The organism is Duganella fentianensis (assembly GCF_009857835.1).
GTDB lineage: Bacteria > Pseudomonadota > Gammaproteobacteria > Burkholderiales > Burkholderiaceae_D > Rugamonas > Rugamonas fentianensis.
The window spans coordinates 1,198,725-1,256,395 of sequence record NZ_WWCL01000001.1; the positions used below are offsets into that span (position 1 = coordinate 1,198,725).

The window sequence follows — 57,671 nt, forward strand, 5'->3', positions numbered from 1 at the left end:
GTAGCCGCACCATGACTGCAACGAATACCGCTGCGCACCAGTCTGACCCGGCCAACCGCGCGCGCCTGCGCTGGCGCGCCCGCCGTGGACTGCTGGAAAACGACATCATCCTGACCCGTTTTCTCGATGCGCATGAAACCGAATTGACCGACGAGGAAGTCGACGCCCTGACGCGTTTGCTGGATCTGTCGGACAATGCCCTGATGGATCTGATACTGGCCCGCAAGGAGCCTGATGGCGACATCGATCTGCCCCAGGTACACGCCTTGCTGGCGCGTCTGCGACTGGCCTGAGCCCGAAGCACAGCAATAACAGGTTTTTTTTACTTTTGTCTCACCTCTCCAAGAAGGAAGAGTTCATGAACACCTCTGATAACAAAGCCACACTGTCGTTCTCCGATGGCAGCCCATCGGTCGATTTCCCGATCTACAAAGGGACCGTTGGTCCGGACGTGATCGACATCCGTAAACTGTATGCCGGCACCGGCAAGTTCACCTACGATCCAGGCTTCATGTCGACCGCGGCATGTAATTCCTCGATCACCTACATCGACGGTGACAAGGGCGAGCTGCTGTATCGCGGCTACCCGATCGAACAACTGGCCGTGAACGCTGACTTCATGGAATCGTGCTACCTGCTGCTGAACGGCGAACTGCCGAACGCAGAACAGAAAGCCACCTTCGTCGACACCGTGACCAAGCACACCATGGTGCACGAGCAGATGCAGTTCTTCTTCCGCGGCTTCCGTCGTGACGCGCACCCGATGTCGGTACTGGTTGGTACCGTTGGCGCGCTGGCTTCGTTCTACCACGATTCGCTGGACATCAACGATGCCAAGCACCGTGAAGTATCGGCTATCCGCCTGATCGCCAAAATGCCTACGCTGGTAGCGATGGCTTACAAATACTCGATCGGCCAGCCGTTCGTGTACCCACGCAATGACCTGTCGTACAGCGCCAACTTCATGCGCATGATGTTCGGCAACCCATGCGAAGAATACAAAGTCAACGACGTGCTGGTGCGCGCGCTGGACCGTATCCTGATCCTGCACGCAGACCACGAGCAGAACGCTTCGACCTCGACCGTGCGTCTGGCCGGTTCGTCGGGCGCCAACCCGTTCGCCTGTATCGCTGCCGGTATCGCCTGCCTGTGGGGCCCTGCCCACGGTGGCGCTAACGAAGCGGCACTGAACATGCTGAAAGAAATCGGCACCGTCGAGAACATTCCTGCCTTCATCGCTCAGGTGAAAGACAAGAACTCGGGCGTGAAGCTGATGGGCTTCGGTCACCGCGTCTACAAAAACTTCGACCCACGCGCCAAACTGATGCGTGAAACCTGCTACGAAGTGCTGGAAGAGCTGGGCCTGCAAGACGACCCACTGTTCAAGCTGGCCATGGAACTGGAAAAGATTGCACTGAACGACGAATACTTCGTTTCGCGCAAACTGTACCCGAACGTGGACTTCTACTCGGGCATCGTACAGTCGGCACTGGGCATTCCAGTTTCGCTGTTCACCGGTATCTTCGCCATGGCCCGTACCATCGGCTGGATCGCCCAGTGGAACGAAATGATCGCCGATCCGGAACAGAAAATCGGCCGTCCACGCCAGCTGTTCGTGGGCGCGACCACGCGCGAAGTCAAGCCTCTGAACCAGCGTTAATCCGCTGTCTCAGGCACCAGAAAGCGGGCTGCGGCCCGCTTTTTTTTCGTCTGTGTGCTGCGCAATAGCCGTCTTTCATAGCGAGAAAATTGCCTGTCGGACACAAAATTCAAATTTGTGTTAAAGTGATCCACATCAAGAAATTTCCTGAATAGGCCGGAACTAAGTCAATTAGTTGCCGGCTTTTCATTTTTTTGCTTCATTGATCATTTGCACAATATGAGCCTAACAATAACAAACCTCAAAAACCTTAACGTCGGTAGCAAGATTACCGTTTTCACTTTTGGCCTGCTCAGCGCCATGCTGGCCATTATCCTGAGCCTGATTAACCTGAGTACGGCGCGCATGCTGGAACAGCGGGCGCAGGCCAATGTGGCCGATACCCTGAATGGGATCAGCAATACTGTCGAGGTGTTCCACAGCGCCATGACGGACGAAGCCTCGCGCTTTGCCCGCATCTTCGCCAGCCATTTCGCGCAAGGCCAGTTCACGCTGGATGCAGCCAGCACCGTCGAGATCGCGGGCAAGCCTACGCCCACGCTGCTGTTTGCCGGCAAGGCGCTGAATCTGGATTTCAGCCTGCCCGATAAATTCATGGCCGACACGGGCGTGGTGGCCACCATCTTCGCTGCACAGGGCGACGATTTCGTGCGCGTCAGCACCTCGCTGAAAAAGGAAAACGGCGAGCGCGCCGTCGGCACCCAGCTCGATCACAGCCACCCGAGCTACTCCTTGCTGCGGGCGGGGAATAGCTACAGCGGTCTGGCCACCCTGTTCGGCAAGCAGTACATCACCCAGTACGATCCCGTCAAAGATAGCAGCGGCAAGGTGATCGGCGTGCTGTTTATCGGTCTGGACATCGGCCACAATCTGAACATGCTCAAGACCAAGATCAAGCAGATCAGGATAGGCGAGAGCGGCTACGTCTATGTGATCAATGCGGCTGCGGGCAAGAAGCAGGGCGAAGAAGTGATCCACCCGTCGCTGGAAGGTCGGAACGTGCTGGAACTGCAGACCCATGACGGGCGCTATTTCATCAAAGATATGCTGGCTGCCAAAACCGGTTCCATGACTTATCCATGGGCCGAGAAAGAGGGCGCAGCGCCACGCGAGAAAATGATCAGCTTTAATACCTTCGAGCCGTGGAACTGGCTGATCGCGGGCGGCACCTACACGGAAGAAATCACCCGCGAGGCCCAGCAGTTGCGCAACCACTATGCGCTGATCGGCGTGGTGGCGCTGCTCGTGTTTGCCGTCATGCTGTACCTGCTGGTGCGCACGGTGGTGACGCGTCCGCTGGCACTGGCCGAACAGGCGGCCGGGCAGATCGCTGCCGGTGATCTGAATGTGCATCTGGTGGTGCAGAATCAGGATGAAATCGGCAAGCTGCTGGGCGCGCTGAACGGCATCAGCCAGAACCTGTCGGCCGTGGTGGGGCAGGTGCGGCAAGGCGCCGAGCAGGTGACGTCGGCTTCGGCCGAAATTGCGGCCGGCAACCTCGATCTGTCGCAGCGCACGGAAGCGCAGGCCTCGAGGCTGGAGAAAACGGCGCAGTCGATGGAACATCTGAGCAACGCCGTGAACCAGAATGCCGACAATGCGGGCGAAGCCAAGCAGATGGCCGTGGCCGCTTCGCAGATCGCCGTGCAGGGTGGCGAGGTGGTGGCACAGGTGGTGGACACCATGGGATCGATCACGGCTTCGTCGCGCAAGATTGCCGATATCATCAGCGTGATCGACGGCATCGCTTTCCAGACCAATATTCTGGCGCTCAACGCTGCTGTGGAAGCGGCGCGTGCGGGCGAGCAGGGGCGCGGCTTTGCCGTGGTGGCCAGCGAAGTGCGTAATCTGGCCCAGCGCTCGGCTGCCGCTGCCAAGGAAATCAAGGCCCTGATCGAGGATTCGGTAGGCAAGGTGGAAGTGGGCAGCACCCAGGTGGCGGCGGCCGGTGCCACCATGGCGGAAGTGGTGCAGAGCGTGCGCCGCGTGACCGATATCATGGCAGCCATCAGCAATGCCAGCGATGAGCAGCGCGGCGGCATCCGCGAAGTGCATGAGGCGATTGCCGAGATGGATCAGGTAACCCAGCAGAATGCCGCGCTGGTGGAAGAGGCTGCGGCAGCGGCCCATGCGCTGCAAGACCAGTCGCATGCACTGGAAGATGTGGTGCGCATCTTCCGTATCGATGCGCAGGGCCGGGCAGTGCGCCGTCCGGCACAACACTACCTCGCACTCAAATAAATCAGTGGGGCGGCGCTAGCCGCAGACGGCGTGCTGCAGGTCTGGTCTAGCTGTCCTGATCGAGCAGGGCCTGTATCTCGGCCCTTTCCTTCTTGCTTACATGGCCGCCGCGCAGGGCGGCCAGCACCAGCGCCTTGCCGGAGCCGGCAAAGGCTTTCTGTATCAGTTCTTTCAACAGATTGGTCTGCAGCGCATCCTGTGCCTGCGCCGGCGCGTAGACGTGGGCGCGCTGGCTTTCGTCGCGGCTCAGGATCCCTTTACTATGCATCACTTGCAGCAGACGCAGCACGGTGGCGTAGTTCATGTCGGGCCGGTTGGCCAGTGCTGCCTGATGGACCTGCTTGGCCGTGGCCGGGCCGCTGGCCCATAGCAGGCGCAGCATTTCCAGTTCGGCAGGGGTGGGTTTGGAGACGGGTGTGTTCATGGTGCGCATTTTTATCAGACTATGCATCTAGATTAAAATATCTAGATGCATTTGTCTAGTTGCGCGACGGGGCGTGAGTGCCCCTGCGGGTTCGCTCAGCGTGGCTGGCTTACCACTTCATTTCGCCTTTGGCGACCTTGGCGCTGGTGTCCAGTGCCGCTTTCAGGCCTGCTTGCGGATACAGTTGCTGCATGCGGGCGATCAGGTCGGCCGAGTTGGCGGCGGCTGCCGTTTCCGCTTCAAACTTCACCAGATAGTCGCGGGTAAAACCGATGCTGGCCGGCGTCAGTGCGCTGCCGATCTTGTAGTGGCCCGGCACCACGGTGTGTGGCTGCAGGGCGGCGATGCCATCCAGCGTGGCCAGCCATTGCTGGCGCGCGGCCAGCGTCTGGGTGTCGGCCGTCCAGACATGCAGGTCGTTGAAGACCACCACCCCGCCGGCCACGGTTCTGATGGATGGAATCCACACATAGCTACGCTCCGGTGCCGCGCCTTGCAGACCGGCGATCTGCAGGGTTTCGCCTTCCAGTTCGATGCGGTCGCCCTGCAGCACCTGCGGCACGATGATGCTGTGCGGTGCATTGTCTTTCAGGATAGGGCCCCAGAACGCCACTTTGGCATCCTTTTTCTTTTCGATCGCGGCCACCGTGTAGGAAGTGGCGACGATTTTCGCTTCAGGGAAGGCCGCGTGGATCACGTCGAGGCCGAAGTAGAAGTCCGGGTCGCCATGGCTGACGTACACAGTGGTCAGCCGCTTGCCGCTGGCGCGGATCTGCTCGGCCAGTTTCAGGGCTTCGGCACGCGAGAACTGCGCGTCGATCAGTACGGCATCCTTGGTGCCGGAGACCAGTACGGAGGCGACGGGGAAGATGGCGGCTTCGCCCGGATTGAATACTTCCACTTTGAGCGGGGCGGCGCTGGCGCTGCCCAGGGTGGCGGCGAAGGCAGTGGCTAACAGGGTTTGCAGTGGTTGCTTGAACATGATGGTCTTTCGTGTTGAATGGGAATGACGTCATCTTAAATTGCTTGAAGCGGTAGAAAAATCCCGTATCATTCATCAATTAATTGCATAAATCGGATGAATTAATGGACAGGATTACCGCTGCCAAGGTGTTTGTCAGTATTGCCGAGCGCGGCAGCATGATTGCTGCAGCCGATGCGCTGGCCATGTCGCGTGCCATGGTGACGCGCTATCTGGCGGAAATGGAACTCTGGGCCGGCGCACGTCTGCTGCACCGGAGCACGCGCCGCCTCAGTCTGACGGATGCCGGTACGCTAACGCTGGCGCGCTGCCGCAGCATGCTGGAACTGGCTGAAGAGATGGCACTCGACAGCACGGTAGAAGAGGGCGCGCCACGGGGCTTGCTGCGCATCAGCTGTTCGCAGTCACTGGCGCAGGCCGTGCTGGCGCCGGCCGTGACGGCTTTTCTGCAGCGCTTTCCCCACACCACGGTGGACCTGCAGATTAATAACCGTGCCGTGAATCTGGTCGAGCAGCGCATCGATCTGGCGCTGCGCATCACAAATGCGCTGGAGCCGAATCTGATTGCACGCCAGCTGGCCCAGTGCGATTCGGTGGTGTGCGCGGCACCGGCCTATCTGGCGCGGCACGGCAGGCCGGGGCAGGTGGCCGATCTGGCGCGGCATAACTGCCTCACTTACAGCTATTTCGGCAAAAGCCTGTGGCAGTTCACCGATGCCCATGGCGAGAGCGTGTCCGTGCCCGTTAGCGGCAATCTGTCGGCCAATGAAGACACCAGCCTGCTGCGCGCCGCGCTGCATGGCGCCGGCATCGTGCTGCAGCCCAGGTACAGCGTGATGGGCCTGATCGCCCGTGGCGAGCTGCTGCCCTTGCTCGAGTCATTCACCCCGCAACAGATGGGTATTCACGCTATTTATACTTCGCGCCAGCATATGCCGGCCGCCTTGCGCGCCATGCTGGATTTTCTGGCTGACTGGTTCCGCCATGATGCCGGTTGGCTGGCCCACACGCCGTTGCTGCCAGGCCCGGGCCCGCGCCGCCTGCCGCGCGCCGGACAGCCGGGGCAAGCTTAGAATAATGAAAACATTTCGCCCGTTTCAGTGCATGGCTATGCCATTTACACACTTAATGCCACATTAAACTGCAAGTTTTCATGGGTTTTTGCCGCACAAATGGTTGTTCGGATACAATACCGATGCTATCCTGAATGACCGATTTTGTAGTACCCGAAGAAATATAGCCCTTCCCCACAACTTGATGTGCAATCCGCTAACCGGTCAGGCCGTGTCGCGGAAGGTTAGATTAACCCGCTAATCTCGCGAAGCGCGAAGAAAGGTGAGCAATATGATGCAACAATATACGTCCAACTCCTACCTGTTTGGTGGGAACGCCCCGTACGTCGAAGAACTGTACGAAGCGTATCTCGACAATCCAGGTTCCGTGCCAGACAACTGGCGCGCCTATTTCGACGCCATGCAGCACGTACCGGCCGTCGATGGTTCCAATAAACCCGACGTCGCCCACGCCTCCGTGATCGCCTCTTTCGCCGAGCGCGCGAAAGCTGGTCCTATCCGCACCGTGGTAGCTTCGGCCGACGCCGAAATGGGCCGCAAACGTGTGGCCGCTACCCAGCTGATCGCGGCTTACCGCTATCTGGGTTCGCGCTGGGCCAATCTGGACCCGCTGCAGCGTCAGGAGCGTCCTGCCATCCCTGAACTCGATCCTAGCTTCTACGGGTTCACCGATGCGGACATGGACACCGTATTCAACATCAGCAACACCTACTTCGGCCCAGAGACCGCGACCCTGCGCGACCTGCTGAACTTCCTGCGCGATACCTACACCCGTTCGATCGGCGCCGAGTTCATGTACATCTCCGACCCGGCCGAAAAACGCTGGCTGCAAGAGCGTCTGGAAGCGATCCGCTCGACGCCTAACTTCACCGCAGAGAAGAAGCAGCACATTCTGGAGCGTCTGACCGCTGCAGAAGGTCTGGAGCGTTATTTGCACACCAAGTATGTCGGTCAAAAGCGTTTCTCGCTGGAAGGCGGCGAAACCTTCATCGCCTCGATCGATGAAATCATCCAGCGCGCTGGCGAAAAAGGCGTGCAGGAAATCGTGATCGGTATGGCCCACCGTGGTCGTCTGAACGTACTGGTGAACACCCTGGGCAAATCGCCTAAGGAACTGTTCGAAGAATTCGAAGGCAAGCATGGCGACGACCTGCCAGCCGGTGACGTGAAATACCACCAGGGCTTCTCGTCGGACATCTCGACCGCTGGCGGTCCTGTCCACCTGTCGCTGGCCTTCAACCCATCGCACCTGGAAATCGTCAATCCAGTGGTAGAAGGTTCCGTCAAAGCCCGTATGGATCGCCGCGGCGACCACGCCGGCAAACAAGTGCTGCCAATTCTGGTGCACGGCGATGCCGCTTTCGCTGGTCAGGGCGTTGTGATGGAAACCCTGAATCTGGCCCAGACCCGTGGTTACGGCACCGGCGGTACCGTGCACATCGTGATCAACAACCAGATCGGTTTCACCACCTCCGATCCGCGCGATGCCCGTTCCACCATCTACTGCTCCGACGTCGTCAAGATGATCGAAGCACCTGTGCTGCACGTGAACGCCGACGATCCTGAAGCCGTGGTTCTGGCTTCGCAGATCGCCATGGACTACCGTCTGCAGTTCCAGAAAGATATCGTTGTCGACATCATCTGCTACCGCAAACTGGGCCACAACGAGCAAGATACCCCTGCACTGACCCAGCCGCTGATGTACAAGAAAATCGGCCAGCACCCAGGCACCCGCAAACTGTATGCGGACAAACTGGTAGCGCAAGCTGTGATCCCTGCCGACGGCGGCGAAAAAATGCAATCGGCCTTCCGTGACGCCATGGACGCCGGCAAGCACACCGTTGATCCGGTCATCACCAACTTCAAGAACAAGTTCGCCGTAGACTGGCTGCCGTTCCTGAACCGCAAGTGGACCGACAGCGCCGATACCGCCGTGCCGATGACCGAACTGAAACGTCTGGCTGGCCGCATCACCACCGTACCGGAAAACTTCAAAGTCCACGCACTGGTCGAAAAAGTGCTGGCTGACCGCGCTGCCATGGGCCGCGGCGAGCTGAATCTGGACTGGGGCATGGGCGAACATCTGGGCTTCGCTTCGCTGGTCGCTTCGGGCTACGCTGTGCGTCTGACCGGTCAGGATGCTGGCCGTGGTACCTTCGTCCACCGTCACGCCGTGCTGCACGATCAGAACCGCGAGCGCTGGGATGCCGGCACCTATGTGCCACTGCAGAACATCGCCGAAGGTCAGGCACCATTCACCGTGATCGACTCCGTGCTGTCGGAAGAAGCGGTACTGGGCTTCGAATACGGCTACTCGACCGCAGAACCTAACACCCTGACCATCTGGGAAGCCCAGTTCGGCGACTTCGTCAACGGCGCCCAGGTTGTCATCGACCAGTTCATCAGCTCCGGCGAAGTGAAGTGGGGTCGTGCTTCGGGTCTGGTGATGATGCTGCCACACGGCTACGAAGGTCAGGGTCCAGAGCACTCGTCGGCTCGCCCGGAACGCTTCCTGCAGCTGTGCGCAGACAACAACATGCAAGTGGTCCAGCCGACCACCGCATCGCAGATCTTCCACGTGCTGCGTCGCCAGATGGTGCGTCAGTTCCGCAAACCGCTGGTCATCCTCACGCCGAAATCGCTGCTGCGTAACAAGGATGCCGGTACGCCGCTGACCGAACTGGCCAAAGGCGCGTTCCAGACCGTGATCGGTGAAGTCGACGAGAAAATCGACGCCAAGAAAGTCAAACGCGTTATCGCCTGCTCGGGCAAGGTCTACTACGATCTGGTCAACGCACGCAAAACCCGCGGCCAGACCGATACCGCCATCATCCGTGTGGAACAGCTGTATCCATTCCCGCACAAATCGTTCGCTGCCGAACTGAAAAAGTTCCCGAACCTGGCGGAAGTGGTATGGGCACAGGACGAACCGCAGAATCAGGGCCCTTGGTTCCAGATTCAGCACAACATCTTCGAGAGCATGGAAGCCGGTCAGCGCCTGGCCTACGCCGGTCGCCCAGCGTCGGCATCGCCAGCCGTCGGCTACTACGACAAGCACTATGCCCAGCAAAAAGATCTGCTGGAAACGGCTTTCTCGAAGCTCAAAGGTTTCATCCTGACCAAATAAGCCCCATGGCGCCGTGCCCGATCCGGCATGGCGCCTGACAGAACCAATGTTAATAAACGCGTGACCGCAAGCATGTAGCGGAGCGCCATTACACAATATACGGAGTTATCCATGGCACAAATTCAAGTTAAAGTACCTCAACTGTCGGAATCGGTCGCAGAAGCGACCATGCTGACCTGGCACAAGAAAATCGGCGAAGCCGTTGCCCGCGACGAAAACCTGATCGACATCGAAACCGACAAAGTTGTGCTGGAACTGCCGGCACCAGCTGCTGGCGTGCTGGTTGAAATCATCAAAGGCGACGGCAGCACCGTGGTGGCTGACGAAGTCATCGCTGTGATCGACACCGAAGCTGCTGCCGGCGCAAGCGCTCCAGCTGCTGCCGCTGCTGCTCCAGCCGCCGCTCCAGCCGCTGCTGCTGCCCCAGCTGCTGCTACCGGTGGTAACAAAGGCGACGTGGCCATGCCAGCCGCTGCCAAGATCCTGTCGGAAAAAGGTCTGAGCGCTAGCGACGTTGCCGGTTCGGGCAAAGATGGCCGCGTGACCAAGGGCGACGCACTGGCTGCTTCGGCACCTGCTACCCCGGCCGTTGCTCCGCTGGCTGCGCCAGCCGCTAAACCAGCACTGCAACAAGTTGCTGCGCCTGCCGCTGCCAACCTGGGCGACCGTCCGGAAGAGCGCGTGCCTATGAGCCGTCTGCGTGCCCGTATCGCCGAGCGTCTGGTGCAATCGCAATCGACCAACGCGATTCTGACCACCTTCAACGAAGTCAACATGGCGCCAGTCATGGACCTGCGTAACAAGTACAAGGACAAGTTCGAGAAAGAGCACGGCGTCAAGCTGGGCTTCATGTCCTTCTTCGTTAAAGCTGCTGTGGCCGCTCTGAAGAAATACCCTATCCTCAACGCTTCGGTCGATGGCAACGACATCGTTTACCACGGCTACTTCGACATCGGTATCGCTGTAGGTTCGCCACGCGGTCTGGTGGTGCCTATCCTGCGCAATGCCGACCAGATGTCGATCGCTGACATCGAGAAGAAAATCGGCGAATTCGGCGCCAAGGCTAAAGAAGGCAAGCTGACCCTGGACGACCTGACCGGCGGTACCTTCTCGATCTCGAACGGCGGTACCTTCGGTTCCATGCTGTCGACCCCTATCATCAACCCGCCACAATCGGCAATTCTGGGCGTGCACGCGACCAAAGATCGCGCTGTGGTAGAAAACGGCCAGATCGTGGTGCGTCCGATGAACTACCTGGCCATGTCCTACGACCACCGTATCATCGACGGCCGCGAAGCTGTGCTGGGTCTGGTAGCCATGAAAGAAGCGCTGGAAGATCCAGCCCGCCTGCTGCTGGAACTGTAATCACCGCCAGTGCGTTCCGGCCCCTGCGCCGGAACGCTATTCAGAGGAAGAACCATGAGCGTTTCCGAAGAAATCAAGCGTTTGCATGAACTGCACCAGTCCGGCGCCCTGTCGGATGCAGAGTTCGCTGCTGCCAAGGCCAAGCTGCTCAGCAGCGGCTCTTACAGCGGCGAGCAGCTTTCCAACGACATCAGCAAGTTGCGCCGCTCCCTGAGCGACCGCTGGCTCGGTGGCGTGTGTGGCGGCCTCGGTCGCATCAGCGGCGTCGAGACCTGGATCTGGCGTTTGCTGTTCGTGCTGTTCGTACTGACCTTCGGCTTCGGTCTCGCGATTTACATTCTGCTCTGGATCTTTGTGCCAGAAGAAGAAACGATAGGATAAACAATGAGCAAACAATTTGACGTAGTAGTCATCGGCGCCGGTCCCGGCGGTTATATCGCTGCCATCCGTGCAGCCCAGTTGGGTTTCTCGGTCGCCTGCGTCGACGCATGGGAAAATGAAAAGGGCGGCCCAGCACCGGGCGGTACTTGCACCAACGTCGGTTGCATCCCTTCCAAAGCCCTGCTGCAATCGTCGGAACACTACGAGCACGCTGGCCATGCGTTCAAGGAACACGGTATCGATGTTGCGGGCCTGTCCCTGAACCTGCCGCAAATGCTGAAGCGCAAGAACACCGTCGTCAAACAGAACAATGACGGCATCCTGTTCCTGTTCAAGAAAAACAAAGTGACCTTCTTCCACGGCCGCGCCGCTTTCGCCGGCCCAGCTACGGCTGAAGGCTACCCGCTGACCGTCTCGGCACCTGCCAACGAAACCATCAGCGGCAAACAGGTGATCATCGCTACCGGTTCGAATGCACGCGAACTGCCGGGCGCAGCGTTTGACGAGAAACTGATTCTGTCGAACACGGGCGCACTGGCCATCGACGCGGTTCCGGCCAAGCTGGGCGTGATCGGTGCCGGCGTAATCGGCCTGGAAATGGGCTCCGTATGGCGCCGTCTGGGCGCGGAAGTGACCGTGCTGGAAGGCCTGCCGGTATTCCTCGGCGCGGTTGACGAGCAGATCGCCAAAGAAGCGCAGAAGCTGTTCACCAAACAGGGCCTGTCCATCAATCTGGGCTGCAAGATCGGCGCTATCACCAAGGGCGACAACAACGTCACCGTGGCTTACGAAAACGCCAAGGGCGAAGCACAGACCGCCGTGTTCGACAAGCTGATCGTCTCGATCGGCCGCACCCCGAACACCAATGGTCTGGGCGCTGACAAAGTCGGTCTGGCACTGGACGAGCGCGGCTTCGTCGCCGTCGATGGCGATTGCAAAACCAATCTGCCGGGCGTATGGGCTGTGGGCGACGTGGTACGTGGCCCGATGCTGGCGCACAAAGCGGAAGAAGAAGGCGTTGCCGTGGCCGAGCGTATCGCCGGTCAGCACGGTCATACCAACTTCGACACCATCCCTTGGGTGATCTACACCTCGCCGGAAATCGCCTGGGTAGGCAAAACCGAGCAGGCCCTGAAAGCCGCTGGCGTAGCCTACAAAGCTGGTACTTTCCCGTTCCTGGCCAACGGCCGTGCACGCGCACTGGGCGATACCTCGGGTATGGTGAAATTCCTCGCAGATGCCACCACCGACGAAATCCTCGGCGTGCACATCATCGGCCCTATGGCTTCGGAACTGATCTCGGAAGCTGTCGTGGCGATGGAATTCAAGGCATCGGCCGAAGACATCGCCCGTATCTGCCACGCTCACCCATCGCTGTCGGAAGCCACCAAAGAGGCTGCGCTGGCGATCGATAAGCGTACCCTGAACTTCTAAGCAATCCTCTAGCGGACTGCGGGCGGGCTGCGGTCCGCCCTTTTTCTTTTGCGCAGTACAGAACTGATCCTCATGAACGTCGAAGAGTTTTACCAGCATGCGCTTGAGCAGCGCAATTTCAAGGCCGATGCTGCCCAGCGCCGCGCCGTAGACCGTCTGCAAGTGTGCTATGACCAGTGGGTGGCCTACAAAGGCCAGCGCTCGAGCACGTTCAAGCGCCTGATTAACCGGCCCGATGTGCCGCGTGGCGTCTATATGTGGGGCGGGGTAGGGCGCGGCAAGTCCTTCCTGATGGACAGTTTCTATTCGGTGGTGCCGGTGGTGCGCAAGACCCGCTTGCACTTCCACGAATTCATGCGCGGCGTGCACCGCCAGCTCGACGATCTGAAAGGCGTGGCCAATCCGCTCGACGAAGTGGCCAAGCGCGTGGCCAAAAAATACCGCCTGATCTGCTTCGATGAATTCCACATCTCCGATGTGGCCGATGCCATGATCATGTACAACCTGCTGAAGGCGCTGTTCGATAACGGCGTATCCTTCATCATGACTTCCAACTACGATCCGCAGCTGCTGTATCCGGACGGGCTGCACCGCGACCGCATCCTGCCTACCATCGCGCTGCTGTACGAAAAGCTCGATGTGATGAATATCGATGCCGGCATCGATTACCGTGGCCGCGCGCTGGAGCAGGTGGAGTCGTATTACACCCCGCTGAATGCCGCCACCGATGAAGCCTTGCGCAACGCCTTTGCGCGCGTGGCCGAGAGTGCCGACGAAGACCCGACCATCCGCATCGAAGCGCGTGAAATCCGCGCGCTGCGCCGGGCCGGCACCACCATCTGGTTCGATTTCAATACCCTGTGCGGCGGTCCCCGTTCGCAGAATGATTATCTGGAAATCGCCAGCCGTTTCCATACCGTGATATTGTCCGGCATACCGATGATGTCGGCGGCCATGTCGTCCGAGGCGCGCCGCTTTACCTGGCTGATCGATGTATTCTACGATCAGGGCGTGAAGCTGCTGATGTCGGCCGAAGTGGAGCCGGAACAGCTATACACTACCGGTACACTGGCGAACGAATTCCACCGCACTGTCTCGCGTATCGTCGAGATGCAGTCGCAGGAATATATGGATAAGGAACAGCGCGCGGCTGCCGCAGCGCTGGCCTAGTTTTTTAGGAAGTCTATGGTGATGGCAAGTAAATGGAAGGCGCAGCTTGTTGCGCTGCTGGGGCTGGGTCTGCTGCTGGCATTGCCGGCACAGGCGGACTATGGCGCTGCACGCTGGCCGAAAGTGCAGTCGGTTGAGCAGGCCAATGTCACGCTGCGTCAGGTCGAGCAGGAACGTGCGCTGGTGCAGGACCAGTTTGCGGAAGCGGAACGGGTCTGCTATGGCCGCTTCTTCGTCAACGCCTGCCTGAGCGACGCCAAGGAAGTGCGGCGCAAGGCGCTGGCCGTGCTGCGTGCCGCCGAAGTCGATGCCGAACATTTCAAGCGGGCTGACTCGGTAGAAAAGCGCGATGCCGAGCTGGCCGAACGGGCGCGCAAGGATGCGGAAGAAGAAGCCCAGCATGCGGCGCAGCCGCCCAGGGCGCCGAAAGTCGTGGACGATACGCCACGCCCGCCGCCAGTGGCCGGGCCTGTGGTGGACCGCGAAGCCCGCCATGCGGAAAAGCTGAAAAAGCTGGAAGCGCAGGATGCGGCCAACGCTGGCAAGCGGGCAGAAAACGTGGTGAATTTCGAGCGCAAGCAGCAGGAATCGCAGCGCCGTCAGGCGGAAGTGGCGCGCAAGAAAGCTGAAAACGAGGCCAAACAGGCTGCCAAGGCCGAAGCGGAACAGCGCAAGGCGGAAGCGGCCAAGCGGCAGTAAGGCGGGGCGCCGACTGCGGCAAGAAAGTGACGCAAAGCAGCATATATTTGGCTGGGCGGCGCCGGTAGATTAAACTACGTGTAGCGTCACAGTTGTTAAGCAGTACTCCTTGTTTCAGTGAAACTTTTGTGTGGGTAGAGACCGAGAATTATGGCTGATGTAATTGATATCCAGCGTCGTCTGATAGAACTCGACGTTGAACACCGCGATCTGGATGCTGTCATCAACATGCTGACGCTTGATGGTCACCATGACCAGCTGCAGTTGCGCCGCCTCAAAAAGCGCAAGCTGCAACTGAAAGACCATATCACTCTGCTCAAGATGCAACTGGTGCCGGATGTTCCTGCCTGAGTTGCGCGCCGTATCGCTGCCTATCTAGTATATTTTGACTCAACACCCGTCCCCGTCCGCCGAGACCCCACCTGCTGCCGTGGTCGGCGAGATTGCCGAAGCCCCTCCCGGAAAACATGATGCCGAGGTCGAACGCCTGTTCGGCGCCGGTGGCCCGCTGGGCCCGGCTGTGGGCGATTTCCGTCCGCGCCGTTCGCAGACTGAAATGGCCAAGGCCGTCGCTGCCGCCATCGATAGCCAGACCACGCTGATCGCCGAAGCGGGCACGGGTACGGGCAAGACTTTTGCCTATCTGGTGCCGGCCCTGCTGTGGGGCGGCAAGACGATTATTTCCACCGGTACCAAAAATCTGCAGGACCAGCTATTCCTGCGCGATATTCCCACCGTACGGGCGGCGCTGCAGGCGCCAGTTTCCGTGGCGCTGCTCAAGGGCCGTTCCAACTATCTGTGCCACTACCATCTGGAGCGTACGCTGCAGAATGGCCGCATGACTTCGCGCGACGATGTAGGCCATCTGCGCGAAATTTCGCGCTTCCTCAAAATGACCAATTCCGGCGACAAGGCGGAACTGGCGCGGGTGCCGGAAAATGCGCTGATCTGGAATCTGGTCACGTCCACCCGCGACAACTGCATGGGCGCCGAGTGCCAGTATTATCAGGACTGCTTCGTGATGAAGGCGCGCAAGGAAGCCCAGCAGGCCGATGTAGTGGTGGTCAACCACCACCTGTTCTTTGCCGATGTGGCGCTGAAGGATTCCGGCGTGGCCGAACTGCTACCTTCGGCCAACACGGTGATCTTCGATGAAGCGCACCAGCTGCCCGATACGGCCACGCTGTTCTTCGGCGATACCTTCTCCACCTCGCAAGTGCTGGAACTGTGCCGCGATGTGCTGGCCGAAGGGCTGGCCCACGCGCGCGACGGCGCCGACTGGGGCAAGACCGTGACGGTGGTGGAAAAGGCCGCGCGCGATCTGCGCCTGACCTTCCCGCAGGACATCGTGCGCCTGTCGCTGCCGCAGATTGCACCGTCGAGCGACTTCTTCCCCGCGCTGGAAACCCTCAAGGATGAACTGGACGGCCTGCTGGCCGTGCTGGAAACGCAGGCGGAACGGGCCGAGACGCTGGAGCAGTGCCGCCAGCGCGGCCTGCAGCTGGCGCAGCAGTTACGCGACTGGAAATTCGATCCGAAAGCACGGGTGGAGAAGGGCGCGGAAGCCGTGTTCTGGGTGGAAGCCTATGCCTCGTCGCTACAGCTGCACAAAACCCCGCTGTCGATTGCGCCCATCTTCAATGGCCAGCGCGAAGGTGTGCCCCGTAGCTGGATTTTTACGTCCGCCACGCTGGCCGTGAAAAACGATTTCAGCCACTTCTCCGAGCAGATGGGGCTGACGGGCGAACCGTCCAAGACCTGGCCCAGCCCGTTCGACTATGGCGCGCAAGGCATACTGTATGTGCCGCAAGGTTTGCCCGACCCGAATTCCATGGGCTACACGGATGCCGTGCTGGATCTGGCCCTGCCCGTGATCGAAGCGGCCGGTGGCCGCACCTTCCTGCTGTGCACCACGCTGCGCGCCGTCAAGCGCGCGGCCGAACGGCTGCGCGATGAATTCGAGCGGCGCGGCCTCAACTTCCCCCTGTTCGTGCAGGGCGATAAAGGCCGCACCGAATTGCTGGACCAGTTCCGCGCGGCCGGTAACGGCGTGCTGATCGGCAGCCAGTCGTTCTGGGAAGGGGTGGACGTGCGTGGCGACGCGCTGTCGCTGGTGATCATCGACAAGCTGCCGTTTGCGCCGCCCGATGATCCCGTGCTGGCGGCCCGCATCGAAGTGATGGAAAAGCAGGGCAAGAACGGCTTTATGCACCACACGCTGCCGGAAGCCATCATCAATCTGAAGCAGGGCGCCGGCCGCCTGATCCGCGACGTCGGCGACCGCGGCGTGCTGATGCTGTGCGACCCGCGCGTGATCTCCAAGCCTTACGGCAAACGCATCTGGCAAAGTCTGCCGGCCTTCAAGCGCACGCGCGAACAGGCCGACGTCATCGCCTTCTTCCAGAACCCGCCAGCGCCGGACGCCGAATAGGGCGCCCCCCGCCCCCATTTCTACCGTATTCCTGCCCGGATAGTCCGGCGCACCTTTGCGCTGGCACAAACGCGCGCGGGTACCGGGCGTTAGAGTGAGCTCTGCGCTGCACCGTTTGGCGTGCAGTAACGGAGGATGTCATGGCAATCCGACACGGCTGTTTTATCAGTTATGCCCATGGCCATCACGCATACATGAGCCGCTTCAAGAGCGACCTGATGGAAGCTCTGGCCTGCTATCTGGAACCCCATTTCGATAACGAGGACGAACTGTTCGTCGATAGTGCCCAGCTGGGCGGCGGCGACGACCTCGACCAGCGCATCGCCCAGGCACTATGCGAAAGCGTGTGCATGATCGTGATCTACACGCCGCGCTACGAAGCCCACGCCTACACGCGGCGCGAGTATGCCGCCATGCAGCGCATCGAAGCCGAGCGCAGCGCCTGGTACCGCCTGCCCAGCCACCTGATCATCCCCGTCATCATGACGCGCCATCCGGCCGGCCTGCCGCCGCAGATTGCCGGGCCCGGCATGTATGTGGATTTTTCCCGCTACACGCTGGCCAGCAACTCGTTCAAATCCAACCCCGAGTTTTTGCCGGAAATCGAGAAAATCGTGCTGCGCATCGCCGAACACTACCACTGCCTGAAGCGCTATATGCCGCCCCGGCATGACTGCAGCAAGGCCGTGCTGCCCGATATCCCGCCCGAATGGCGGGTGCTTCCTCCTCCCAATTTTCCCCGCTAAAGGTTTGCCATGGAAACCCAACCTCTGCTGCTGCCGCCGCTCAGCGATCACGGCGAAGTCATCACTTTTTATGCCTACCGCAATGACGGCAGCCGTAGTGCGGCGCTGGCCAATCTGGCCGTGCTACTGGCGCGCCGGCGTGCGGCCTATAGCCCGGTGCTGATGATAGACTGGGATTTGCAGGCACCGGCGCTGCAGCAGTATTTCGCCGCGCCGCGCAATCATCCGGGCGTGCTGGAACTATTCGAAGCCTGCGCCCGGCAACTGGCCCTGCATCAGCCCAATGGCATCTGCGACGATACCCTGCTGGCCTATGAAGTGCTGGCAGCGGTGGACTGGGAGCAGTATGTGCTGCGCGTGGACGAGGGCAGCCAGCTGTATCTGATGCCGGCCGGCCGGCTTGACGAACAGTATCGCGAACGGCTGGCCGCCTTTGACTGGGAAGCGCTGTTCCGCCGCTGCCCGGCGCTGTTCCGCTGTTTTGCCGCCCAGATGGCCTGCCATTTCCGTCACGTGCTGGTCGATGCCGAAAGCGGGCAGGGCGATACGGCCGGCCTGTGCACCACGCTGCTGCCGCGCAAGCTGGTGATGCTGTTCGGCCCGGAACGGGCCAGTCTGGAAGGTGGCTGCGCCATGGTGCGGCGCGCGACCAGCTATCGCTGCAGCCACGAAGACGAGCAGCGCCCCCTGCTGGTATATCCCGTGGCCGTGCAGCTGGAGGGCGACGATGCCCGTCTGCGCAGCCTGCGCCGCCATGGCGACGGCTTGCGCCACGCTGGCTACCAGCAGGAGCTGGAGCAGCTGCTGGCCGATTGCTATGGTTTGCGCCAGCTCTCGCTCGACAGTTATTGCGATGAAGTCCAGCTGCAGCATAGCCGCGATGAAGCACTGCAGCTGGCGGTACAGGCTACCCCCGAAGGCGACCGGCATACGCTGGCGCGCTCCTACGAAACCCTGCTGGCATGGCTGGAACCGGGCCATTACCCGTGGCAGTCGCGCGCCCAGCTGGCCGTGCTGGACCAGCTGGCGCTGCTGCCGGCCCAGCTGGCAGGCAATAGTCTGGCGCTGGCGCAGGCCAGAATGCAGCAGGAACTGGGGCAGTTATATGGCCAGCAGCAGCGCTGGCATGAAGCGCTGGCCTGTTTCGAGCCGGCCTTGCAGCTACGCCAGCAGTTGCTCGGAACCGAGCAGCACGAAACGCTGGCCAGCAAGGCGGCAGTGGCGGCAGCGCAGTTCCAGCTGGGCCAGCTCGAAGCGGCGCAGATATTGCAGGAATGTGTGGCCGAAGCGCGCGACCGTCTGCTCGGCGCCGAACATCCGGACACGCTGGCCGCGCGCAGCGCACTGGCTGTGACGCTGGGCGCCCGGGGCTGCAGCCAGCAAGCCATGCTGATCTACGATGAGGTGCTGGCCGTGTATGGCCGGGTGCTGGGCAGCCAGCACCGGCTGACGCTGGCCTGCCGGGGCGAACGCGCACAGCAGCTGTTCCAGCAGGGCGAATTCGAAGCCGCACGCAGCGCCCAGGAACAGTTGCTGGCTGAGCGCAAGCGCTGCCTCGGCAGCGAACACGCCGATACGCTGGCCAGCCGCAGCGCGCTGGCCTGGACCATGCTGCAGCTGGACGAGCCGGACGTGGCCCACAGCCTGCTCGATGCGGTGTTGCAAATTAGTATCAAGCGCCATGGTCTCCACCATGCCGCAGTACAGCAGGCCCGGGCGGCACTGACGGAAATGCTGAAACAGACGGGCAGCCATGCGGGACAGCATCCGGGGCAGGCCGATCTGGTGCCGGAATTGCGTCAGGATGGCGCGCTCGATGCCTATGACGAAGCGCTGTTGCAGCCTTTGCAACCCCTGCATCCGCTGGGCCCCGAAGTGGCGCAGCGGACGGCCGAACAGTTGCTGGCGCTCGATCAGCTACCGGCCACGCCCCGACCGCAGGGCAGCTGAGCTAAATTTATCTGCACGGGGGAAGGCGCAGACGCGCAGGGCGGCCATTGCTTCGGGTAAAATCGTCGTATGAAAATCCTGATCAGTAATGACGACGGTTATCTGGCTCCCGGCATCAATGCGCTGGCAGCCGCACTGGCGCCTATCGCCGACATCGTGGTGGTGGCGCCGGACAGCAACCGTTCCGGTGCGTCCAATTCCCTCTCGCTGGACCGGCCCCTGTCGGTGCAGCAGGCCGCCAATGGCTTTTATTTCGTCAACGGCACGCCTACCGACTGCGTCCACGTGGCCCTGACGGGCATGCTCGATTACCGTCCTGATCTGGTTGTGTCCGGCATCAATAACGGTCCCAATATGGGCGACGATACCCTGTACTCGGGCACGGTGGCGGCGGCCACGGAAGGCTATCTGTTCGGCATTCCCGCCATCGCTTTTTCGCAGGGCGCATTCGGCTGGGAACATATCGACGCGGCGGCCCGCCATGCACGCGACATCATCGTGCAATACATGGAGACGCTGCCGGCACCGTATCTGCTGAACGTGAACATCCCTAACTTGCCGTACGAGCAATTGCTCCCACCTGTGGCCACCCGGCTGGGCCGGCGCCATCAGGCCGAACCCGTGATCCGGGCGCAGGACCCGCGCGGCAAGGAAATTTTCTGGATCGGACCTCCGGGCGCCACCAAGGATGCCGGCGAGGGCACGGATTTCTACGCCTGCGCCAGCGGCCGCACCTCGATCACGCCTTTGCAGATCGACCTCACCCATAGAACCCAGCTGGACGTACTCGCAAAGGCACTGGCATGACCGACAAAAACCGTCGCTTTCCGCTTCCGCTTTCCTCGGTCGTCGATCAGGGGCATAAGAAGGCCACGGTGTCGGCACCCGTAGTCCGGCCACAGACGGCAACCCAGAACGCAGCGCGCCATCTGCCCCAGCCTGTGCGCAGCGCCAGCAGCGGTTTTGGCGGCAACAGCAGCGGCAGCAGCAACACCGGCGCCAGCAAGCCGCCGCTGTTCCATTCGCAGTCGCATACCCATGCCCAGCCTCGTCCGGTGCAGCCGGCAGCACCCCAGCCGGTGATGAACCAGCGCCAGAGCCCGCTGGTATCGGATGCCGTGCGGCGTGCCATGGTACAGCGTGTGGCCAAACAGGGCGTGCAGGACAGCGTGGTACTGGCGGCGCTGGAAAGCGTGCCGCGCCATATGTTCATGGAAGAGGGGCTGGCATCGCAGGCGTATATCGATGCGTCGCTGCCTATCGGCCACCACCAGACCATCTCCCAGCCGTATATCGTGGCGCGCATGATAGAGCTGATGCGCAATGGCGGCCAGCTCAGGCGGGTGCTGGAAATCGGCACGGGCTGCGGCTATCAGGCGGCCGTGCTGGCCTGCGTGGCGCAGGAAGTGTATTCGATAGAGCGTATCAAGCCCCTGCACGAACTGGCCAAGGTCAATCTGCGCCCGCTGCGCGTGCCCAATCTGCGCCTGCATTACGGCGATGGTATGCTAGGGTTACCGCAGGCGGCGCCATTTGATGGCATCATACTGGCTGCTGCCGGACTGGAAGTGCCGCAAGCTTTGCTGGAACAACTCGCCATAGGCGGGCGGCTGGTAGCACCTGTGGGCGCGCGCGCCCAGCATCTCGAACTCATTACCCGCACAGGCAAGGCCGAATGGACTAGCGAAACGCTGGAAGACTGCCATTTTGTGCCTTTGCGGGCCGGCACCGTTTAATGGGCCGACACCCACTTTCAGGAAACATGAAGTAATGCGTATGACCAAAAAAAATTCCGCACTCGCACTGATACTGGGCAGCAGCGTGCTGCTGGCTGCCTGCACCAGCGTGCCGAATCAGGCGCCCGTGATAGATCGTCCTGTGGCGAGCAGCAGCAAACCGGTAGTGGTGACGGAGCCGGCCCCTGTGGTGCGCGACGAACGCGGCATGTACACGGTGAAAAAAGGCGATACCCTGATCCGCATCGCGCTCGAGTTCGGCCAGAACTACCGCGATCTGGTGAGCTGGAACAACCTGTCCAATCCCAACGACATCAAGGTCGATCAGGTGCTGCGCGTGCTGCCGCCCGAAGCGGCGCCGGCCGGCAGCGGTGTGCAGACGGGCGCTATCACCATGCCGCCGGCCGACAAGCCGGTGCCCGTGGTGCGCAAGAGCGAGCCGCGCGGCGACAAGAAAGCCTATTCCGAGTCGGCGCTGGCGGAGCTGCAGCGGCCGGACGGCGCCAAGGCGGACAAGCCCGGCAGCAAGGCCGGGGCAGCGGCCGGTGCCGCAGCCGTGGCTGAAACCGTAGTGACGGTGCCAGCTCCTGCACCGGCCCCGGCGCCGGCAGTGGAAGAGGAAAAACTCAGCTGGATGTGGCCGGCCGACGGCAAAGTGATTGCCACTTTTGACGAGGGCAAGAACAAGGGCGTGGACATTGCCGGCAAGGCGGGCCAGCCGGTTGTCGCCGCCGGCGCAGGAAAAGTCATGTATGCCGGTAGCGGCATCCGTGGTTATGGTAATCTGGTGATTGTGAAGCACAGTAATAGCCTGCTGTCGGCCTATGCCCACAATCGCAGCATCGTGGTCAAGGAAGGCAACACCGTAACCAAGGGACAACAGATCGCGGAAATGGGCGACTCCGACACGGACACCGTCAAGCTGCACTTTGAAATCCGGCAGCAGGGCAAACCCGTGGATCCGTCGCGCTTCCTGCCTAACCGTTAGCTAAGCCATGACACCAAGCTCGCACGACTCCATGGATGATGATGCGCTGCCCGAAGATTTCCGCGACGATGGCAGCGAAGAAGTGGCCATCGAACCGGCCGAGGGCGAAGTACTGGCCACCGGCGCCGTGCTGGAAAGTGTCGACGAGCTGAAAAAAGTGCTGGCGGCCGAACTGTCGACCGACACCACCCAGCACTATCTGAACCAGATCGGCACCCGTCCGCTGCTGACGGCCGCACAGGAAGTGCATTACGCCACGCTGGCCAAGAATGGCGACTTCGCCGCGCGCCAGACCATGATCGAGCATAATCTGCGGCTGGTGGTGTCGATTGCCAAGCACTACATCAACCGTGGCGTGGTGCTGCTCGACATGATAGAAGAGGGCAATATCGGCCTGATGCGCGCCATCGACAAGTTCGAGCCCGAGCGCGGCTTCCGCTTTTCCACCTATGCCACGTGGTGGATACGCCAGAGCATAGAGCGCGCCATCATGAACCAGGCCCGTACCGTGCGCCTGCCCGTGCACATGGTGCGCGAACTGAACCAGATTTTGCGCGGCAAATACCATCTGGAAGCGCGCCAGCATGACGGCAAGGATGCCACGGCAGAAGACATTGCCGAACTGGTGGGCCGTCCGGTGGAAGAAGTGCAGGACATCCTCGCCATGTCCGAGCATGCCACTTCGCTCGATGCGCCGCTCGATAACGATCCCCAGTCCTCGCTGATGGACATGCTGCCCGGCGCCAGCGAAGACAGCCCCGATGCCCGTGCCGAGCACCATGAAATGACACTGCTGGTACGCGACTGGCTGACCCGCCTGCCGGACAAGCAGCGCGTGGTCATCATGCGCCGTTTCGGCCTCGATAACGACGATCCGGCTACGCTGGAAACCCTGGCCGAGGAAATGGGCGTGACGCGCGAGCGGGTGCGCCAGATCCAGCAGGAAGCCCTCGTCAAGCTCAAGCGCGCCATGGCTGCGCGTGGCGTGGTGCGCGATTCGCTGCTGTAGTCGCGCGCTGTTCTGCTATCATATCGGCCTCTCTGGTGCTGATCCCGTGCCGCGCGCCGCTGCGGTGATCGCCGGCTATTCTCCTTATTTTGAAGCTTATGCAAGAAAATACCCTCGTCATCAAATCGCTCGATATGGACGCCCGCGGCGTCGGCCATCTGGATAATGAGGATGGTTCGCCCGGTAAAGTGGTGTTTGTCGAAGGTGCATTGCCGGGCGAACGGGTGACCTTCACGACCTTCAAAAAGAAGAAAAACTGGGAAATGGCGCGCATGGATGAACTGCTGCGCGAATCGTATATGCGGGTACAGCCGCAATGCCGCCATTTCGCCATTTGCGGCGGTTGCTCGATGCAGCATCTGGAGCCTTCGGCGCAGGTGGCTGTCAAGCAGCGCGTGCTGGAAGATAATCTGGTTCACATCGGCAAGGTCAAGGCCGAGTCGATGATGCGTCCGCTGTACGGCCCCACCTGGGGCTATCGCTACCGCGCCCGTCTGTCGGTGCGCCACGTGGCCAAGAAAGGCACGGTGCTGGTAGGCTTCCACGAAAAGAAATCCGTGTTCGTGGCCGATATCCAGAGCTGCGAAATTTTGCCGCGCCATGTGTCGGATCTGCTGATGCCGCTGCGCGCGCTGATCGGTTCGCTGTCGCTGTTCGACCAGATCCCGCAGATCGAAGTGGCCATCGGTGAAGGCGTGACGGCACTGGTGCTGCGCATCATGGCCGCGCTGACGCCGGACGACGAAGTCAAACTGAAAGCCTTTGCCGACCAGCACCAGATCCAGTTCTGGCTGCAGACCAAAGGCCCCGATACGGCCGTACCTTACTACCCGCTGGGCGACGAACTGCACTATCTGCTGCCCGAATTCGGCATCCGCATGCCATTCAAGCCGGTCGATTTCACGCAGGTGAACCACTATATCAACCGCGTGCTGGTGGCTAAGGCGCTGCGTCTGCTGGAAGTGCAGCCACAGGATCGCGTGGCCGACCTGTTCTGCGGTCTGGGCAACTTCACCTTGCCGCTGGCCACGCAGGCACGCGAAGTGGTGGGCATCGAAGGCCTGACTTCGCTGACCGAGCGCGCGCTGGACAATGCCAAGGCCAACGGCCTGTCGGACAAGACCACCTTCTACACGCGCAATCTGTTCGAAATCACGGCCGATCACCTGATCGAACTGGGCAAGTTCGACCGCATGCTGATCGACCCGCCACGCGATGGCGCGATGGCGCTCAGCGAAGCGCTGGTGGCGCTGAGCCATAGCCGTGCCGACCTGCTGCCTCGGCGTATCGTGTATGTATCGTGCAGCCCGTCTACACTGGCGCGCGATGCGGGCATCCTGGTCAACGCCGGCTACACGCTGAGCAAAGCCGGTGTGGTGAATATGTTCCCGCACACTTCGCACGTTGAATCGATGGCCGTATTCGATCTGAATCCGGCCTGAACGCGCGGCCCTGTGCCCGGATAAAAACAGCGGAACCACGGTTCCGCTGTTTTTGTTTGCGCTGCCGGATCAGGTGCGGGTGATCGACAGGCCGCCATCAACCAGCGCTGCCGTGCCAGTGACGAAGGATGCATCGTCGGAAGCCAGATACAGCACCGAGCGGGCCAGCTCCTGCGGCGTGGCGATGCGTTTCAGTGCATGCAGCCCCGTGATGAAACTTTGCGATTCCGCCGTGTGGTTGGTGTCGCGGTACATATCGGTATCCACTGCACCGGGCAGCACGGCGTTGACCCGTATGCCTTGCGCGCCATATTCGGCGGCCAGCGTCTGGGTCAGGCCGATCAGGCCGGACTTGCTGGCAGCGTAGGCGGCCATGCCGGGGAAGGACACGGTGTGGCCGACAAAGGTCGAGGTGAAGATCACCGAACCGCCGCCATTGTTCTGCATCTGCGCGATCTGGTGCTTGGCACCGTAGAACGCGCCCGTCAGATTGATGGCCAGCGCATCGTTCCAGCCGTCGGCCGAAATGCCCGTGCTGGCGCCGCTCTCGCCTATGGTGCCGGCGTTGTTGAAAGCGATGTCGAGCCGGCCATAGCGCTGCACGGCCAGCGCCACCAGCGCGGTGGCATAGTCTTCCGAGCGCACGTCGCCGGCCAGTGCCACGGCTTCGCCGCCTGCTTCGATAATTTCGCCGACCAGTTTCTGCAGCTCGGCATCGCGGCGGGCGCCCACTACCAGTTTTGCGCCTTCGGCGGCGAACAGCAGGGCGGTGGCGCGGCCTATGCCGGAGCTGGCGCCCGTGATCAGGGCGACTTTGCCTTGCAGGCGCTGGCTGGTGGTGGTGGTGTGGCTGGCTGGGTGGGTCATTTTGCGGCTCCTTAAAGTGGGGAAGAGTGAATGTCTGCTACGGAAACCAGTGTAGGACCGAAACCGCGTCCGGATAAGTGAGCAAAAGAAGGAGCTTGTGTTCGGTATAATCGAACAATTGCGTATCCGGGAGGGCAGCATGGTCAAACTCGATGGCATCAGCAGCTTCGTCGCGATTGCCGAAGCCGGCTCTATCAGCGCGGCCGCGCGCCGTTTGCATCTGTCGAAATCGGTGGTCAGCGAACGGCTGGCCGAGCTGGAGCAGCATCTGGGTGCGCCGCTGTTTCACCGCACCACCCGCAAACTGAGCCTGACAGAAGATGGCAGCGCCTTTCTCGAACGGGCCAACCGCATCGTCTGGGAAGTACAGGATGCGGTGGCGGAAGTGGCGGAACGGCGCGGCAGCCTGAGTGGCCCCATGCGCCTGTCGGCGCCCGTCACGTTCGGGCGCATGCATCTGGGGCCGGCGCTGTATCCGTTTCTGGCCCGGCATCCGGGCATTTCGCTGACGCTGGAGCTGGACGACCGCCGCATCGACGCGGCAGCGGAGGGCTATGACGCCGTGATCCGCCACGGCACGGTGGAAGACAGCCGGCTGGTGGCGCTGCCGCTGGCGCCTAGCCGGCGCTTGCTGGTGGCCGCGCCCGACTATCTGGCACGGCATGGCAGGCCCGACTCGCTGGCCGCCTTGCGTCAGCACCGCGCCATCTACTACACCAACCGCAACGTGGCCGACTGGCGCTTTGCCGATGTGCGGCAGGATGTTTTCGTACGCCCGCCGGCGGCACTGCGCGTCAACAATGGCGACATGATGCGCGATGCGGCGCTGGCCGGTCTGGGGCTGGCGCTGCTGCCCAGTTTTATCGTGGGCGAAGAACTGCGCGCCGGTAAGCTGGTCAGGCTGGACATCGGCCACGAAGCGGCGCAGGAACTGATTTACGTGGCCCATCCCGAAGGACGGCGCGCCTCGCATAAACTGCGCACGCTGGTGAGTACCCTGCGCGAACATTTCGGCACGCCGCCTTACTGGGATGTGGTCTAGCGCCCGGCGCGGGCTTTAAGTATTTGAAGTTTGATGTTTTTCCGGTAATGTTGTTGACTTTGCTTTTGGTGTTTGCAACACTGAGCTGTTTCCCTTACAGCTTACGGAGTTGGCATGCGCCTGCTGTCCCGTCTCGCCGGTATTGCTGCCCTGTGCAGCCTGCCGCTGGCCGTTCTGGCCGAATCTTCGATCACCGGTTTTTCGCCTGTTGGTACGGTCAAGCAGGTGCGTCAGGTCAAAGCGCGCTTTAATGCGCAGATGGTGCCGCTGGGCGACCTGCGGCTGGAGGAACCGTTCAGCATCGATTGCGCCGTGCCCGGCAAGGGGCGCTGGGTCGATGGGCGCAACTGGGTCTATGATTTCGAGCGCGATCTGCCGGCTGCCGTGAACTGCCGCTTTACCCTCAAGGACAGCGTGCGCGATCTGGCCGGCCAGCCGCTGGCCGGTGAACACAGCTACAGCTTCAATACGGGCGGGCCCAAGATCCTCATGTCGTCTCCGCGTCAAGGCGCCTACGACATCGACGAACAGCAGGTCTTCATACTGGGGCTGGATGCGCCAGCCACGAGCGAGAGCATCAGCGAACACGCATGGTGCCGTGCGCAGGGCATCAATGAACGGATAGGCGTGCGCCTGCTGACGGGCGAAGAACGCCAGCGCGTGCTTGATCAGCGCAAGGATCTGGTGGAGCGCCATCTGGTAGCGTATTACCGCGCCCGCGGCGTGGTGTGGAGCGCCCGGCTGGCCGTGCGCGACAAGCGCCTCGAGCAGCTCTCGCTGGCGGTCCTGCAATGCAAGCAGCGCCTGCCGGCCAAGGCCGAGGTGACGCTGGTCTGGGGCGCCGGCATTGCCGCAGAAAACGGCATGCACAGCACGCAGGATCAGCACTGGTCGTTCAGTACGCGGCCGGATTTTACGGCCAGTTTCAGCTGCGACAAGCTGAAAAAGAATGGTGGCTGCATCCCCTTCCTGCCGATGCGGCTGGGCTTTTCCGCGCCGGTGCGCAAGGCCGATATGCTGGCCATCAGCCTGCGCGGGCCGGGCGGAAAAATTTATCACGGCACGCTGCCGAAAGAGCAGCAGCAGGCGGAATTCGTCGATACGCTGGAGTTCAAGGGGCCGTTTCCGGAGCGTGCCGCGTTCACACTGAATTTGCCGGCAGGGCTGAAGGATGACGGCGGGCGCAGCCTGCTCAATGCGGAACGCTTCCCGCTGGCCGTGCGCACGGATGCGCAGCCGCCGCTGATCAAATTTCCGGCGCGCTTCGGCATCATCGAAGCGCGCGGCGACCGCATGCTGCCGGTCACGCTGCGCAATGTGGAAGCCAGTCTGGCAGTAGCTGCGGCAAAAATCGAAGGCAGCAGCCTGCGCGTCAACGATGCCGCCATGGCGCAGGAGCAGCAGGACCGCCAGATCATGGACTGGCTGCAGCGCCTGACCGGCTATGGCGGCGAGCCGCGCGAACTGGCTGGCGACGCGCTGTATCAGCCGCTGCTGGCGCAGAAGAAGGGCGCTGCTGCCAGCGGCATCGAGCGCTTCGCCGTACCGAAACCGGCTGGCCGTCAGGCCATGGAAGTGGTGGGCATCCCGCTGCGCAAGCCGGGCTTCTATGTGGTGGAACTGGCCAGCCCGCGGCTGGGTGCCGGGCTGGCCGAAAAGCCGGCGCCCGCATACGTCAGCGCGGCGGCGCTGGTGACCAATATGGTGGCGCACTTCAAGCACGGCGCCAGTTCCTCGCTGGTGTGGGTGACCTCGCTCGATCAGGCCAAGCCGGTCGCGCAGGCGCAGGTCAGCATACGCGATTGCGAAGGCAAGCTGCTGCGTCAGGGCGTGACCAATCAGCAGGGCGTGGCCAGTTTCAGCGGCGAGCTGCCCGAGCGCTCGTGCACGGGCAGCAGCGCCTATTTCGTCACGGCGCGCAGCGGCAACGATATGACCTTTACTTTGTCGGACTGGACGCGCGGTATCGAGAGCTGGCGCTTCAACGTGCCGTCCGGCGACCGGCGCGATGAAAACGTGCTGGCCACTACCGTATTCGATCGCACCTTGCTGCGTGCCGGCGAAACCGTGCACATGAAGCACTTCCTGCGCCGCCATACGGAGCAGGGTTTCAGCCTGCTGACGGCCGATAGTGCGAGTAACCGCGGGCGTGGTGCTTTTGGGCGCCAGCTGACGCCGGACGAGCGCAAGGCCCAGCCGGAGAACGTACAGCTGCTGCATGAAGGCAGCGAGCAGCGCTATCAGGTGGCGCTCAAGTGGAGTGCCAATGGCAGCGCCGAAAGCGAATGGCATATTCCGGCCGACGCCAAGCAGGGCTGGTATCAGTTGCTGCTGGGCGGGCGCGATGCGGGGCGCTTCCGTGTCGAGCAGTTCCGCGTGCCCACCATGAAGGCGGTGATGCAGGGGCCGAAGACGCCGGCCGTGCAAGCGACCAGCGTGGATCTCGATGTGCAGCTCAGCTATCTGTCGGGCGGCGCTGCGGCCGGTGTACCGGTACAGTTGCGTACTGTATTGCAGAACAGATCGCTGTATTTCGAAGACTATGCAGATTTCACCTTCAATGCCGGCGATGTGCGCACGGGCATGGAGCGCGAGCAGCCCGTGTTCGATGACGATGAAGGCAGCTTCGAAGGCGAGCAGGGCGACGCCAGCGCTGCCAGCGGCTTCAAGACCCGCACGGTCAAGCTCGACAAGCAGGGCGGCGCGCGCGTGACGCTGGACCAGCTGCCGGCAGTGACTACGCCGCAGCAGCTGCTGACGGAAATGTCGTATCAGGATGCGAATGGCGAGACGCTGTCGGCCAGCACCACCATCCCGCTGTGGAACTCGGCCTATCTGATCGGCCTGCAGCCCGATGGCTGGGTGGCCAGCAAGGATGGCCTGAAGTTCACCGTGGTGGTGCTCGATGTGCAAGGCAAGCCGGTCGCCCAGGCGCCGGTGACGGTAGACTTCTTCCAGCGCCTGCAGTATTCGCACCGGCGGCGTCTGATCGGCGGCTTCTATGCCTATGAAAACCAGAGCGAAGTCAAAGCGCTGGGGCCGGCCTGCGCGGGCCAGACCGATAGCCGTGGCTTGCTGATCTGCGAAGTCAAAGCACCTGCCTCGGGCAATCTGATCCTGCGCGCCAGCACCTATGACAGCGACCGGCGTGCCGCCATCACCCAGCGCGAAACCTGGGTGGCCGATGGCGCGGACTGGTGGTTCAGCGCCAGTGATAATGACCGCATCGATCTGCTGCCCGAGCAGAAGCGCTACGAGCCGGGCCAGACGGCCAGCTTCCAGCTGCGCATGCCCTTCCGTGAAGCGACGGCGCTGATTACCGTCGAGCGCGAAGGTGTGCTCGATACCTATGTGCGTCAGGTCTCGGCCAAGGAGCCCGTGTTCACGCTGCCCGTCAAAGGCAACTATGCACCCAACGTGTATGTCTCGGCGCTGGTGGTGCGGGGCCGTGCGGCCGGCGTGCAGCCGACGGCGCTGGTCGATCTCGGCAAGCCGGCCTACAAGCTGGGCATCACGCCGCTGCGGGTGGGCTGGGCCGCCCACGAGCTGAAAGTGCAGGTCAAAACGGACAAGCCGGTCTACAACATCCGCGAGAAGGCCAGCGTGCAGGTCAAGGTGGCGCGGGCCGATGGCGCGCCGCTGCCTGCCGGTGCCGAGGTGGCACTGGCTGCCGTCGATGTGGGGCTGCTGGAACTGATGCCCAACACCAGCTGGGAACTGCTGGAGGCCATGATGCAGCAGCGTAATCTGCAAGTGCAGACGGCGACTGCGCAAATGCAGGTGGTCGGCAAACGCCACTTCGGCCGCAAGGCCGTGCCGCATGGCGGTGGCGGCGGCAAAGGCGCAGGGCGCGAACTGTTCGATACCCTGCTGTTCTGGAAAGCCCGCGTGGTACTCGATGCCAATGGCGAAGCCAGCGTGCAAGTGCCTATCAATGACTCGCTGACGGCGTTCCGCATCGTCGCCATTGCCAGTGCCGATGCCGACCTGTTTGGGACGGGCCGCACCGAGATCCGCAGCTCGCAGGACCTGATGCTGCTATCGGGCCTGCCGCCCGTGGTACGCGAAGGCGACCGGCTGCGTGCCGGTTTCACGCTGCGCAATACCAGCGATGCGGCGGTGCAGGTGGCGCTGACGGCCAGCGCCGGTGGCAAGGCGCTGGCGCCGCAGCAGGTGGCGCTGGAAGCGGGCGCCGCGCAGGAAATCGGCTGGGATTATCTGGTGCCGGCTGGCGCAAGCACGCTGGCGTGGGATATCGCTGCCAGCATTGTCGGCGCCGATGGCGCCGCCGCGCGCGACCGCCTGAAAGTCAGCCAGCGCGTGCTGCCGGCCGTGCCGGTGCGCACTACTCAGGCCACGCTGCTGCAACTGGACCAAGGGCAGCGCATGCAGGTACGCCTACCGGAAGATGCCTTGCCCGGGCGTGGCGGCGTGCAGGTGCAGTTCAGCGCCCGGCTGGGCAGCGAGCTGACCGCACTGCGCGAGTATATGAACCAGTACCCATACCGCTGCTTCGAGCAGGCGACTTCGCGCGCGATCGCCCTGCACGATAAAGCCATGTGGCAGGCGAATATGGAAACCCTGCCGGCCCATCTCGATAGCGATGGTCTGGTCAAGTATTTCGCCCCCATGATGCAGGGCGACGAAATGCTGACGGCCTATGTGCTGTCGGCCGCCCACGAAGGCGGCTATGCGATACCCGAGGATCTCAGGAACAGCATGCTGACGGGCCTGCGGAATTTCGTGGCTGGACGTATCGTGCGCTGGTCGGCCTTGCGCACCACCGATCTGGCCATGCGCAAGCTGGCGGCGCTGGAAGCGATCTCGCATTACGCCCCGATACGGGCGGAGCAGCTGCAATCGTTCGCTGTCGATCCGAATCTGTGGCCGACTTCGGCCGTGATCGACTGGTATCAGATCCTGAAAAATTCGCCCCAGCTGCCGCAAAGGGCGCAGCGCTGGGCCCAGGCCGAGCAGATACTGCGCGCCCGTCTGAACCTGCAGGGCACCACCATGGGCTTCTCGACCGAGCGTAGCGATAACTGGTGGTGGCTGATGGCTTCGGGCGACAGCAATGCCAACCGCCTGCTGCTGGCCGTGGCCGACAATCCGGGCTGGAAGGAAGACATAGGCCGGCTGGCACGCGGCGCGCTGGGACGCCAGCGCAAGGGCCGCTGGAACACCACGGTGGCCAATGCCTGGGGCACGCTGGCGCTGGAACGCTTCTCGCAGCTGCATGAGCGCGTGGCCGTGACGGGCAGCAGCAGCGCTACGCTGGCGCAGGTCAGCAAGAGCATCGCTTACGGCGGCGACGCCACGGGCGGCAAAGTCATGCTGCCGTGGCCGCGCGGCTCGGCCGAACTGGAACTCAATCACACGGGCACGGGCAAACCGTGGGTGACCGTGCAGACGCTGGCGGCGCTGCCGCTTAAAGCACCCCTGTCCAGCGGCTACCGCATCAGCAAGAGCATCACAGCGCTGGAGCAGAAGCAGGCCGGCGTGTGGTCACGCGGCGATGTGTACCGCGTGCGGCTGGAGCTGGAAGCGCAGACCGATATGACCTGGGTGGTGGTGGACGATCCGATTCCGGCCAGTGCCACAGTGCTGGGCACTGGGCTGGGCACGGACAGCCAGATACTGGGCGCCAGCAAGCAGCAGGGCTGGGTCTGGCCCGCCTTCGAGGAGCGCAGCTTCGACGGCTACCATGCCTTCTATCAGTTCGTACCGAAAGGGAAGTGGAGTGTGGAATACACGGTCAGGCTGAATAATGCCGGTCAGTTCAATCTGCCGCCTACCCGGGTGGAAGCCATGTACAACCCCGAGATGTTCGGCGAGCAGCCCAATGCTGTCGTGACGGTGAAATGAAAGCGCGCGGATCGGGCCGATGGCGGCAGCCAATGCTGCTGCCACTGCTACTGTGCGCAGTGCTGCCTGTGCTGGCGGCGCACGCCGCCGTGCCCACACCCGAACAGGTCAGGCGCGAGTATCGCGGCTCGGAAGCGCAATTGCTGGACCGGCACGGCGAACTGATACAGTCGCTGCGCGTCGATCGGCAGGGGCGGCGTGCGGACTGGGTGGCGTTAGGCGATATCTCGCCAGCCCTGCCGGCCGCCGTGCTGCAGGCCGAGGACCAGCGCTTCTACCAGCATGAAGGCGTGGACTGGAGTGCAGCCGGCAAAGCCGCCTGGGATAACCTGTTCCGCAGCCGTCCGCGCGGTGCTTCGACCATCACCATGCAGCTGGCGGCCTTGCTCGATCCGCGCCTGCAGGCTAGCAGGCAGGGACGTAGCTGGGCGCAGAAATGGGATCAGGTGCAGGCTGCGCGCGAGCTCGATGCCAGCTGGAGCAAGGCGCAGATACTGGAAGCCTACCTGAATCTGGTGTCCTTCCGTGGCGAGCTGCAGGGCGTCGGCGCGGCGGCGCGCGGCCTGTTCGGCAAAGTGCCGTCCGGCCTCACGCTGACGGAAGCCATGATCATGGCCAGCCTGCTGCGCGGGCCGAATGCCGCGCCGGCGCTGGTGTGGCAGCGCGCCTGCGCACTGTCGCGCGAGCTGCGCGCACCGGCCACCTGCAGCGAAATCGAATTGCATACGCTGGTGGCCATGGGCCGGCCGCAGATCGCGCAGGAGCTGGCGCCGGCAAGCCAGGTGGCGCAGCAGTTGCTGAATCACGCGGCGCAGAACGTACGCAGTACGCTCGACGCGCAGCTGCAGCGGTTTGCCCAGACCGCGCTGCGCCAGCAGCTGATGGCGCTGCGTGACCGTAACGTTGGCGATGGTGCGCTGGTGGTGCTGGATAACGCCAGCGGCGAGATACTGGCCTATGTGGCCAATGCCGGCGGTTCCGAGATCGACGGGGTGACGGCGCTGCGTCAGGCCGGATCGACGCTAAAGCCTTTCCTGTACGAGCTGGCGCTGGAGCGCAGGCTGCTGACGGCCGCTTCGGTGATGGACGATAGCGCCATCGACATCGCCACACCTACCGGCCTGTATGTGCCGCAGAACTACGACAAGGAATTCAAAGGGCAGGTGAGTGTGCGTACCAGTCTGGCCAGTTCGCTCAATGTGCCGGCGGTACGCACGCTGGTGCTGACGGGACTGGAGCGCTTCCATCGCCGGCTGCAGCAGGTAGGCCTGAGCAGCCTGACCGAAACGGCCGACTATTACGGCTATTCGCTGGCGCTGGGCTCGGCCGAGGTCAGCCTGCTGGAGCTGAGCAATGCCTACCGCGTGCTGGCCAATGGCGGCCTGTATGGCAGTGTGACGCTGACGCCGCGTGCCCAGCCGCAGCCGCTACGGCGCGTGCTCGATGCCGGGGCCAGCTTCATCATCGGCGATATCCTGTCCGATCGCGCGGCGCGCAGCGTGACCTTCGGCCTGAAGAACGAACTGGCCACCGGCTTCTGGAGCGCCGTCAAGACGGGCACCAGCAAGGATATGCGCGATAACTGGTGCGTGGGCTATTCGGACCGCTACACGGTAGGCGTTTGGGTCGGCAATTTCGATGGTCAGCCCATGTGGGATGTTTCGGGTGTGACGGGCGCAGCGCCGGCGTGGCGCGATGTGATGGACTATCTGCACCGCCAGCAGCCTGGTCGTGCGCCGGCGCCGCCGGCCGGTGTGCTGGCGCGCCAGATCAGCTATCAACCAGCGCTGGAGAGCCCGCGCAACGAGTGGTTCATGGCCGGGACCGAAAGCCGGGTCATCACGCTGGTGACCGAGGCCCAGCGTGCGCCCAAGATCATCTATCCGGCGGAATCGACCATCATCGCGCTCGATCCGGACATGCCGGAAGCCGTGCAACGGGTGCTGTTTCAGGCGCAGGCGGGCCAGGGCCTGAGCTGGCAGCTGGACGGCGCCGAGCTGGGGCAGGCTGGCAGCGCCTATCCGTGGTGCCCCACGCCGGGCCAGCACCTGCTGGCGCTGGTCGATGGCGAAGCGCGCGTGATCGCCAGTACGCGTTTCCAGGTGCGTGGCAATGGCGCAGCGGAGCCGCATACGGGCGCGGCCGAGCTGCCTGCGGGCGAGTGAGCCTGCCGGCCCGCGTCGGTGCAAACGCACGGTTGTCAGTTGCGGCTGAAGTCTGCACAATGGCAGGCCTGCTTCCGAACTTGCGAGATGAACTATGAAACGAATTCTGCTTAGCCTAGCCTTGCTGGGCGCTGTGTATGGCTATGGCGGCGCGGCGCTGGCCGCTGATGATGCGGCCCAGTGTGCGGCTTCGGCCGGCACCTACCGTAGCGGCGTGATCGTCAAAGGGCCGAAATTTGCGCATGGACAGTTCCGCAAGGGCGTGGAACTGTCGCACACCCACCTGAAGATGAAGGCCGATCAGGATGGACAGGTCTACGATGTTGCCATCGATAATGTTTTTGCCCAGGGCTTCGATCCCGAGCAGCGTAGTGTGCCGGCCTCGCTGGAACGCATCCGCGTCAATGACCGCATCGCCGTCTGTGGCCAGCTGTACACGCGTGGCGGGGTAGGCATACACTGGGTGCATACCAATTGCGGCAAGCGCCCCACGCCGGACAAGCCCGATGGCTGGATCAAGCTGGTGGGGACCGATGGCAAGGCCGGGGTGAATCTGGAAGACAACGGCGCGTATTGCGGCCTGTTTAAACACTGATCGCCGCCCCAGAACTGTTGTGCTTGCTATACTGTTGGTTAGTAGCTACTTCTGGGGATGGGATTGCAAGTCTTTAAAAAACGCTGGCAGCGCTGGGGCGCTGGGGTGGCCAGTGCGCTGGGTCTGTATGCGCTGGCTGGCGGCTGGTTATTGCCCAAGCTGATCAAGAGCCAGGTGCCGGCGCTGGTGGCCTCCGAGCTGGAGCGCAAGGCCAGTGTGGCCGACGTGCGCTTCAATCCTTTCACTTTGCGCCTGTCGCTGCAACAACTGGCAGTTACCGAAGCCAATGATGCGCCGCTGTTCAGCTTCGAGCAGCTGGAAGTGGAACTGCAGTGGCGCTCGCTGCTGCGCCGGGCCTGGTGCCTGGGTGATATCCGGCTGGCGGGGCCGAATCTGCAACTGGCGATTGCGCCCGATGGCAGCTTCAATATCGCCCAGCTGCTGGCGACGCTGGACAAGCACAAGAAAGACGAGCCGGATAGCGGCATGCCCCGGCTGGTGGTGGCCCACTTCACGCTGGAGCGGGGCAAGGTGATGATGCAGGACCGCCATGCCGGCTACCGCGATACCTTCGCGCCCATCGATTTCACGCTGAATAATCTCAGTACGCTGCCGGACGATAACGGCGATTACACCCTCAGTGCCGATGCGGGGCTGGGCGGCAAACTGCGCTGGAAAGGCAAGGCCTCGCTCAATCCTATCAGTGCCAGCGGCGAGCTGGCGCTGGAGAATGTGGCCCTGTCTGGCCTGTCCAGTTATCTCAAGCCTTACGTGCGTATGGGGGTCTCGGCTGGCCGGCTGTCGGCTACGCTGCCTTATCAGTTCCGTTATCACGATGGCCAGATCGATGCGGGCCTGAATGGCGCCAGTCTGGGGCTGGCCGATCTGGCCTTGCATCAGCAGGGCGCAGCAACGCCGTTTGCGCGGGTGAAGAAATTCGATATCGGCGGGGTCGATCTCGATCTGGGGCGACAGACGGTGAACATCGCCAGCATCGGTCTGCATGGCGGTGCGCTGACACTGCGGCGCGATGCGCGCGGTGTGCTGGACCTGACTACGCTGGCCGTGCCCGCCGCGGCGCCGGTGGCCGCGCCGGCCACAGCATCAGCTGCAACACCGGCCAGGCAGCCTGCCGTTGCCAAACCGGCCGCGCAGAACACGGCAGCCATGGTCGCAGCCAAGCCGCCTGCTCCGGCATGGAAGCTGAACCTCAAGCAGTTCGACCTCGATGGTGTGGCGCTGAGCGCAATCGATGAAAGCGTGCAGCCCGCACTGAAAGTCTCGGCCGAGCAGCTGGCACTGCATCTGAATCTGCAGGCGCACAGCGGCAAGCAGGGCCTGGAACTACAGCTGGCCGATGGCCGTGTGGCGCTGGACAATCTGCAATTGCAAAGCGGTGCGGCCACTCCGTTCAAGCTGGCCCGTGCGGCGGTGGAGCAGGGCGAACTTGATCTGGCGGCCCGGCGGGCCACAGTGGGCAAGCTCGCGTTCGAAGGCGGCCAGCTCGATCTGTCGCGTGACAGCAAGGGGCAGTTCCTGCTACTGCAGGCACTGCCACTGAACAAAAATGACAGCAAGGCGGCCCAGCCGGAGGCGCCCGCTGCGGTAGCTGCGCCAGCTCGCGCATCAGCACCAGCTCGCGCATCAGCTTCAGCTTCGGCGGCTGCACCGGCATGGACGGCCAGTATCAGGCGGGTGGAGTTCAACCGTTTCGGTGCACGCTATGACGATGCCGCGAGCGGCATCAAGGCCAATGTGCAGGACTTTAGGCTGGCGCTCAACGACGTGGGTAGCGATCTGGCCAAGCCGGTGAGCTTTGATGGCGCGCTAGCCTTGCGCGAAGGCGGCCAGTTGCAGGCGCAAGGCAAGCTGGTGCCGGCCAGTGTGGCGCTGGAAGCCGACCTTAAACTGAGCAAGCTGGCGATAGCGCCGGTTCAGCCTATGCTGGCGAAATATCTGCGCCTGAAGATCGCCAGCGGCGCCATTTCCACGCAGGGCCATCTGCATCTGGGCGCCGGTACTGCCAAGGATGCCGCTGTGCGCTACGACGGCGGGCTGGATTTCGACGAGCTGGTATTGAACGAAGACGACGGCGACCGCTTTGCGCACTGGAAGCAGCTGCGTGCCGAGAAGCTGGCTTTCAGCCTGAAGCCGGATCTGCTGGATATTAGTGAATTGCGTCTGGTGGAGCCGGATGCTACGCTGATTATCGAGAATGACCGCAGCTTCAATGCGGCGCGGCTGCTGGTGCCGCAGCCCGAAGCAGCGCAACCTGCTGCGGCCACGGCTGCTGCCGGTGCTGCTTCTGGTACTGCGGCCAAGTCGGCCGCTACTGCCACGGCAGCGACCACTACGACCACTGCAACCGCCACACCATTCCCGCTGAAGATACGTCGCCTGCGCCTGCAGAATGCCAAACTGGCGTTCACGGACCTGAGCCTGCGGCCCCAGTTCAGCGCCAAGATGTACGAGCTGAATGGTGTGATTACGGGCCTGTCTTCGCGCGCCGATGCCAGCAGTCAGGTGGAGATCGATGGCCGCGTGGACGAATATGGTTCTACCCGCATCCGTGGCAAGCTCAATCCCTTTGTGCTGGCCGATAACACTGACCTCAGCGTGGTATTCAAGAACGTCGATATGGTCTCGGCCTCGCCGTATAGCATGAAGTTCGCTGGCTACCGTATCGCCGAAGGCAAGATCTCGCTGGACCTGCAGTACAAGGTACGCCACAGCCAGCTGGAAGGGAATAACCAGATCGTGCTGGATAAGCTGACACTGGGCGAACGTATCGATAGCCCTGATGCGCTGCACCTGCCGCTGGAACTGGCGCTGGCCATCCTCAAGGATAGCAATGGCCGGATCGAACTCGGCGTGCCGGTTTCCGGCGATCTCAATGATCCCCAGTTCAGCTATGGCGCCGTGGTGTGGAAGGCGATCGGCAATATCATGAGCAAGATCGTCACTTCGCCGTTCCGCGCACTGGGCAGCCTGTTCGGCATTAGCGGTGATGAACTGGAAGCGATCAGCTTCGATGCAGGCAGCGCCGCGCTGCTGCCGCCAGAACGCGAGAAACTCAAGCAGGTGGCGCAGATACTGGCCAAGAAGCCGCAGCTGCATCTGTCGGTGCCGGGTCTGTATGGCGAGGCGCTCGATGGCGCGGCACTGCGCCAGCAGGCCGTACGCCGTACGGTGCTGCAGCGTGCCGGCGTGACGCTGGCAGCGGACGAACCAGCGGGGCCGCTGGACCTCGGCCAGCGCAAAGTGCGTTCTGCCTTGCGCGATCTGTATGCCGAACGCTTTGGCACGGCTGCACTGGATCAGCAGAGAAAAGCGGCGGAGGCTGCGGCCACTGCCAGCGGCAAAGCCAGCGCAGCGGCAGGTACGTCCGCCAATGGCGAGCAGGGTGCGCCAGCCGATGGCAGCGCTGCACAGAAGCTGCCAATGCTGCAGCGTATGGCCAAGCTGGTTCAGGGCGAACCGCAGGTGGCCGATGCCAGCGCTTTCTACCAGCAACTGCAGCAGCGGCTGGAACAGCAGCAGGCCTTGCCGGCAGATGCGCTGCGTCAGCTGGGCACGCAGCGCGCCAATGTGATACTGGCGGCACTCAAGGAAGCCGGCGTGGCGCCCGCTGCGGCGCAAGCTGCAGCGCCGCAGGCCATCGAAGTACGCAGCGGTGCGACTCTGCCGCTGAAACTGGAACTGTCGGCGAAATAATATAAACGATATGAACGATAGTTCCGGAGCGAGCGCCAAACCTGCCGGCAGTGCGCTGCTGGCAGGGTTTGCCCTGCTAGCCAGCCAGCTCTCGCTGAATCTCGGCGCGGCACTCGCCAAACATCTGTTCCCGCTGATCGGCGTGGAGGGTGTGGCTTCCTACCGGGTGGGAATCGCCGCCATCATCATGTTGGCCGTGTTCCGGCCGTGGCGCACGCCGCTGACGCTGGCGCAGGGAGTGAACGTGGCTATCTACGGCAGCGTGATCGGGCTGATGAATCTGCTGATCTACCGTTCGTTCAGCCGCATCCCGCTGGGCATCGCGGTCGCCATCGAAGTGGCGGGGCCGCTGACGGTGGCAGTGCTGTCCTCGCGCCGGCCGCGCGATCTGCTGGCAGTGGCGCTGGCTGCCGTGGGGCTGTACCTCCTGCTGCCTATCCATAGCGGTGTCAATCAGCTCGATCCGGTCGGGGTGGCCTATGCGGCCGGTGCGGCCGTGTGCTGGGGGCTGTACATCGTGTTTGGCAAACGCGTTTCGGTGATGCACGGCGGGCAGTCGGTGGCGTGGGCCATGCTGGCCGCTTCCGTGTTTGTCGTGCCTATCGGTGCGTGGTATGGCGGCAGCACGCTGCTCACGCCATCCTATCTGGCCATCGGTCTGGCGATTGCGCTGATGTGCAGTGCCTTGCCCTATACGCTGGAGATGCTGTCCTTGCGCCGGCTGTCGCAGCGCACTTTCAGCATGTTCAGCAGCGCGGCGCCGGCACTGAGCGCGCTGGCCGGACTGGTGGTGCTGGGCGAGAGTCTGAGCGCTATCCAGTGGCTGGCGATTGCCAGCATGGTGGGCGCTTCGGTGCTGACTACCTTATCCTGAGTGGGCGCGCTGGCGTAGCAGGCCAACAAAAAAAATCTGCCGCATAGCAGTTGCCAAGCGGTGCGCGCGTGGGCTAGTATGGATGCCGGTGCACTTGCATCAACGTCGCTCGGACGGTTCCGGGCGCTTACGTGAGAACTCCATGACTGATACCACTCCGTCGCGCAGCTTTGCGCGCATAGATCGCCTTCCCCCTTACGTTTTCAATGTCACCGCCGAACTGAAACTGGCGGCGCGCCGCCGTGGCGAAGACATCATCGATATGTCGATGGGTAATCCGGATGGTGCGACACCGTCCCACATCGTCGAGAAACTGATCGATACCGTCAAACGTCCCGATACGCATGGCTATTCCGCTTCCAAAGGCATACCGCGTTTGCGCCGCGCCATCACCAAGTGGTACCAGCGCCGCTACGACGTGGAGTTCGATCCCGATAGCGAAGCCATCGTCACCATCGGTTCCAAGGAAGGGCTGGCGCACCTGATGCTGGCAACGCTGGACCAGGGCGACACAGTGCTGGTGCCTAACCCCAGCTACCCTATTCACATCTGGGGCGCGGTGATCGCCGGTGCGAATATCCGCTCCGTGCGCATGACGCCCGGCGTGGATTTCTTCGACGAGCTGGAACGGGCGGTGCGCGAGAGCTATCCTAAGCCGAAGATGATGATCCTCGGCTTCCCGTCGAATCCTACGGCGCAGTGTGTGGAACTGGATTTCTTCGAGCGGGTAGTAGCGCTGGCCAGGCAGCACAACATTCTGGTGGTGCATGATCTGGCGTATGCCGACATCAGCTTCGATGGCTGGAAAGCTCCGTCCATCATGCAGGTGCCCGGTGCGCGCGAGGTGGCGGTGGAGTTCTTCACGCTGTCCAAGAGCTACAACATGGCGGGATGGCGCATAGGCTTCATGGTGGGTAACCGCGAACTGGTGGCGGCGCTGGCCCGCATCAAGAGCTACCACGATTACGGTAGCTTCACGCCGGTGCAGGTGGCGGCGATTGCGGCGCTGGAAGGCGACCAGCAGTGCGTGAGCGATATCTGCGCCATGTACCAGAGCCGGCGCGATGTGCTGCACAAGGGGCTGTGCGAAGCGGGCTGGCAGGTGGAGAAGCCGAAAGCGTCGATGTATATCTGGGCGCCGATACCGGAAGCCTATCGGCATATGGGGTCGCTGGAGTTTTCCAAGCTGCTGCTGGCGGAGGCCAAGGTTTGCGTCTCCCCCGGCATCGGTTTCGGAGAATACGGCGATGGCTATGTGCGCTTCGCCCTGATCGAAAACGAAGCGCGCATCCGTCAGGGGCTGCGCGGTATTAAGGCGATGCTGCGCAAGCCTGAATAAATTCGCAGTACATTTACGCCGCATCAAATCCGGCCTTTGATGCGGCGGCTATGGTAGCGAAGTTAAGCTACCGGAGCCTCGACTATGTCTACTTCATCCGTACAGATTTGTTTGCGGCGCCTGCAGGCACTGTGGCGGCAGGCGGAGTGCTGGTGGGTCCGTCTGGTGCTGCCGCAGATTCTGGCAACGCTGCCTCTGTGCTTGCTGTGCTGGCGCCATTGCCGTACGCTAGACGGCAAGATTTTGCGTCTGCGCCGCATCAGCCAGAAGCTGGAGCGCTGGCAGCGCACCATACGCGCTTACGGTCTGGACCCGAAGGCCCAGCTGGAAATGCTCGACGTCGACCATGCGATGCGCAACGAGATGGCCGGCACGCGCGATATGCTGTGGGGCTTGCGCGCCGACTGTATCGATGTCGAGCGCATGTTCAACCAGCTCGGCTATCGTTCGCACCGGCTGCAGCAGCGTCAGGATGCGCTGATGGCCGTGCTCGACCACTGCTGCGTGGCGGCCAGCACCGTGCTGGTGGTTCTGGCCGAACATGATGCGGCAGTGCTGCAGCGCTTGCGCGCGCAGCGTGCCGCCTGACAGTTAGGGGCTAGTCAGCGACCAGCACGATCTTGCCGCGTGCGCGGTTACTCTCGATCAGCGCGTGCGCGCGCTTCAGATTGTCCGCATTCAGGCTGCCGAATATCTGCGTCAGCGTGGTGTGCAGCACACCCGTTTCCACCAGTTTGGCCACATCGTTGAGCAGGCGGTGCTGGGCGATCATGTCGCTGGTCTGGAACATCGAACGGGTGAACATGAATTCCCAGTGCAGCGAAACGCTCTTGCGCTTGAGCAGGCGGATATCGAGACTGTCGGGATCATCGATCAGCGCCACCTTGCCCTGCGGTGCTACCAGTTCGGCAATCGCGGCCCAGTGCTGGTCGGTCTGGTTCAGGCTGGCCACATAGGTGACGGGCGGCAGACCCAGACGGGCGATTTCTTCCTGCAGCGGCTTGCTGTGGTCGAGCACATGGTGGGCGCCCAGCTCGCGTACCCAGTCCGCCGTTTCAGGGCGCGAGGCGGTGCCGATCACGGTCAGCCCCGTCAGCTGGCGCGCCAGCTGCACGAGGATGGAACCTACGCCGCCGGCCGCACCGATTACCAGCAGCGACTGGCCCGTCTGGCCCTTGTCGCGGCGCACTTCCAGCCGTTCGAACAGCAGCTCCCATGCCGTGATGGCGGTCAGGGGCAGGGCAGCGGCCTGGGCGAAATCCAGATTGACCGGCTTGTGGCCGACGATGCGTTCATCCACCAGATGCAGCGCGCTATTGGTGCCAGCGCGGGTCAGATCGCCCGCATACCAGACCTGATCACCGGGCTTGAACAGCGTCACATCGGGACCGACGGCGCGCACGATGCCGGCGGCATCCCAGCCCAGCACTTTGTCGCTGCCTTCGGCCGGTGCCACGTTGCGGCGGATTTTCACATCGACGGGATTGACGGATACGGCGCGCACTTCCACCAGCAGATCGCGCCCCTGCGCGACGGGATCCGGCAGCTCGACATCGATCAGGGCGGCGGCATCGTGGATAGGCAGGGACTTGCGGTAGGCAACAGCTTGCATGGATAGCTCCATAAAGTAGGGAATGGGCGTATGATGATTTATTCTGAATCTTTGAAAAAGCCGGTGTTCGATGAAATACTTTCAAAGGAATTTTGAAAATTGCTAAGACTCGATGATCTGACCGTGTTTGTCCGCACGGCCGATAGCGGCAGCCTGTCGGCGGCGGCACGGGAGCTGGCGATATCCCCGGCGCTGGCCAGCGCCGCGCTGAAGCGGCTGGAAGCGGCGCTGGGCTGGCGCCTGCTGGCGCGCACCACGCGTAGCCTGCGCCTGACGGAAGAAGGGGCAAACTATTTGCGCCATGCGCGCGAAGCGCTGCGGCTGCTGCAGGAAGGACAGGAAGCTTTGCAGCAGGGGCAGGATACGCCGGGCGGTCTGCTGCGCATCGCCATGCCATCCGATCTGGGGCGCAATTTTCTGGTGCGCTGGCTGGACGAATTTCAGGCGCGCTATCCGCGTGTGAGTTTCCAGCTCAGCGTGAGCGACCGCGTCTCCGATCTGTACCGTCAGCCTGTCGATCTGGCCATACGCTACGGCCGGCTGGATGATTCCAGTCTGGTGGCGCTGCCGCTGGCGCCCGATAACCGGCGCGTGCTGGTGGCCGCCCCGGCCTATCTGCAACGCCACGCTGCACTGGCGACGCTGGACGATCTGCTGCAGCACAACTGCCTGCGCTTCATGGTGGACGAAGTGATCCACGACCGCTGGCAGTTCGGGCAAGGCAGCGAGCTGCAGGAGCTGCATGTGCAGGGCAACCGCAGTGCCGACGATGCCGATGTGGTGCGGCGCTGGGCCGTGGCTGGTCTGGGCATCGCCTATAAATCGCGGCTCGATCTGGCCGACGATATCCGCGCCGGCCGCCTGTTGGTGTTGCTGCCGCATCTGGCCGGCGAAGCGGCGCCGCTGAACATGCTGTGTATGCATCGCCAGCACATCACGCCCACGGTGCTGCAGCTACGCGATTTCCTGCGCGAGCGCTGTATGCAGGCTTAGGAAGTTATTAAATCGGTAGCGCGATGCTTGCTGAATGACAAATTCCGCTTACCATAGCCACACCCTTGATCTGGAGACGCCCCGATGAATGAAACCCAGCGCGATATTCTGAGTGCCGGCTTTTCGCTGATGCTGATAGTGCTAGCCGCTTTCGTGATGCACCGCTTTTTCCTGCCGCTGGTCTGGGCCGGCATATTGTGCGTCGCCACCTGGCCTTTGTATGTGCGCTTGCGTGCGCGCATGGGCGGGCGCGATGTGCTGGCGGCCGCCGTGCTGACCCTGCTGATGCTGGCCGTGTTCGTGGTGCCGCTGGCGCTGGGCGTGACGCAGGCAGCGCGGCAGGCGCCGGAACTGGCCGCCTTTGTCGTCAAGGCCAATACGGACGGCCTGCCCGTGCCGGCCTTCATGCAGAACCTGCCCATGGTGGGCGACTGGATCGCGGACTGGTGGCAGGCCACGCTGAGCCAGCCGCACGGGCTGGCCCATCTGCTATCCGAGCATGAAATCAATGGCCTGCATTCGGCCAGCGATATGATCAAGGTGGTCGGTGCCGGTTTCATGCACAGACTGATGGACTTCGGCCTGGCCTTCCTCTGCCTGTTCTTCTTCTACAAAGATGGCGCTGCGCTGAGCCGCCAGATCCACGCCATCGGCAGCCATTGCGTGAGCGAGGAACGCTGGGCCCATTTCTCCGCCAAAGTGCCGACCGCCATCCGTGCCACCGTCAACGGTCTGGTGCTGGTCGGTCTGGCCGAAGGTGTGCTGATCGGCATAGGCTATGCGCTGGCCGGCCTGCATTCGGCCGCCGTATGGGGCGCTGTGACGGGCATACTGGCGATCATTCCGTTCGGCGCACCGATTGCGTTTCTCAGTGCGGCGGCGCTGCTGGCCAGTCAGGGCGCCGTGGCCGGCGCCATTGCCGTGGCCGTGTGGGGTAGCATCGTCCTGTTCGTGGCCGATCACTTCGTGCGGCCCGGCATGATAGGCAATGCCACCCGTCTGCCTTTTCTCGCCGTGCTGTTCGGCATACTGGGCGGCGTCGAAACGCTGGGGCTGGTGGGCCTGTTTATCGGGCCAGTGGTAATGGTGCTGTTTGTGACGCTGTGGTACGAGGCCAATCTGTTTGATGACGGTAGGCCAGTTGCCACACCCAGGTGAGGAGCGCCCGCGAAGCTGCCGCATTGGCGGGCAGATCGGGCGACTGGGCAGGGCAACTGGCGCCGGCAACCATTAGTGCGCCTTCGACAGAATCAGCAGCCAGCGGCCGAATACCAGCACTTCGAGGTGGCCAGCTTGCACGCCGGTGTCGCACTCGAGGATAGGATTGACAGCGTAGTAGCGTTTGCGGAAGTCACGGCACACCAGCAATTCACGTTTGCCCACACGGACCATGAACGAAGTCGGCAAGTATTCCATACCGAAGCGGGAACCAAAGCTGCTATTCAATGTAGTCATGTCGTTTCCTTTGAATGCGTTGTGTTAATCGAGGAGTTCAGAATAGCACAACTACTGTATGAATAAACAGGTACTGTGTAAATAAACAGTAAATTTGCTTTTTTGTGGTTTTTCCACCAACTTGAACGGGAAGCAGTGTTGGCTGACCAAATTTTCAGCAAAGTAGTGCGTTTCATCGAAGCAAGGCTGTCGCCGCGAGAAGAATTCGGCCTGCAACTGACGGCCGGCGTGCTGCTGGTGGCGCTGGCCATGGCCGTATTCCATGCGCTGGCCGTGGCCGTACTGGGGCAGGGCGGCATCACGGTACTGGATGTACAGGTGGCGCAGTGGTTCCATGCCCGTGCATTCGAGCCGCTGACCAGTGTGATGCGCATCATTTCCATGCTGCACACGGGCATCCCCATGGTGCTGCTGGTGCTGGCGCTGGCGGCCTATTTCTGGCGCATCGGTGCGCACTACTGGCTGCTGGCCGTGCTGGTGGCCACGCCCACGGGCGCCCTGTTGAATGTGGCGATCAAATACACCATACAGCGGCCCCGGCCCGTCTTCGAGGAACCGCTGGTATCCTTATTGACGTATAGTTTTCCTAGCGGGCATACGGCAGCGGCTACCATGTTCTGGGGCCTGCTGGCCTGCTATCTGGTGATCGTGCGGCCGCAGTGGCATGCGCGCCTGCTGGCGGTGTTGCTCAGTATTAGCATGGTGCTGCTGGTGGCGCTGAGCCGTATGTATCTGGGGGCCCATTATCTGAGCGATGTGCTGGCAGCGATGGCAGAAAGCGTGGCGTGGCTGGCGATCTGGCTTACCGCCATTTCGACCTTGCGGCGACGCCGGGAAGCGCGCCAGCGCGCGGCAGCAGGACCTGAAACACCTACGCTGGAGCAAGGCTGATGCAGGAGGAGAGTAAGCTGGAAAGCGTAGTCGTGCTGATCAATGCCGGTGCCGGAACCGGCTCCGACGCTGGGCGGGTGGCAGCGCTGGCGCAGCATTTCCGCCAGCATGGACGGCAGGCGGAAGTGCTGCTGGCCCACAGCGGCGCCGAACTGATAGAGCGCGCCCGGCAGGCTGTCGCGGACGGCGTGACCACCGTGGTGGCGGGCGGCGGCGATGGCACCATCAATGCCGTGGCCTCGGCGCTGGTGGGCAGCAGCACGCGGCTGGGGGTACTGCCGCTGGGTACGCTCAACCACTTTGCCAAGGATATGCACATCCCGCTGGAACTCGAGCATGCCATCGCCAACGTGGTGCACGGGCAGGTGGTGACGGTGGATGTGGGCGAAGTGAATGGCCGCATCTTCCTGAACAACTCCAGCCTCGGCATCTATCCCGACATCGTGCGCGACCGCGAACAGCAGCAGCGCCGCTTCGGCCGCAGCAAATGGCCGGCCTTCGGCCGCGCCGTGTTTGCCGCGTTGCGGCGCTTCCCCTTCCTGTCGCTGGAACTGACCATCGATGGCGTGCAGCACACGCGCCGTACGCCGTTTATCTTTATCGGCAATAATGAATACCAGCAGGGTCTGAGTACGGGACGGCGCAGCCGGCTCGATAGCGGCCGCCTGTGTCTGTATGTGGCCCAGCGTCCCACCCGGCTGGCACTGCTCGGCTATGCGCTGCATCTGCTGTTCGGCCAGCTGGCGCAGGCGCGCGATTTCGATGTGCTGCAGACGGCTGCCCTGACCATCGCCACCCGGCGGCGCCATCTGCGCGTGGCCACCGATGGCGAAGTGACGCGCATGAAGCCGCCGCTGCTCTACCGCTCGCTGCCTGCTGCGCTGCAGGTCATCGTTCCCCGCTGAAAGGCTGCCATGCGTACCATCGTCCATCTCTCCGATCTGCACTTTGGCCGTGTCGATCAGGCTTTGCTGGCGCCCCTGCAACGCACGGTGGCGGCACTGGCGCCCGATGTGCTGGTGGTCTCGGGCGACCTGACCCAGCGCGCCCGCACGGCCGAGTTTCAGGCCGCACGGGCGTTTCTCGACACGCTGCCGGGCCCGCAGATCGTGGTGCCCGGCAACCACGATATTCCGCTGTATAACGTCGCCAGCCGCTTTCTCACGCCGCTGCGCAAATACACGCGTTATGTGACGCTGGACCTGATGCCGGAATTTGTCGATGACGAGATCGCCGTGCTGGGCATTAATACGGCCCGTTCGCTGACCATCAAGGATGGCCGTATCAACCGCCAGCAGATCGAGCAGATTCATCAGCGCATGAGCGCGGTCGATCCCCATCTGACCCGCATCGTGGTGACCCACCATCCCTTCGATATGCCGGATGATTACGATCAGAAGGATCTGGTCAACCGTGCACCGCAGGCCATGCAGGCCTTTGCCAATTGCGGCGTGGACTTGCTGCTGGCCGGCCATCTGCATGTGAGCCATGCCCATAACACGGCCCAGCGTTACGAGATCAGCGGCTATGCGGCGCTGATGGTGCAGGCCGGAACGGCCACGTCCACCCGTGCCCGTGGCGAGCACAATTCCTTCAACGTGCTGCGGGTGGCGCATGACCGCGTGCAGGTCGAGCGCTATAGCTGGCAGCAGGCCAGCGGCGACTACGCCCCCAGCCAGACGGAGTATTTCCAGCGCAGTGCCGGTGTCTGGACCGAACAGTGCTGAATGGCCTGGCCGGCTAGCGGGTTAGAGCCAGTAGTGCATCAGGCTGGCAGCCCATTCGCGCAGCCGGTCCAGCCAGGGCCGGTGGCGCCACGCGTCGACCGTGATTTCGCTGGAGTTGCGCAAGTCTTCCTGAAACGCCAGTTCCATCTGTTGGCCGAATTCCGGCCCCAGCACCACGACATTGAGTTCGCTGTTGTGCAGGAAGCTGCGGGTATCGATATTGGTCGAGCCCACGGTGGACCAGAGCCCGTCGATCACGGCTGTCTTGGCATGCAGTACGGTGAGCTTGAGGTGGTAGATTTTCACGCCGCTATCGAGCAGCTGGTCGTAATACGCATGGCCGGCATAGAACACCAGCCCGCTGTCAGAGACGCCGGGCAGGATGATGCGCACGTCCACGCCGCGCCGTGCGGCTGCCGTGAGCGCATCAATGGTGTGCTGGTCCGGCACGAAATAGGCAGAAGTCAGGTGGATGCTGGTGCGCGCCTGCCGGAACGCCAGCTGATAGGCCTGATAGATATCGAAAGGATCGTCATTATCGCTGCCCAGCACCCGCACCAGCTTGTCGCCTGCATTGGTGGCTGGGGGGAAGTAATCGGCATCGCGCAAGTCCTGACTATCCTGGCTGGCCCACTGGCGCACGAATAGCCACTGGAAGGCGCGCACGGCCGGGCCTTCGACTTTGATATGGGTATCGCGCCAGCCCAGCTGGCTTTGCGAGCGGTGTCGGCCGGACGAGTGGAACAAAGAGCTGCGCGCATAGCTGCCGCTGATGTTGATGCCGCCCGTGAACGCCACCCGGCCATCGACGATCAGCACCTTGCGGTGGTCGCGGTGGTTGAGGTCCCAGTTGTCGCCGCGCAGGCGGGCCGGATTCACGGGGTTGAATTCCAGCAGGTGGATGCCGGCATCGCGCATGCGCTGGAAGAACTCGGCCGGTACGCCCAGCGTGCCCACGCTGTCATACAGAATGTTGACGCTGACGCCCTGACGCTGTTTGGCCATCAGCGCTTCGGCGAACTCCATGCCCAGTGCATCCTGATCGAAGATATAGGTTTCCAGATTGATGTGGTTGCGCGCTGCGCGTATGGCTTTGAGCATTTCGCCCATGGTCTGCGGGCCATCGAACAGCAGGGTGCAGCGGTTGCCGGCAATCAGGGGCACGCCCGTGGCCTGCTGTTCCAGCGCTGCTAGCGTGGCCGGATCGAGCCGGCCCTGTGGCCAGCGCTTGGCCAGCAAGGCGCGCGCCCGTGCGGCCGGCAGCTCGCCCTGTGCGCCCTGTATGCTGGGCGCCATATTGGCTGCGGCAGCTGGCGCTGTGGCCGGTGCCGGCGCAGGTAATGAGGCGCAGGCGCCGAACAGGCTGCAGCACAGCAGGGCCACTGCCAGTAAGCCGGTCCAGTGTGCGCGCAGCATGTTCAGTCTCCCTGTGGTGTGGCAGGCGGCTCGGCGCTGCCGAAGAAAAAGCGGATCGGGCCCTGGCGCCAGCGTTTCAGCAATGCGCCCAGCAACTGCCAGCCGTGGCGGAAGCGGGCCTGACGGGCCCGCAGCGCTACCCACAGGGCCAGCCCGAAGCTGACCAGCAGATTCACCGTGCCGATGGCGAGAAAACCGGCCACGGAAGTGAGCACCAGTTGCCAGCTGGCCTGATGGTCGAGCGCCACCATGGCCGTGGCGAAATTGGCCGACGAGAAGGTGACGTGGCGGATATCCAGCGGCAGGCCCAGCAGAAAGCCCAGCAGCGGCATCACGCCCAGCAATATACCGAAGTAGAAATTTCCCATCAGGCCACCCAGATTGTTTTCCAGATAGTGCCCGAGGCGGGCCAGCCGTGGCGCACCGATCAGGCGCTTCAGGGCATGCAGCTGCATGATGCGCTGGGCCCAGCGCGTGTACAGCGCCTTGTTGTCGTAATAGCCCGAGATCAGGCCGGCAAGGAACAGGCAGACCCCGGCGATGGCCGCATACAGCAGCGTGTAGCCGTTGAGGGGATCGATGTCGTGCAGCAGGTGCATGGCCTTGTCGGGCGAGATCAGTGGCTGGCCCGTCAGATAAGGCCAGCCCATGGCGATCAGCCAGGCAGTGGGAATGGCGGTGGCCAGATTGCCCAGCACGGCCATGTTCTGGGTGCGGATCACGCGGTTGCACAGTTCGGCCATGCTGTCGATATCGATGTTGCGTCCGTCATTGCTATGCAGTTCGGCCGCGAGGTGCGAGGCCGTCATGGCCGGCTGCTTGGTGGCGACGGTGAAATGCAGCAGGTGGATGAACATAAAGCCCAGCGAATAATTCATCGCATACATGAAAGCGGCCACCAGCGGCGCCGTGCGCAGGCCGGACATGAGCAGCTTGAACAGGGCCATAAAACCTATCACCAGCCCGGCACCGGCCGAGGAATAGAACATGGCGCGCAGCTGGGCACGGTCGTCGGCCACATAGTGTTCGCCCGTGTGGCTGGCATTTTCCGTGACATTGCGGGCCAGCAGATTGATGTTGTCGCGTATCAGGTCGCGCACCAGATATTTGTTGCTGTGCGCGCTGATCAGTTCCTGCGCCAGTGCCAGCGCCGCCATGCGGCGGGCCTGCCGCTCCATGGGTTCCACCAGTTCCAGCAGCTTGCGCAGGCGCTGTATGCTCTGGCTCAGCGTCACCAGCAGATAGGTCAGGGCGATGCTGGTGCCCTGGCTGAGCGCCTTCTTGCGGATGCTGGCAATGACCTGATCGCACTGGTCCAGCATCACGCCCAGATGGCTGCCATCTTCCGGGGCCAGTTCGGGCTGCAGCTGGCGCTGCTGGTGGTTGTCCAGATAGCGCAGCGTTTCCACGTTCTGGGCCAGAAACGGCGATTCATAGGTTTCTATCTCGGTATGGAAATTGGTCAGGCGCGGTTCCAGCCCGATGGCGCTGATGCGGTAGGACAGCGTGCGTATGGCTTCCAGCAGGCCGGGCAGCAGCAGCTGTTCGGGCGGGCCGGCATGGGCGGCGCACACTACATCGAGCAGGGCCAGCCAGTCTTCCGCTGTGACGGCAGCGATCCAGCGCTGGTCGCTGCGGCGAAACAGTACGCGGTCAAGCGCATCACTCAGGTAGTCGTCACCTAGCGCCGGCGGCAAGATGCGGTAGGCCACGCGCCGCTTCAGCTCGCTGAAGAAGCCGTCATTGGAAAGCACGCCCGTTTCCGTGTACAGGCTGGCATGGCGGCGCTGGCGCAGCAGCGTGCAGCTGTACTGGTAGAGCGCCGCCGCATGGCGCGGGTTGCCCTTGAGTAGCTGGCACAGCGTGCGTACCTGCGCACCGGCCTGGGCGCCATCGCTGGCGCGGCGCGGGCGCAGTGCAGCGACCAGCTCGACCATGAGGCCGATGTCGTCGCTGTCGCCGTCGAGGCGTTCAAGTATCTCTAGCATAGTGGCAGCAATGGTTGGGGATGCTGGATTCTAGGGCGGTACGCCGTGGACGTATGTACGCTAGCGTACATAGAGCAGCGGGAACACTATGGGCGGAGCCGGAGCAGTGCTGAGGACGGTGGGCTGATCCGTGCTAAATTGTCTGTTTTCAAGACGATCGGGAATGCGTATGTATCTGACTTACTTCAACGGTGGCTGGTCCGAGGGCAACACGCCCCTGTTCGGCGCGATGGATCACAGTGTCTGGCTGGGTTCGTCCGTGTTTGATGGCGCGCGTGCCATCCGTGGCCGTTTGCCGGACTTGCGCCTGCACTTGCAGCGGGTGATCAATTCGGCAGAGCGGGTGGGGCTGGTGTGCCCGTTGTCGGTGGATGAAATGGAGCAGCTGGTGATAGAAGGTGTGGCCAAGTTCCCGCCGGACGCCGAGCTGTATGTGCGGCCGCTGGTGTTCGGTACGGAAGGCTTGCTGGTGCCGGTGCCGGCCAGGAGTGCGTTCGCACTGACGCTGTTCGATGCGCCCATGCCCAAGTTTCAGGGCTTTTCGGCCTGCCTGACAGGCTTGCGCCGGCCCGATCCGTCCATGGCGCCGACTGATGCCAAGGCCTCGGCTCTGTATGCCAATTCCTCGAAAGTGATACGCGAAGCCCAGCAGCGCGGTTTCGATACGGCCGTGGTCTGCGACAGCCTGGGCAATGTGGCCGAATTTGCGTCCGCCAATCTGTTCTTCGTGGCGGCCGACGGCAAGCTGGTGACGCCGGTCGCCAATGGCACTTTCCTGTCGGGGATTACGCGGGCCCGCGTGATCGCGCTACTGGCGCAGGAAGGCATAGTGGTGGAAGAGCGCACGGTGCGGCCGGAAGAGCTGGAGACGGCGCAGGAAATCTTCAATACGGGTAACTACGGCAAGGTCTCGCCGTGCACCCGTTATGAAAACCGCCCCCTGCCTATCGGTCCCATGGCCGCGCTGGCCCATGCGCGCTATATGGCGTTTGCCGGACTGGCCTGAGGTGGCCAGTAGTGCCCGGTGATTAAGGCGTTTGCGGCGAGCAGCTGGGCTTGATCCAGCGCCCCGTCGTTTCTACCGTGACTTTCTGCATGCGGCCATTGCCGGTATCGCTGCTGGCATCCATGGTGCCGGTGAAAGCGCTATCGCCATTCATCAGCACCGTGCCCTGACCGCGTGCCTGCGGTTTGCTGCATTCGTAGGAAATTTTGTAGCCGCCCGCGATAGGCTCGCGCTTGCTGCTGCACTGGCCCTGCGCGGGCAGCGGCAGTTCCTTGCTGGCTGCCATTTCCGGCGTAATGCAATAGGGCCGGCGCATGGCGCCATCACTTTTTATGGCCGGCAGCGTGACGCCGTTCTGCTGCATCATGGCATCCAGCCGGGCGCGCTGCTCGGGCGGCAGGCTCTCCAGCTGCTTGACGGCAGCGCTGAGGGCCTGATCCGTCTGGGCATCGGCACTCTTCACCTTGACGCTGAGTTCCCACAGGCCGGGCTTGATATTCTGTGCGCCAGCCTGTGCGCTTGCGGCCAGTATGAGGAGAAAAATTGCGCTGCTTTTCATGATGGCATCCTTGGTTGCGGGAGGCTCAGCATAAACCATAGCGGCCGCTTAGACCAGCCTAGAGACCCCGGCCATTTATCAGGCGCAGCAGCACCATGATGATGGCAATGACGAGTAGCACGTGGATGAAGCCACCGATGGTGTAAGAGGTGACTAGCCCCAGCAGCCAGAGGATGATGAGTACGACAGCGATGGTGTACAGCATAGCAATCTCCTTATAAGTGAGGTCGCCGTTCAGTGTTCTGCCGAAGCAGGGTACGGTGGCGACGCTAGCCTGCATTGTCGCTAGCCCTGCAGTCGCTGTCCGTACGCTGCCGTACTTAATTGGCGCGCAACTGTCCGTTGACGATGCGCACGGCATCGCCTTCATGCCATTGCGGCTGGGCCGACTGGTGCAGTACGCGGCGCGCACCGTTATCCATGCGTACGATAATCTCCCAGCTATGGGTGGTCTTCATATTGCCTTCCACCTGATTGCCGGCGACCGCGCCGCCCACGGCACCGGCCACCGTCGCCAGCTGGCGGCCATGGCCGCTGCCGACCTGATTGCCGAGCAGGCCGCCGAGGATGGCGCCGCCGGCTGCCCCCACGCCCGTACCCTGGCCGCGATGCTCGACGCTGCGGATAGAACTGATCACGCCGCAGCTATTGCACACGGCGGCAGCGGGACGTGCGGCCTGCTGGTTTTCGGGCAGGGCGCGGCTGCCATCGACGGCGGCATAGCGCTCGGCGTCTGCCGGCGTCAGGTTGGCGGGGGCGCTGTATGGGGCGTTTCTGCTGGTGCTAGGGCTGCTTGCGCTGGCCAGTGGCACGCTGTCATTGGCGCGGGTATTGGGCAGCCAGCCCATGATGGCGGCACTGCCGACGCCGCAGAACAGCACGACCGCCACTGCGGCGCTCAGGATCAGCGGGTGCAGCGAGCGGGCAGCCGGAGCTTGTGGCGTGGACTGTGCGGCAGGGTTGCTGGTGGGGTGTTGGGTATCCATGGTGTGGTCCTCGTCATGATGATGTAGATGATGGGAAGATTTTCCATGAGGACATCTTTTCCTTCCGTGCGTCAGCGTACATACAGCACATCATTGCGCCTCTACGCTGCCGCTATGCTTACCGATGCCGCCACCGATCTTCCGCCCGCCGCGCTGCGCCTGCCGCAGAACCAGCTGCTGGCTGCCCTGCCCGAGCCCGAGCGCAGGCAGTTGCTGGCGCAATGCGACACGGTAAGGGTGCAAGCCGGGCAGCTGCTGTTCGAACCGGGCCAGCAGCCCGGCCATATGTTTTTCCCGCTCGATACGCTGGTGTCGCTACTGGCCGTCGCTGATGGCCGCATGACGCTGGAAGTGGGCGTGGTGGGGCGCGAAGGCATGCTGGGCGCTTCCGTGCTGCATGCGGGGCGGCCGGTACAGTTGCGCGCCGTGGTCCAGCGCAATGGCCGCGTGCTGCGGGTCGAGGCCGAATGCTTCGGCCAGCTGTTCGAACAGATGCCGGTGCTCCAGCATCTGCTGCAGCGCTATACCGATGCTCTGCTGGCGCAAGTGATACAGATCGCTGTCTGCAGCCGCTTCCACATGCTGGAAGCGCGGCTGGCGCGCTCGCTGCTGATGACGCGCGACCGTCTGCAGTCGGAAAAATTCCATCTGACCCATGAGTTTCTGGCCCAGATGCTGGGCGTGCGGCGCGTCGGCGTGACCAAGGCGGCCAGTGCCTTACAGGAGAAAAAGCTGATCGGCTATAGCCGCGGCAATATCGAAATTCTCGACAGTGCAGGGCTGGAACAGGCGGCCTGCCGCTGTTATGGACTGGTGCGGGAAGACGGCGTACTGGGTCTGGGGCAGGTGCTACGCTAGCTGGCCACTGCTGGACGGGCCGGCGCTGCCGGCCCGTCATTTGCGCTGTGCGTGCGAGGGCTAGCGCGGTGGTTTGTTGACCTGATTGCCGATCACCCCGCCCACGGCGGCGCCACCTACGGTGCCGGCGGCACTGCCGCCCGTGAGTACGGAGCCGGCCACGGCGCCGAGACCGGCGCCGATGGCCGTATTCTGGTCGCGTGCCGACATATTGCTGCAGGCGCTCAAGGCCATGCTGGCCGCGACGAGGGCGCTGCTGCCCAGTATGCGTATGCTGCGTTTCATATTGTTCTCCTTGATTTGATGAGCCTCGCGGGCTGAAGGTGCAGGGCGGCGCGCCAGATTCGGCGCGTCCTGATGGCACCAGCCTGAGGCCAGCATAACCGGCATGCGCCGTTTGCTCCGTACGCTAGCGCACGTTACGGGCCGGTGCCGGCGGACGCCGGGTTGCCAGCAGGGCGGCGCAGTCGGCATCCTCGCTGCTGCCGCTGGTCATCAAAGGCAGGATGGCCGTGACGGGCGCCACCACTGCCAGCGCCAGCGCGCCACCGGCACGCAGGGCCAGCACTTTCTTGTCGATGCTGACGTCCGGCTGTTTGAAACTGCCGCGCAGATAGATGGGGGCACGCAGGGAAATGATGCGCACCCCTTTGGCCTCGGGCCGCAGCGTGAGGTCGAGCTGCTCGGTGCGCAGGCTGACCTGGCCCTCCACATCGATGCGGGCATCGGTGGTGTCGGCCGCGAACAGGCGGGTCTGCATCAGGCCATTGCGGACCGTGAAGTCGCTGATCAGGCAGTTCAGCTGCACCTGCTTGTCGCCCACCAGCTTGGTCAGCACCACGCTGCCCAGATTCAGCCCCATTTCTTCCAGCAGCAGTTTGCTGATGCTGCCCTTGCTGACCACGGCACGCAGTTCGCCATTCGATGCGCCCAGCAGTTCGGCCACGGAATTGCCCTGGGCATTCAGCGCCACTTCGGCATTGACTTCGCCCACCGTGGCCTGCATGGCTTCGATGCGGGGGAACAGCTGTTTCAGATGCAGATGGCGCGCCTGGGCTTTGAGATCGGCCGCGATGGCATCGGCCAGCTTGCGGCCACTGCCATCGAGCTTGAGGCTGGCATTGAAGCTGCCGCCGGCGATCTCGAACTGCAGCGGCTCCAGACTCAGCACGCCATCGCGCATGAGGATGCGGGTATCGACCTGAGAGATAGGCAAATCCTGGTCGCGCGTGATGCGGCCTGCGGTGAAATGCACGTCGGCATCGAGCGCAGTCCAGCGCGCTTTGCGGAAGGCTTCCACGGGCAGCACCTTGTTGCCCGGCTGTACAGGCGCCACGCCCCGTACCTGCTTGCTGCGGTTGGAATCGGCACCGATCAGCGGGCCCAGATCGCTCAGTCGTAGCAGGCGGGCCTGCACGGCGCCGCCCAGTTGCGGACGCGGCAGCGCCGTGCCATAGCGGTATTCCAGATTGCCCGAGATGTCGGACTGGCCCACGCGGCCTATGAAATTCTGATATTGCCAGCGGCTGGCATGGGCGCCCAGCTCGCCATGCAGATGGCCGGAAGTGCTGAAGGGCGGGGTTTCCGGCAGCAGCACGCCGGTCAGCGCGTACAGGCGCGCCATGCTCAGGCCGGACAGGCTGAGTTGCAGATCCAGGCTGGTGAGGCTGGCGGGCCGGGTCAGTGTGCCGCTCACGGCCATGCGGCTGCCGCCCACATCGAGCACGGCTTCCAGCGGATAGGGCCGGGTCTGTTCGCGCAGGCCCAGCACCGCCCCCGCCTTGCCCTGACCCTGTACCGGCTGCTGTTTCCACTGGCCCTGCAACTGCCACGCCACGCCGTACAGGGCATCGTGCTCCAGTGTCTGCAGGCTGGCCGTCAGGTCGAGCTGCTGCACGGCGTCCTTCAGCTGCAGCTGGCCATTGCCCAGTTGCAGCGTGCCCAGTTCCAGCCGCCAGGCGCTGGGTTCGCGCGGCGGCGCGAAGCTCCAGTTGTTGTGGCCGTCGGCACGCCGCAGCAGATGCAGTTGCGGCTGTTCCAGCCGGAGCAGGGGCACAGAAATGCGCTGATGCAGCAGCGGCAGCAGTTCGATTTCGATGAGCGCGCTGGCAACGCTGGCCAGTTCGCCCTGTTCCGCCATGCTGGCCGGACTGGCCAGATGCAGATCACGCGCCAGCAGACGCGGCATGGGCAGGTAGGCGCGCCAGCCGGGCGGACGCTCGGCGGCAGCCGGCCAGGCCCAGCTCAGCGTCAGATCGCCGCGGATGGCAAACGGGCGTTGCAGCGCCAGGCTGATTTTTTCATTGAGCCAGGGGCGGGCGCGGTTCCAGTCGGCTGTGTTGAGTACCAGCACGGCCAGGGCCAGCAGCACGGCCAGAGCAAGCGGTACGGCCAGCAGTAAAACAGTACGGCGGCGTAGCGGCATGGTGGAGATCCTCGCGAGGGGAAAGTTGGCACTAGCTTACACCGCCTGTGCTGTCACTGTCGTGTGCTGGCGCACTCAGTTGCCCGCACCTTGCCGGCATGCGGCTGAGGGGCTTGCGTGCGTCAGCGAACTGAAACAGTTGCGCCAGACGCCTATAACGTCTAGCTATCGACAGGCTTTTTTAGGAGAGTGACGATGAAGCAATCCGGAAACCATGATGCCTACCGCATGGCGCCAGTGCTGGCGCTGCTGCTAGGCGCGCTGGCCGGCTGTGCCAGCCAGAAAACCCCGGCCACGGCCGATGTGGCCGTGTCGCGTGCAGCGGTGGATGCCGCGGCCAATGCCGGTGCAGCGGAAGTGGCGCCAGCCGAAATGCAGTCGGCCCGCGACAAGCTGATGCGGGCCAACCAGGCGCTGACGGCGCGCGATTATCAGG

Annotated in this window: 47 protein-coding genes (1 of these 47 only partly in view); 35 read left to right on the forward strand and 12 right to left on the reverse strand. The window is 62.7% G+C overall.

Annotated features, from left to right (window positions below):
- Window positions 1-11: 11 nt before the first annotated feature.
- The 3 genes from GTP23_RS05180 (at window position 12) to GTP23_RS05190 (ending at window position 3,901) form a co-directional block, all read left to right on the forward strand.
- The gene (locus GTP23_RS05180; RefSeq protein ID WP_155433469.1) at window positions 12-293 is read left to right on the forward strand and encodes an FAD assembly factor SdhE; all 282 of its coding nucleotides are present in this window, start codon (window positions 12-14) and stop codon (window positions 291-293) included.
- Between the two features lie 65 nt (window positions 294-358).
- Window positions 359-1,660 carry a citrate synthase gene (gene gltA / locus GTP23_RS05185; RefSeq protein WP_161034140.1) on the forward strand — a complete coding sequence of 434 codons (1,302 nt, stop codon included), beginning with the start codon at window positions 359-361 and terminating at the stop codon, window positions 1,658-1,660.
- 219 nt (window positions 1,661-1,879) lie between these two features.
- Complete coding sequence (locus GTP23_RS05190) at window positions 1,880-3,901, forward strand: methyl-accepting chemotaxis protein (protein WP_161034141.1); 2,022 nt, start codon at window positions 1,880-1,882, stop codon at window positions 3,899-3,901.
- Window positions 3,902-3,947: 46 nt separating this feature from the next.
- Here GTP23_RS05190 and GTP23_RS05195 read toward each other — a convergent pair whose 3' ends face one another.
- Window positions 3,948-4,325 (reverse strand): BlaI/MecI/CopY family transcriptional regulator, encoded by a 378-nt coding sequence (locus tag GTP23_RS05195; RefSeq protein ID WP_161034142.1) that lies wholly within the window; start codon window positions 4,323-4,325, stop codon window positions 3,948-3,950.
- A gap of 109 nt (window positions 4,326-4,434) precedes the next feature.
- Entirely contained in the window at window positions 4,435-5,307 is an 873-nt protein-coding gene (locus GTP23_RS05200) for an MBL fold metallo-hydrolase (RefSeq protein WP_161034143.1), read from the reverse strand.
- A 104-nt stretch (window positions 5,308-5,411) separates the two neighbouring features.
- On the opposite strand from GTP23_RS05200, the gene GTP23_RS05205 reads away from it, so the two are divergent.
- The 16 genes from GTP23_RS05205 (at window position 5,412) to rlmD (ending at window position 24,858) form a co-directional block, all read left to right on the forward strand.
- Window positions 5,412-6,380 (forward strand): LysR family transcriptional regulator, encoded by a 969-nt coding sequence (locus GTP23_RS05205; protein ID WP_161034144.1) that lies wholly within the window; start codon window positions 5,412-5,414, stop codon window positions 6,378-6,380.
- Between the two features lie 271 nt (window positions 6,381-6,651).
- The gene (locus GTP23_RS05210; RefSeq protein WP_155433475.1) at window positions 6,652-9,507 is read left to right on the forward strand and encodes a 2-oxoglutarate dehydrogenase E1 component; all 2,856 of its coding nucleotides are present in this window, start codon (window positions 6,652-6,654) and stop codon (window positions 9,505-9,507) included.
- 111 nt (window positions 9,508-9,618) lie between these two features.
- A complete protein-coding gene (odhB, locus tag GTP23_RS05215; protein ID WP_155433476.1) occupies window positions 9,619-10,872 on the forward strand; it encodes a 2-oxoglutarate dehydrogenase complex dihydrolipoyllysine-residue succinyltransferase in 1,254 nt (417 codons plus the stop codon).
- A 54-nt stretch (window positions 10,873-10,926) separates the two neighbouring features.
- Complete coding sequence (locus tag GTP23_RS05220; protein WP_161034145.1) at window positions 10,927-11,253, forward strand: PspC domain-containing protein; 327 nt, start codon at window positions 10,927-10,929, stop codon at window positions 11,251-11,253.
- Between the two features lie 3 nt (window positions 11,254-11,256).
- Entirely contained in the window at window positions 11,257-12,687 is a 1,431-nt protein-coding gene (lpdA, locus tag GTP23_RS05225) for a dihydrolipoyl dehydrogenase (RefSeq protein ID WP_161034146.1), read from the forward strand.
- Window positions 12,688-12,759: 72 nt separating this feature from the next.
- The gene (zapE, locus tag GTP23_RS05230; RefSeq protein WP_155433479.1) at window positions 12,760-13,857 is read left to right on the forward strand and encodes a cell division protein ZapE; all 1,098 of its coding nucleotides are present in this window, start codon (window positions 12,760-12,762) and stop codon (window positions 13,855-13,857) included.
- A 21-nt stretch (window positions 13,858-13,878) separates the two neighbouring features.
- Window positions 13,879-14,556, forward strand: coding sequence for a hypothetical protein (locus GTP23_RS05235; protein WP_202411924.1), 678 nt, complete (start codon window positions 13,879-13,881; stop codon window positions 14,554-14,556).
- A gap of 150 nt (window positions 14,557-14,706) precedes the next feature.
- A complete protein-coding gene (locus tag GTP23_RS05240; protein ID WP_155433481.1) occupies window positions 14,707-14,907 on the forward strand; it encodes a YdcH family protein in 201 nt (66 codons plus the stop codon).
- 34 nt (window positions 14,908-14,941) lie between these two features.
- On the forward strand, window positions 14,942-16,987 hold the full coding sequence (gene yoaA, locus GTP23_RS05245) for a DNA repair helicase YoaA (protein ID WP_155433482.1): 2,046 nt from the start codon (window positions 14,942-14,944) through the stop codon (window positions 16,985-16,987).
- A gap of 140 nt (window positions 16,988-17,127) precedes the next feature.
- Window positions 17,128-17,733, forward strand: a complete 606-nt coding sequence (locus GTP23_RS05250) for a toll/interleukin-1 receptor domain-containing protein (RefSeq protein WP_155433483.1) — start codon at window positions 17,128-17,130, stop codon at window positions 17,731-17,733.
- Window positions 17,734-17,742: 9 nt separating this feature from the next.
- Window positions 17,743-19,683: a tetratricopeptide repeat protein gene (locus GTP23_RS05255; RefSeq protein WP_161034148.1), complete on the forward strand. Its 1,941-nt coding sequence runs from the start codon at window positions 17,743-17,745 to the stop codon at window positions 19,681-19,683.
- Between the two features lie 69 nt (window positions 19,684-19,752).
- Window positions 19,753-20,490 carry a 5'/3'-nucleotidase SurE gene (gene surE, locus GTP23_RS05260; RefSeq protein WP_161034149.1) on the forward strand — a complete coding sequence of 246 codons (738 nt, stop codon included), beginning with the start codon at window positions 19,753-19,755 and terminating at the stop codon, window positions 20,488-20,490.
- Window positions 20,487-21,419 carry a protein-L-isoaspartate(D-aspartate) O-methyltransferase gene (locus GTP23_RS05265; RefSeq protein WP_161034150.1) on the forward strand — a complete coding sequence of 311 codons (933 nt, stop codon included), beginning with the start codon at window positions 20,487-20,489 and terminating at the stop codon, window positions 21,417-21,419. Before surE ends, GTP23_RS05265 begins: the two co-directional genes overlap by 4 nt.
- A gap of 40 nt (window positions 21,420-21,459) precedes the next feature.
- Window positions 21,460-22,407 carry a peptidoglycan DD-metalloendopeptidase family protein gene (locus GTP23_RS05270; RefSeq protein ID WP_161034151.1) on the forward strand — a complete coding sequence of 316 codons (948 nt, stop codon included), beginning with the start codon at window positions 21,460-21,462 and terminating at the stop codon, window positions 22,405-22,407.
- A gap of 7 nt (window positions 22,408-22,414) precedes the next feature.
- Entirely contained in the window at window positions 22,415-23,416 is a 1,002-nt protein-coding gene (rpoS, locus tag GTP23_RS05275; RefSeq protein WP_161034152.1) for an RNA polymerase sigma factor RpoS, read from the forward strand.
- 98 nt (window positions 23,417-23,514) lie between these two features.
- Window positions 23,515-24,858: a 23S rRNA (uracil(1939)-C(5))-methyltransferase RlmD gene (rlmD, locus tag GTP23_RS05280; RefSeq protein WP_161034153.1), complete on the forward strand. Its 1,344-nt coding sequence runs from the start codon at window positions 23,515-23,517 to the stop codon at window positions 24,856-24,858.
- A 69-nt stretch (window positions 24,859-24,927) separates the two neighbouring features.
- Here the strand turns inward: rlmD and GTP23_RS05285 are convergent, their stop codons facing one another.
- Window positions 24,928-25,725 carry an SDR family oxidoreductase gene (locus GTP23_RS05285; RefSeq protein ID WP_161034154.1) on the reverse strand — a complete coding sequence of 266 codons (798 nt, stop codon included), beginning with the start codon at window positions 25,723-25,725 and terminating at the stop codon, window positions 24,928-24,930.
- A 139-nt stretch (window positions 25,726-25,864) separates the two neighbouring features.
- Between GTP23_RS05285 and GTP23_RS05290 the strand changes: the two genes are divergently transcribed.
- The 8 genes from GTP23_RS05290 to GTP23_RS05325 all read left to right on the forward strand — a co-directional run bounded on the left by GTP23_RS05290 (window position 25,865) and on the right by GTP23_RS05325 (window position 41,907).
- On the forward strand, window positions 25,865-26,767 hold the full coding sequence (locus tag GTP23_RS05290) for a LysR family transcriptional regulator (protein WP_161034155.1): 903 nt from the start codon (window positions 25,865-25,867) through the stop codon (window positions 26,765-26,767).
- Between the two features lie 114 nt (window positions 26,768-26,881).
- A complete protein-coding gene (locus GTP23_RS05295) occupies window positions 26,882-32,632 on the forward strand; it encodes an alpha-2-macroglobulin family protein (protein WP_161034156.1) in 5,751 nt (1,916 codons plus the stop codon).
- 32 nt (window positions 32,633-32,664) lie between these two features.
- Window positions 32,665-34,797: a penicillin-binding protein 1C gene (gene pbpC, locus GTP23_RS05300; protein WP_161034157.1), complete on the forward strand. Its 2,133-nt coding sequence runs from the start codon at window positions 32,665-32,667 to the stop codon at window positions 34,795-34,797.
- 94 nt (window positions 34,798-34,891) lie between these two features.
- Window positions 34,892-35,392 carry a hypothetical protein gene (locus GTP23_RS05305; protein WP_161034158.1) on the forward strand — a complete coding sequence of 167 codons (501 nt, stop codon included), beginning with the start codon at window positions 34,892-34,894 and terminating at the stop codon, window positions 35,390-35,392.
- 57 nt (window positions 35,393-35,449) lie between these two features.
- Window positions 35,450-39,106 (forward strand): DUF748 domain-containing protein, encoded by a 3,657-nt coding sequence (locus GTP23_RS05310; protein ID WP_161034159.1) that lies wholly within the window; start codon window positions 35,450-35,452, stop codon window positions 39,104-39,106.
- A 10-nt stretch (window positions 39,107-39,116) separates the two neighbouring features.
- Window positions 39,117-39,980 (forward strand): EamA family transporter, encoded by an 864-nt coding sequence (locus GTP23_RS05315; RefSeq protein ID WP_161034160.1) that lies wholly within the window; start codon window positions 39,117-39,119, stop codon window positions 39,978-39,980.
- Between the two features lie 142 nt (window positions 39,981-40,122).
- Complete coding sequence (alaC, locus tag GTP23_RS05320) at window positions 40,123-41,319, forward strand: alanine transaminase (protein WP_161034161.1); 1,197 nt, start codon at window positions 40,123-40,125, stop codon at window positions 41,317-41,319.
- 84 nt (window positions 41,320-41,403) lie between these two features.
- Window positions 41,404-41,907: a hypothetical protein gene (locus tag GTP23_RS05325; protein WP_229255919.1), complete on the forward strand. Its 504-nt coding sequence runs from the start codon at window positions 41,404-41,406 to the stop codon at window positions 41,905-41,907.
- 10 nt (window positions 41,908-41,917) lie between these two features.
- On the opposite strand, the gene GTP23_RS05330 is transcribed toward GTP23_RS05325, so the two are convergent.
- Window positions 41,918-42,931, reverse strand: coding sequence for a zinc-binding alcohol dehydrogenase family protein (locus tag GTP23_RS05330; RefSeq protein WP_161034162.1), 1,014 nt, complete (start codon window positions 42,929-42,931; stop codon window positions 41,918-41,920).
- Between the two features lie 99 nt (window positions 42,932-43,030).
- Between GTP23_RS05330 and GTP23_RS05335 the strand changes: the two genes are divergently transcribed.
- Entirely contained in the window at window positions 43,031-43,924 is an 894-nt protein-coding gene (locus tag GTP23_RS05335; RefSeq protein WP_161034163.1) for a LysR family transcriptional regulator, read from the forward strand.
- A gap of 84 nt (window positions 43,925-44,008) precedes the next feature.
- Window positions 44,009-45,082: an AI-2E family transporter gene (locus tag GTP23_RS05340; protein ID WP_161034164.1), complete on the forward strand. Its 1,074-nt coding sequence runs from the start codon at window positions 44,009-44,011 to the stop codon at window positions 45,080-45,082.
- Window positions 45,083-45,154: 72 nt separating this feature from the next.
- Here the strand turns inward: GTP23_RS05340 and GTP23_RS05345 are convergent, their stop codons facing one another.
- A complete protein-coding gene (locus GTP23_RS05345) occupies window positions 45,155-45,379 on the reverse strand; it encodes a hypothetical protein (RefSeq protein WP_155433501.1) in 225 nt (74 codons plus the stop codon).
- A gap of 138 nt (window positions 45,380-45,517) precedes the next feature.
- On the opposite strand from GTP23_RS05345, the gene GTP23_RS05350 reads away from it, so the two are divergent.
- From GTP23_RS05350 to GTP23_RS05360, 3 genes are read left to right on the forward strand one after another with little or no spacing between them, the layout of a single operon-like run.
- Window positions 45,518-46,270, forward strand: a complete 753-nt coding sequence (locus tag GTP23_RS05350; RefSeq protein WP_161034165.1) for a phosphatase PAP2 family protein — start codon at window positions 45,518-45,520, stop codon at window positions 46,268-46,270.
- Complete coding sequence (locus GTP23_RS05355) at window positions 46,270-47,175, forward strand: diacylglycerol/lipid kinase family protein (protein ID WP_161034166.1); 906 nt, start codon at window positions 46,270-46,272, stop codon at window positions 47,173-47,175. The genes GTP23_RS05350 and GTP23_RS05355 overlap by 1 nt, the downstream gene beginning before the upstream one ends.
- 9 nt (window positions 47,176-47,184) lie before the next feature.
- Window positions 47,185-47,997, forward strand: a complete 813-nt coding sequence (locus GTP23_RS05360; RefSeq protein WP_161034167.1) for a metallophosphoesterase family protein — start codon at window positions 47,185-47,187, stop codon at window positions 47,995-47,997.
- Between the two features lie 21 nt (window positions 47,998-48,018).
- Here the strand turns inward: GTP23_RS05360 and cls are convergent, their stop codons facing one another.
- Both cls and GTP23_RS05370 read right to left on the reverse strand, forming a co-directional pair.
- Window positions 48,019-49,413, reverse strand: a complete 1,395-nt coding sequence (gene cls / locus GTP23_RS05365; protein WP_161034168.1) for a cardiolipin synthase — start codon at window positions 49,411-49,413, stop codon at window positions 48,019-48,021.
- Window positions 49,414-49,415: 2 nt separating this feature from the next.
- Window positions 49,416-51,401, reverse strand: coding sequence for a site-specific recombinase (locus tag GTP23_RS05370; RefSeq protein ID WP_161034169.1), 1,986 nt, complete (start codon window positions 51,399-51,401; stop codon window positions 49,416-49,418).
- 169 nt (window positions 51,402-51,570) lie between these two features.
- Here GTP23_RS05370 and GTP23_RS05375 point away from each other — a divergent pair, with 169 nt between their 5' ends.
- Window positions 51,571-52,407, forward strand: a complete 837-nt coding sequence (locus GTP23_RS05375; protein WP_161034170.1) for a branched-chain amino acid aminotransferase — start codon at window positions 51,571-51,573, stop codon at window positions 52,405-52,407.
- Between the two features lie 22 nt (window positions 52,408-52,429).
- Here the strand turns inward: GTP23_RS05375 and GTP23_RS05380 are convergent, their stop codons facing one another.
- The 3 genes from GTP23_RS05380 to GTP23_RS05390 all read right to left on the reverse strand — a co-directional run bounded on the left by GTP23_RS05380 (window position 52,430) and on the right by GTP23_RS05390 (window position 53,952).
- A complete protein-coding gene (locus GTP23_RS05380) occupies window positions 52,430-52,966 on the reverse strand; it encodes a DUF3617 domain-containing protein (protein WP_161034171.1) in 537 nt (178 codons plus the stop codon).
- A 58-nt stretch (window positions 52,967-53,024) separates the two neighbouring features.
- On the reverse strand, window positions 53,025-53,171 hold the full coding sequence (locus tag GTP23_RS05385; RefSeq protein WP_155434136.1) for a lmo0937 family membrane protein: 147 nt from the start codon (window positions 53,169-53,171) through the stop codon (window positions 53,025-53,027).
- Between the two features lie 115 nt (window positions 53,172-53,286).
- Window positions 53,287-53,952 (reverse strand): glycine zipper 2TM domain-containing protein, encoded by a 666-nt coding sequence (locus GTP23_RS05390; RefSeq protein WP_161034172.1) that lies wholly within the window; start codon window positions 53,950-53,952, stop codon window positions 53,287-53,289.
- Between the two features lie 114 nt (window positions 53,953-54,066).
- On the opposite strand from GTP23_RS05390, the gene GTP23_RS05395 reads away from it, so the two are divergent.
- The gene (locus GTP23_RS05395) at window positions 54,067-54,810 is read left to right on the forward strand and encodes a Crp/Fnr family transcriptional regulator (protein WP_161034173.1); all 744 of its coding nucleotides are present in this window, start codon (window positions 54,067-54,069) and stop codon (window positions 54,808-54,810) included.
- A 60-nt stretch (window positions 54,811-54,870) separates the two neighbouring features.
- Here GTP23_RS05395 and GTP23_RS05400 read toward each other — a convergent pair whose 3' ends face one another.
- Entirely contained in the window at window positions 54,871-55,095 is a 225-nt protein-coding gene (locus GTP23_RS05400; protein WP_161034174.1) for a YMGG-like glycine zipper-containing protein, read from the reverse strand.
- A gap of 124 nt (window positions 55,096-55,219) precedes the next feature.
- Complete coding sequence (locus GTP23_RS05405; protein ID WP_161034175.1) at window positions 55,220-57,235, reverse strand: AsmA family protein; 2,016 nt, start codon at window positions 57,233-57,235, stop codon at window positions 55,220-55,222.
- A gap of 195 nt (window positions 57,236-57,430) precedes the next feature.
- Here GTP23_RS05405 and GTP23_RS05410 point away from each other — a divergent pair, with 195 nt between their 5' ends.
- A protein-coding gene (locus GTP23_RS05410; RefSeq protein ID WP_161034176.1) for a DUF4398 domain-containing protein crosses the window boundary here: on the forward strand, window positions 57,431-57,671 show its 5' portion. It continues 158 nt past the right edge of the window; the window shows 241 of its 399 coding nt (coding positions 1-241); its start codon is at window positions 57,431-57,433; its stop codon lies off the right edge, out of view.

Excerpts from the sequence above, each read along its gene's own strand:
- GTP23_RS05370 (WP_161034169.1), bottom strand. The coding sequence starts at position 51,401 with ATGCTAGAGATACTTGAACGCCTCGACGGCGACAGCGACGACATCGGC.
- GTP23_RS05390 (WP_161034172.1), bottom strand. The coding sequence starts at position 53,952 with ATGGATACCCAACACCCCACCAGCAACCCTGCCGCACAGTCCACGCCA.
- GTP23_RS05255 (WP_161034148.1), top strand. The coding sequence starts at position 17,743 with ATGGAAACCCAACCTCTGCTGCTGCCGCCGCTCAGCGATCACGGCGAA.
- cls (WP_161034168.1), bottom strand. The coding sequence starts at position 49,413 with ATGCTGCGCGCACACTGGACCGGCTTACTGGCAGTGGCCCTGCTGTGC.
- GTP23_RS05195 (WP_161034142.1), bottom strand. The coding sequence starts at position 4,325 with ATGAACACACCCGTCTCCAAACCCACCCCTGCCGAACTGGAAATGCTG.
- GTP23_RS05360 (WP_161034167.1), top strand. The coding sequence starts at position 47,185 with ATGCGTACCATCGTCCATCTCTCCGATCTGCACTTTGGCCGTGTCGAT.
- GTP23_RS05305 (WP_161034158.1), top strand. The coding sequence starts at position 34,892 with ATGAAACGAATTCTGCTTAGCCTAGCCTTGCTGGGCGCTGTGTATGGC.
- lpdA (WP_161034146.1), top strand. The coding sequence starts at position 11,257 with ATGAGCAAACAATTTGACGTAGTAGTCATCGGCGCCGGTCCCGGCGGT.
- surE (WP_161034149.1), top strand. The coding sequence starts at position 19,753 with ATGAAAATCCTGATCAGTAATGACGACGGTTATCTGGCTCCCGGCATC.
- GTP23_RS05395 (WP_161034173.1), top strand. The coding sequence starts at position 54,067 with ATGCTTACCGATGCCGCCACCGATCTTCCGCCCGCCGCGCTGCGCCTG.
- GTP23_RS05270 (WP_161034151.1), top strand. The coding sequence starts at position 21,460 with ATGACCAAAAAAAATTCCGCACTCGCACTGATACTGGGCAGCAGCGTG.
- GTP23_RS05210 (WP_155433475.1), top strand. The coding sequence starts at position 6,652 with ATGATGCAACAATATACGTCCAACTCCTACCTGTTTGGTGGGAACGCC.
- GTP23_RS05380 (WP_161034171.1), bottom strand. The coding sequence starts at position 52,966 with ATGAAAAGCAGCGCAATTTTTCTCCTCATACTGGCCGCAAGCGCACAG.
- GTP23_RS05315 (WP_161034160.1), top strand. The coding sequence starts at position 39,117 with ATGAACGATAGTTCCGGAGCGAGCGCCAAACCTGCCGGCAGTGCGCTG.
- zapE (WP_155433479.1), top strand. The coding sequence starts at position 12,760 with ATGAACGTCGAAGAGTTTTACCAGCATGCGCTTGAGCAGCGCAATTTC.
- GTP23_RS05235 (WP_202411924.1), top strand. The coding sequence starts at position 13,879 with ATGGCAAGTAAATGGAAGGCGCAGCTTGTTGCGCTGCTGGGGCTGGGT.
- GTP23_RS05200 (WP_161034143.1), bottom strand. The coding sequence starts at position 5,307 with ATGTTCAAGCAACCACTGCAAACCCTGTTAGCCACTGCCTTCGCCGCC.
- rlmD (WP_161034153.1), top strand. The coding sequence starts at position 23,515 with ATGCAAGAAAATACCCTCGTCATCAAATCGCTCGATATGGACGCCCGC.
- GTP23_RS05400 (WP_161034174.1), bottom strand. The coding sequence starts at position 55,095 with ATGAAACGCAGCATACGCATACTGGGCAGCAGCGCCCTCGTCGCGGCC.
- GTP23_RS05190 (WP_161034141.1), top strand. The coding sequence starts at position 1,880 with ATGAGCCTAACAATAACAAACCTCAAAAACCTTAACGTCGGTAGCAAG.
- GTP23_RS05295 (WP_161034156.1), top strand. The coding sequence starts at position 26,882 with ATGCGCCTGCTGTCCCGTCTCGCCGGTATTGCTGCCCTGTGCAGCCTG.
- GTP23_RS05405 (WP_161034175.1), bottom strand. The coding sequence starts at position 57,235 with ATGCCGCTACGCCGCCGTACTGTTTTACTGCTGGCCGTACCGCTTGCT.
- odhB (WP_155433476.1), top strand. The coding sequence starts at position 9,619 with ATGGCACAAATTCAAGTTAAAGTACCTCAACTGTCGGAATCGGTCGCA.
- GTP23_RS05205 (WP_161034144.1), top strand. The coding sequence starts at position 5,412 with ATGGACAGGATTACCGCTGCCAAGGTGTTTGTCAGTATTGCCGAGCGC.
- GTP23_RS05290 (WP_161034155.1), top strand. The coding sequence starts at position 25,865 with ATGGTCAAACTCGATGGCATCAGCAGCTTCGTCGCGATTGCCGAAGCC.
- rpoS (WP_161034152.1), top strand. The coding sequence starts at position 22,415 with ATGACACCAAGCTCGCACGACTCCATGGATGATGATGCGCTGCCCGAA.
- GTP23_RS05355 (WP_161034166.1), top strand. The coding sequence starts at position 46,270 with ATGCAGGAGGAGAGTAAGCTGGAAAGCGTAGTCGTGCTGATCAATGCC.
- GTP23_RS05310 (WP_161034159.1), top strand. The coding sequence starts at position 35,450 with ATGGGATTGCAAGTCTTTAAAAAACGCTGGCAGCGCTGGGGCGCTGGG.
- GTP23_RS05220 (WP_161034145.1), top strand. The coding sequence starts at position 10,927 with ATGAGCGTTTCCGAAGAAATCAAGCGTTTGCATGAACTGCACCAGTCC.
- GTP23_RS05240 (WP_155433481.1), top strand. The coding sequence starts at position 14,707 with ATGGCTGATGTAATTGATATCCAGCGTCGTCTGATAGAACTCGACGTT.
- GTP23_RS05180 (WP_155433469.1), top strand. The coding sequence starts at position 12 with ATGACTGCAACGAATACCGCTGCGCACCAGTCTGACCCGGCCAACCGC.
- GTP23_RS05330 (WP_161034162.1), bottom strand. The coding sequence starts at position 42,931 with ATGCAAGCTGTTGCCTACCGCAAGTCCCTGCCTATCCACGATGCCGCC.
- alaC (WP_161034161.1), top strand. The coding sequence starts at position 40,123 with ATGACTGATACCACTCCGTCGCGCAGCTTTGCGCGCATAGATCGCCTT.
- gltA (WP_161034140.1), top strand. The coding sequence starts at position 359 with ATGAACACCTCTGATAACAAAGCCACACTGTCGTTCTCCGATGGCAGC.
- pbpC (WP_161034157.1), top strand. The coding sequence starts at position 32,665 with ATGCTGCTGCCACTGCTACTGTGCGCAGTGCTGCCTGTGCTGGCGGCG.
- GTP23_RS05375 (WP_161034170.1), top strand. The coding sequence starts at position 51,571 with ATGTATCTGACTTACTTCAACGGTGGCTGGTCCGAGGGCAACACGCCC.
- GTP23_RS05345 (WP_155433501.1), bottom strand. The coding sequence starts at position 45,379 with ATGACTACATTGAATAGCAGCTTTGGTTCCCGCTTCGGTATGGAATAC.
- GTP23_RS05285 (WP_161034154.1), bottom strand. The coding sequence starts at position 25,725 with ATGACCCACCCAGCCAGCCACACCACCACCACCAGCCAGCGCCTGCAA.
- GTP23_RS05325 (WP_229255919.1), top strand. The coding sequence starts at position 41,404 with ATGTCTACTTCATCCGTACAGATTTGTTTGCGGCGCCTGCAGGCACTG.
- GTP23_RS05250 (WP_155433483.1), top strand. The coding sequence starts at position 17,128 with ATGGCAATCCGACACGGCTGTTTTATCAGTTATGCCCATGGCCATCAC.
- GTP23_RS05265 (WP_161034150.1), top strand. The coding sequence starts at position 20,487 with ATGACCGACAAAAACCGTCGCTTTCCGCTTCCGCTTTCCTCGGTCGTC.
- GTP23_RS05385 (WP_155434136.1), bottom strand. The coding sequence starts at position 53,171 with ATGCTGTACACCATCGCTGTCGTACTCATCATCCTCTGGCTGCTGGGG.
- GTP23_RS05340 (WP_161034164.1), top strand. The coding sequence starts at position 44,009 with ATGAATGAAACCCAGCGCGATATTCTGAGTGCCGGCTTTTCGCTGATG.